Source organism: bacterium (assembly GCA_019912885.1).
GTDB lineage: Bacteria > Lernaellota > Lernaellaia > JACKCT01 > JACKCT01 > JAIOHV01.
Map to the genome: position 1 here is coordinate 1 of JAIOHV010000080.1, position 57671 is coordinate 57671.

Genomic DNA, 57671 nt, shown 5'->3' on the forward strand with positions numbered 1-57671 from the left:
CCGACGAGCCGACCGGCAACCTCGATCCGGACATGAGCGAGGAAATCCTGGCGCTCGTGCGCGACATCAACCTGCGCGGCGCGACGGTCATCCTCGCGACGCACGACCCGCACATCATCGAACGCCACCCGCGCCGCGTCATCCGCATCGTGCGCGGGCAGATCGTCGCCGATGCGGTGGGGCTGACGGCATGAGCGTCCGACCCGGTTACTTCGTCGGCCGCGCCTTCGCCAATATGCGCGCGGAGCGAACGGCGACAACGCTGACGCTGCTGGTCGTCACGATCAGCTTTCTGATTTTCGGCGCGTACATGATGCTCGGCTTCAACGTGCAGGGCTTCGTCGATCATTTTGCCGGCGAGATTCAGATCGTCTATTACCTGCGCGAGGGCGTGCCGGCGGCCGACGGCCGAAGGCTGGCGGCCGAAATCGAGCGCGAGGCGAACGTGCGGAAGGCGCGCTACATCAGCGAGCGCGAATCGCTCGACCGCCTGCGCCGTGAGCTGATCGACGCGCCCGAGCTTCTCGATGGCCTCACGGCATCGCCGATCCCCGCGTCCATCGAGGTGACGCTGGCCGCCGCCGCGCGCGACAAGGCGGGTTACGACGATCTCGTGCGCCGTTACGAGACGCGACCCATCGTCGAAAGTGTCGATGCGGGCGATGAATTCACCGATGCGTTCGCGCGCGTCGTCGCCGGCATGTGGGCGGGCGGCATTGTGATCGCCCTGTTCCTCATGCTCTCGGCGATCTTCATCGTCGCGAACACCATCCGTCTCACGATCATTCGCCGTCGCGACGAGATCGACAACATGCGCCTCGTCGGTGCCACCAACACGTTCGTCAAGACGCCGTTTCTCATCGAGGGCATCCTCGTGGGCGCGCTCGGTGCCATCCTGGCGGGCGCCACGCTCTGGGCCCTGCATTTCGCGATCGTCATGCCGTGGACGGTGACGACGTCGGTTCTGACGGTCCTGACGCGTTTTGAGCCGCGTTTCCTGCCCGCGGAATTCCTGGCCGCGGGGTTGGGACTTGGCGCTTTCGTCGGTCTGGTCGGCGCACAGCTGTCCGTCGGACGGTACCTGAAATCATGACTCGCCTCCGGCGAATCGTGCAATCTTCATTCTTCGATCTTCAATCCTCAATCCTCCTTCTCGTCTTCCTCGCGGTCGTCCTTGCCGCCGCATCCGCGCGCGCCCAACCCGCCGCGCCCACGCCCATCCCGCCGTCGGCGCAGTCCGAGGCCGAGCGTATGCGTCTTGATGCCGCGATCCGCGCCGAGACGAAAATCATGGGGGAGATCTACCAGGCCGAAGGGGCCGAATACGCGGCCATGCGCGAGCTTGCCGATCTGGAGACCCGGCTTTCCGAGGTGCAGGATCGCGCGCTACGCCTTGGCGCGCGCGTCGATACGCTCGACGCGGAACTGGCGCGCCTTGATCGAGCCGTCAACCACGGCGTCCGTTATCTGTACAAACTCACGAACCGCGCGAATGTCATAAGGATGTTGCTGCGCAGTCAGTCGCTCGAATCGTTTCTGCACCGCTGGCGTGCGGTCAAGGTGATGACCGAACGCGATCGCGGCCGCCTGCTGCGTTTTCGAGAGGCGCGAAAGGAAATCGCCGAGACGCAAGCCATGCTGGCGCGCGATACGGCGGAATTGACGGCTCTCGTGGAGTCCGCGCGTTCCGCGCAGGAGAGCCTGATCGCCCGGCGCGCGAAGCGCCACGAATTGCTTGCGCGCATCCGATCCGACCGTTCGTTGCTCGACGGCGCACGCCGCGCCGTTGACCGCGATCGCGCGCAGGCGGTAGGGCGCATCGAAAAACTCACCGTCGATCCACCCGCGGTGTTTGCGCCGTCCGGCGCCACGGGCGATTTCGCATCGCGGCAGGGCTCGCTGCGCGCGCCCGTTTCCGGCCGTGTCGTTGCGTTTTTCGGTCCGGTCGTTAACCCGAATCTCGGCACCACGACGCGCAGCAGCGGCATCGACATTGAGGCGCCCGAGGGCACCCCGGTCATCGCGCCGGCGGACGGCGTGGTGCGTTTCGCGGGGGAACTCAAGGGTTATGGCCGCGTTGTCGTGCTCGACCACGGCGACCGTTTCCACACGCTCTACGGCCACCTGAACGACATCCGCTGCAAGCAGGGTGGTCCGGTGAAGGAAGGCGCCATCATCGGCACGGTCGGCGCGACCGGCTCCCTTTCCGGCGCGCGCCTGCACTTCGAAATTCGCGCCCGCGGCGAGGCGGTGGACCCGATGGGGTGGCTGGCGCGATAGAATCCGCCTCATCGCCCAACACCACGCGCGAGCGGCAAGAGAACGCGGAAATTCGGATCAGCCGGCGGTATCGATCGCCGGGTCCGCGAACCGGTTCGCGAAACGTCGCGGCTCACGAAATGAGCGAGAGCGATACGCGATCGTGATGACCGTCAGCGAACTGGCCGGCATCAAAAGAGCGGCGATGAGCGGATTGAGAACGCCGGCGATCGCGAGAAGGGCGCCTGTCGCGTTGTAGACGAGCGAAAACGCGAGCGCCGTCCTGATCGTCCGCATCGTGCCCCGCGCGCCGTCCACAAGCTCGCGCACGAGATCAATCGACGGGTGCGTGAAGAATACGTCCGCCGCGGATAGGCTCGCCTCCGCGCCCCCGTGCACCGCCACGCCGACCGACGCCGCCTGCAGGGCCGCCGCGTCATTGACGCCGTCGCCGACCATAACGACGGTTTTCGATTTCGCGATCGACGCCACGCGCCGCGCCTTGTCCTCCGGCGACACTCCGCCGTCACCGCCGATGCCGAGCGATTCCGCAAGCCGCGCGACCGTATCGGGATGATCGCCCGAAAGAATCGACGCGCGATGCCCGTCGGCGACAAGCGACTTCACAAGCTCGGCCGCGCCGGGTTTTGGTGCGTCGCCAAGGCCGATGAGCGCGCAGGTGACGCCGTCGCGCGCGACGACAATGGGTGTCAACCCGCCCGCGGCGCACACGTCCGCGCGATCGAAAAAGCCCGCGTCGTCGATGGCCGACTCGGCGACAAACGCGCGCGTGCCGGCGGCGATCACGTGCCCGTCCACGCGCCCGGCGATGCCGTCGCCAAGGCGCTGCGACACGTTTTCGAGTTTGTGCGTCGCGCCGTTCGCGAATTCGCGCGCGATCGCCTGCGCGACGGGGTGCGTACTGCCGGTCTCCAGCGCGGCAAGCCGCGCCAGCGTCGATCGGTCGCCGCGCGTTAAGCGCACGCTCGGTTTGCCGGCGGTCAGGGTGCCGGTTTTGTCGAAGACAAAATGCATCGGAAAAGCGGTCAGCCGCTCGATGACGTCGCCGCCCTTGATGAGAATGCCGCGTCGTGCCGCGCGCCCGATCGCCGCGCTGACGGCCAGCGGCGTCGCGAGCCCAAGCGCGCACGGGCAAGTGACGATGAGAAGCGCCACCGCGTGCTCGATCGCGGCGCCCGGATCGGCGCGCCAGATGTAGAAGGTGAATAGGGCCAGGCCCAGGACCGACGCAACAAACACGCCGGCGATTTTGTCGGCCAGGCGTGTGATCGGCGCGCGCCGCCGGCCGTATTCCTCGACAAGCTCCATGAGCCGCCCGATGCGCGTGTGGCTGCCCGCGCGCGTCACCTCGACGCGGATCGGCGCGGCGAGATTCACGGCGCCCGCGTACACATCGGCGCCGCGAGAAACGGCGACCGGGCGCGTTTCGCCGGTGAGAAGCGAGAGATCGATTTCCGACTCTCCCTCGACGACGCGGCCGTCCGCGGGAAGCGATTCGCCCGCGCGCACCTCGACGACATCGCCCGGCGCGAGAGACGCGATCGACACCTCGCGGCACGCGCCGTCCGTTACGACGCGTGTCGACGTGGGCATGAGCGCGAACGTCAGCTCGGCCGCGTCGATCGCAGCGCGCTGCCGCCGCATCTGAAGGAAACGCCCGACCAGAAGCAGGAAGACAAGAACGGTGAGCGAGTCGAAATACACCTCGCCCGACGCAGTCGCGGTGCGAACGACGCCGTGGGCGAACCCCGCGGAAAGACCGACCGCGACGGGCACGTCCATGTGCAGTGTCTTCATCCGCAGCGACGAGAGCGCGCCGCGAAAGAAAATACCCGCGGCCCACAACGCGGGCAGCGACCACAGAAGGCTCGTCCAGCGGAAATACGCTCGGTATTCGTCCTCCATGCCGGAGAACATGCCGCCGTACAGCGCGAACGCGATGATCATGACGTTCATCGCCGACGCGCCCGCGACGGCCATGCGGATCATCATGCGGCGGTCGTCGCGGCGGCGCATTTCCTCGGCTTGCACGCCGCGCCACGGATGCGGCGTATAGCCGAGTGCGTCGAGCAGGCGCGCGATGTCGGACAAAGGCTTTTTCGCTGGATCGAAGACGACCGACGCCATCTGCCGCCCGAAATCCAGGCGCGATTCGATAACGCCCGGCGCGACGTTTGGCAGACGCTCCACGAGCCAGACGCACGCCGAGCAGTGCACGCCCTCCAGATACAGGTCGATCGCCGACAGCCCATCGGGCCTTCGCGCGACGTAGGCCTTGGCGAACGCCTCGTCGTCGAACTCCGCGAACGATCGCCCGCTTACCTTCGCCGTTTGTGGGCGGCCGGTGTCCGTATCCACGATGTCGTAAAAATGCGTAAGCCCCGAATCGCGCAGCATGGCGTGGACCATACGGCAGCCCGCGCAGCAGAACTGATGCTCGGCGGATGCGTCAAAAAGCGCGGCGGGAACGGGCAGGCCGCAGTGATCGCACGCGGCGGGCGGCGTTGCGGCATCGCCTCGCGGCGCGGGGGGCGCGTTCGGGCGCGCGGCGCTGGATTCGGCCGCCCCGTGCTCGTTTAGCCAGCCGATCAATGGCACACCGGTTCTGCGTCGCCCGCATCGTCGACATGCGTCGCGGCCGCGGCGTTTCGCGCCGTCTCGAACGACACCGCGCCGCGATGGACGACCGAATACACGCCCAGAACGATGAGAAGCACCGCCGCCGCCGCGGGAACGAAGCGGCGCAGCGGCCGCGTCAAAAGCCCCCATCCGGCGGCGACGCCGACAAGCCAGGGGGCGGTGCCGAGCCAGAACGCGGCCATGACGGCGACGCCCGATATCGCGCTGCCGGTCCCCGCGGCGACGAGCACGAACGCATAAAGCCAGCCGCACGGCAGGCAACCTGTGACAAGGCCGATTCCCGCGCCGCGCGTTGCGGGCGACAGGTGCGAAATGCGCGCGACGACGCGCTTGAACGGCGCGCCAAGCCGCGAGGCAATTTTCGCGGCGCCCGGTACGCGCACGTCGAGCGAAACGAGAAACGCCACGACGCCCCAGGCGACCATCAGCGAACCGGCGACGATCGCCGCGGGCCGTTCCCATCCGGCCAGGGCGCCGGCCAGGTCAAACGCGTGCCCCGCCGCGCCCGCGATCGCGCCGAGTACGGCGTAACTCACCAGACGTCCAAGCTGATACGAGCCGATCCCGAACGTTCGCGATCCGGGCGAGCTTCCCGCGCAGAACGCGGCGAGCGGCCCGCACATGCCGGCGCAGTGCGCGCCGCCCACGAGAGCCGCGACGAACACGGTGGCGACAAGGGCGATCATCCGCGATCCGCGGACGGCGCGTCATCGCCGGCCGCCGCCTGGTGGGTCGTGGACAGATCGATGCGCAACCTCGAAGTGAACGTGTCCTCGCCCCGCGTGGCCTTCACGCGAAACTCCCAAAGGCCCGGCCGCGCGCGGGGAAGCGCCGACTCGTAAACGCCGTCATGCTCGTCAAAGGAGAGGGGAAACACGACGCTCGCCAGCGCGTTGAAAAACGCGTCGGCCGTGATCGTCGCTCCGCCGATCGCCGCGCCGTTGGCGTCCGTCAGCCGGACGGATACCGGCACTTCGCTTCCTTTCGTTGCGGCCACGCCGATATGCGCCACCCAGCCCAGTTCGATGTTGCGGCGCTCCTGCTTCATGTGGTCGTCCCACGCGAGGGCTTTCTGGTAGTAGTCCTTCTCGACCGCGTGCGACGGATCGCTGCCGGCGATAAGAATCGTCACGACGTTGGCGATGACGGTCAGCGTCAGAAATCCGGCGACGAGAAACGGCCAGTACCAGCCGGCTTTGCGACAGAAGTTTTTCATGGAGCCAGCAACTCGTATTTGACGGTGGATTCAAACTTGTCGCCGTCGGCGAATCGGAAGGCGACTTCGCGCTTGCCGCCCGGCGCCATCTCGCGCGGAAAGGTCACGAAAACGCTTGTCTGAACGGTCTTTCGCGCCGGGACCGGTAGTGGATTCCGGGGTGCGACCAGCACGAAGGTCGCCGGCTCGTCGAGCGCAATCGCGAAAGTACGGTCGCGCGAGGAATTGTTCGTCACCTTCACCCGGATCTGGTTTGAGACGCGGCCGTCATCGAGCACAGAATACGGACTGCCGATGCCGCGAAGGATCCACACCTCGGCGTCGCGCCTGCTCGCCAGGCTCGCGGTGAAAAGGCCAAGCACGAGTGCCAGGATCGCCGGATAGACCACGACGCGAGGGCGAAGGAAATGCCGGTGATCTCCGGCGAGTTCGCGCTTGCTCGTGTAGGCGATCAGCCCCTCGGGTTTGCCGATCTTGCGCATGATCGCGTCGCAGGCGTCGATGCACTGCGTGCAATGGACGCACTCCATCTGCAGGCCGTCGCGGATATCGATGCCGGTGGGGCAGGTCGCGACGCACGCATGGCAGGCGATGCAGTCGCCCCACGCCGCCTCGGGATGGCTCTTGCGGTCGGTCACGCGCGCGCGCGGCTCTCCGCGTGCGGGCTTGTAACCGACGATGAGCGAATCGCGGTCGAGCAACACGGACTGCAATCGCCCGTACGGACAGGCGACAACGCACGTCTGCTCGCGAAACCACGCGAAATCCACGAACATCAGTAGCGAGGTCGTCGCCATGACCAGAAACGACGCGGGGTGTTCCAATGGCGAGCGCGTCAACCATTGCGCGAGCCGGTCGACCCCCACGAAGTACGCGAGAAAAATGTGCGCGACGACAATCGAAAGCGCGCCGTATGCGGCAAGCCGCGCCGCCGCGAGCGCGTCCTTGACCCCGCTGCTTTTGCGCGCCGCGATGCGATCGAACAGGCGCTCGATCGGGCGGAAGACGAACTCCAGGTAAACGGTTTGCGGGCACGCCCATCCGCACCACACACGGCCAAACAGGGCCGTGGCCAGGAAGACGGCGACAAGCACGGAAACCAGAAAGAGCATCAGCAACATGGTTTCCGTCGGCAGGAAGGTCACTCCGAAAAACGTGAATTCGCGCGCGGGCAGATCGAGCAGGATGAGCGGTTTTCCGTTCGCCTTGATGAACGGGATCGCGATGAATACAGCAATGAGCGACCAGGCGGCGATGAAGCGCCTTTTGTAGAATCGTCCCCGCGAGAGTTTCGACTTGATCCATCGCCGCGTGCCGTCCTCGTTCAGGGTCGGTAGGACGCGGCCGGCGGCGGTTGGCGCGGTGTCGGTGGTCATGGTTTTCTCGCGATCGTCTCCGGTGCGAATCGTCTCAGCCCGCGGCGGGTGTCGAGGCGGCGGGCGCGGCGGCGGTCTCGTCGCCGGGGATCGGTTGTCCGCTCTCGTCGAATGTCGCCAGGTTTCCCTCGGGCGCCTTGGGCGTCGCCGGCGACGTGCCGCGCAGGCTGCGCACGTACGCCGCCAGCTTCATCATTTCGTCGGGTTTGAGTTGCGTGGACCACGGGACCATGCCCTTTTCCGGCACGCCGTCATGGATCGTGCGGTAGATATCCGCGAGGCGCGCGCCGTGGATCCAGTAGTCGTCGGTCAGGTTCGGTCCGATCAGCCCGCCGCCGTCGGGTCCGTGGCAGGCCAGGCATCGCGTCGAAAAAAGTCCCTTCGCGTCGTTCAACGCAGCGGTGTCGGACACCATCGCGGCGATCCCATCCTCATCGACGGCGAGCGTCGTCTCCGGATGCGACGCGGCCCACTCTTTCATGACCAGCTCGTAATGCTCGACTTCGGACAGCCCCGGTCCGCCCGCGTGGAAAAAGGCCATGTATCCGACGGAAAACACGATGCAGAGAATGAAAATCCCCGACCACCATGTCGGCAGCGGATTGTCGTACTCCCGAATGCCGTCGTACTCGTGGTCGAGCAGCGGATCCTTTTCGCGGCCCATTTTTTTACGGCTCCTTCTTTTCGGTTGGGGCGTTCGTGTCGGTGCGATCAGCCTCGTCAAGCGGCATCCGCGCGGCCTGGCGCCATTTGGCGCGGTTGCGCCCAAGGAAAACCCAGATTGTGATGAGCGCGAATCCGGCGATCGCAAATACCAGACCGGCGTGGGCGAAGTTCTCGAATCCCGCCGCGCTCATGATCTCCGAAAGGCTCATTGGTCACCCGGCGGAACGGCCCACGCGACGGGCCTTCCCGCGGATCGGATATCCGTTCCCAGGCGCTGCAGATAAGCGATCATGGCCACGATGTCCTTGTCCGCGAGATCGCCGCGCCCGCCTTGCGACTCGATCTCCTTCGCGATCGATTCGGCCTGCGCTCGCGCCAACGCAGCGGCATGGGCGCGCGCGTTGTCGTCATACGGCACGCCGAGCCTCGACATGCCCGCGACGCGCGCGGGGATCGCATCGAAATCGATCTTGTTCGCGAGCATCCAGGGGTAGGGCGGCATGATCGACTGCGGCGTCGTGGAGCGCGGATCCTCCATGTGACGCACGTGCCACAGGTGCGGATATTTGCCACCGACGCGGTGCAGATCCGGTCCGATGCGGCGCGAGCCCCACTGGAACGGGTGGTCGTATACGAATTCGCCGGGTTTGCTGTATTCGCCGTAGCGTTCGGTCTCGGCGCGGAACGGGCGGACCATCTGGGAGTGGCAATTGTAGCACCCCTCGCCGACGTACAGGTCGCGGCCGTACAGCTCGAGCGGCGTGTAGGGCTGCACCGTCGCGATCGTCGGGACGTTCGACCGGATCAGAAACAGCGGCACGATCTCGAAGAGCGACGCGCTGATGATGGCGATCGCCGTCCAGATCGTGAATGTCAGGGGCGCGCGTTCCCACGCGCGATGCCACGCCATGGAGATGAAACGCTCGATCTTGTAGGCGAACCGGGGCACCGGCGCGCCGGAGGCTTTGAGGTCGGAGCGGAACGGCTCGTGACCGATGTAGCTTTTCGCGAGCGCGGGCGCTTCGTAAACCGGCCTTTCGTAGGTCGCCGGGCGCATGCGCCAGGTCATGAGGGTGTTGACGAGCGCCATAACCGCGCCGGTGATGTAGAGCAGGCCGCCAAGGACGCGCACCCAATACATCGGCATCAGGCGCATGACCGTCTCGACGAAATCGGGATAGACAAGCCGACCGTCCGCGTCGAACGCGCGCCACATCAAGCCCTGCGTGATGCCGGCGGTGTAGATCGCGACGATGTAAAGCAGAATGCCGATGGTCGCGATCCAGAAATGCAGTTCCGCCCACTTCGGCTTCCACATCGCTTTCGTCTGGAAGATGCGCGGCGCGAGCCAGTAGATCATGCCGAAGGTCATGAAACCGACCCAGCCGAGCGCGCCGCCGTGCACGTGCGCGATCGTCCAGTCGGTGTAGTGCGAAAGTGCGTTGACGCTCTTGATCGACATCGCCGGACCTTCGAACGTCGACATGCCGTAGAACGTGACGCCGACGACGAAGAACTTGAGAATCGGGTCTTCCGCCACCTTGTTCCACGCGCCGCGCAGCGTGAGCAGGCCGTTGATCATGCCGCCCCAGCTTGGCATCCAGAGCATGATCGAAAACAGCATGCCGAGCGTGGAGGCCCAGCTCGCGATCGCCGTGTAGTGCAAGTGGTGCGGTCCGGCCCAGATGTAGATGAAGATCAGCGACCAGAAATGCAGGATCGACAGACGGTAGGAATAGACCGGCCGCCCGGCCGCCTTCGGCAGGAAGTAATACATCAGCCCGAGAAACGGCGTCGTCAGGAAAAACGCTACCGCGTTGTGGCCGTACCACCACTGCATGAACGCGTCCTGGACGCCCGCGTAGACGGGGTAGCTTTTCCACATCGAGACCGGAAGCTCGAGGCTGTTGAAGACGTGCAAGACCGTGATCGCGATGAGCGTCGCGATATAAAACCAGATCGCGACATAAAGATGCCGCTCGCGCCGCCTGGCGACCGTGCCGAAAAAGTTGAACGCGAAGACCAGCCATACGACGGCGATCGCGATATCGATCGGCCATTCCAGTTCGGCGTATTCCTTGGATTGCGAGATGCCAAGCGGTAGCGTCACGGCAGCGGATACGATGATCGCCTGCCAACCCCAGAAATGGATCCGGGAGAGCAGGTCCGAAAACATCCTCGTCTTCAAAAGCCGCTGTGAGGAGTAATACACCGCCGTGAAGATCGCGTTGCCCGCGAAGGCGAAGATCACCGCATTCGTATGCAATGGACGCAGGCGGGAAAATGTCAGGAACCCAAGCCCGAAATTCGCTTCCGGCAGCACAAGCTGAATCGCAACGACGACGCCGACCAGCATGCCGACGACGCCCCAGACGAGCGTGACCATTAGGAATTTGCGTACGATGTCGTCGTCGTACTCGAATCGTTCGATCGTCGTGCCCGCGGTGGCCGCGGCCGTCGCCTGGTTCATGGGTGTCTCCAATGCGGTCATGGAACGGTCAGTCGGTGTAAAGGCCGGACGACCTGGCCGATACCGGGGTCACCGCCGGCGATGAGGATTTCAAGAGCGCGTTTATCTTTTCGTCCTCGAGGGCGACGGTTCGCGGGACGAAGAGGATGTCCGACTCCCGGGCGACGGAAACGTCCGCGTGGCACGGCCGCTCCACGTCCTGCACGCGCGGGAATACGAAAGACCCGTGATGATCGCCGCGGTCGCCGACCACGAACGAACCCTCGGATCCCCGAAACCGGAGCGCCCCGTCGATGACGAAAAACACGCCGTAGGGAATCTGGTCCGTGTAGATGAGAAACTGCCCGGCCGGCACGCGCATGCGCGTGACCGCCGGGTGAGCGAGAAGGCGCGCCGCGAACTCCTCGCGAGCGTCTGCGTGATGCGGTAAACTGGACATGCGTTCGACCCCTCCGGTGGCGAGAACGGCCGGAGTTTACAAAACCGCGAAATTCGCGCGATGCGATTCGTCAAATATTGACTTGACTTGGATCAAGTCGTCGGGTTTGCTATGGCCGCCATGAACGATGCGAAAGGTCCGAAAACAATCCCCCTGACCGTCAATATCTCTTGCTTCACGTGCCAGGGGCGCGCGCGCAGCGAGTGGTGCAATCTGTCCGATGAGGATCTCGCCATCCTCGACCGCCACAAAATGGCGAACACCTACAAGGCCGGGCAGATCATTTTCTATCAGGGCAATCCCTGCCTCGGGATTTATTGCGTCGAGTCCGGAACGATCGCGATCCGCAAGAGCGATCATCAGGGCAATTCCGCGCTGGTGCGCATGGCGCACGGCGGGCAGACGCTCGGGTATCGCGCGTATTTTTCAGGTGGCCCTTACACGGCAAGCGCCGAGGCTCTCGATTCCGCGCACGTGTGCTTCATCGAAAAGGAGGGGGTCAGCAAGCTTTTGGCTCGCAATCCCAATCTGGGGCTCCAGTTCCTGTCGCGCATGGCCGAAGATCTGAGGGAGGCCGAGGACGCGCGTTTGCAGTTCACCGTCCTGTCGGTTCGCGCGCGCATCGCCCATCTTTTGCTCACGCTCAAGGAGCGCTACGGCAGCGCCGACGACGACGGCAACATCGTGATCGAATTGCCGATGGGCCGGCGCGACATCGCCGACATGGTTGGCACGCGCCCGGAAACTGTCGCGCGCAACATCCAGTCGCTGCACCGCGACGGCGTCGCGTTTTTCCACGGGCGCGAGGTCATCGTGCCGGATCTGGACGCGCTGCTCGACGAGATCGAACTGGCCGAATCCGCCTAGCGCTGCTTCGCGCGCCGCGCGCGGATGACCGACACGATCGTATTCCCGAAAAACAGCAGGATCGCCAGCGCGTTGCCGATCGCACCGGCTTGCCGTCCGGCGGGCCAGGCAAGAAGGTCCGCGGCGATGCGAAGCGCGAGCGAGGCGTGCAGCAATCCCAGGTGCGCCCAAAAGCGCGGCGCGAACGGCAGATCGATTTTCAGCACGCCCGGCAGGATGATCGGCGCGTGGCCGAACACCATCGAAAATACGAATCCGAGAAAGATCGCGTGCCACGCCGCGTCGTACGCCGGGCCCGCGGTGGTCTTGCCCATCGCGATCGCGAACAGGCCGCCTGCGACGAGCCAGACGTAGCCGGGGATGAGCGCGGCGGCGACAAAGCGCGCCAAGCCTTCGCGCCGAAGCGAGGCGCGCGCGAGATCGTAACGCAAAAGCCAAACGCCCGCGCCGGCGTACGCGGCGCCAAGGGCCGCGATCGCGCCGGGGATCTTGAAAAGCGCCGCCACGCCCGCCGCGCCGGCAAGGCCGAGCGCCGCGAGAAACAGATTCGTCGTTTGTCTGGTCAGCCTGGAATAGCGCGCCAGTTCCAGGCGTTCGCCGCAGATCGTCAGCACGAGAAACAGCGACCACGCGGGCACGATGTCGAACACGGGGCGGTTGGCCGCGAAAAAAATGTTGCCCGCCGCGAAGAAGAGCGCGCCGCCCGCCATGATGCGCGCGGGTAATGTCGGATGCCGGCGGGCCAGATCGATGGAGACGAGCGCGAACACGATGCCGCCGCCGGCGAAGGCGAGCGCGCCGGCGTTGGCCTGTCCGGCTATAAGAAGCAGGCCGCCCGCGGCGGTCAGGAACGGCGCCAGATACGCCGGCAGCGCCTTGCGCGCCGCGGCGCGCTCCATGCCGATCAGCGTGCCGAGGAACGCCGCCACCATCAACGGGCCGTGCGCCGCGATCCAGTCCGGCCGAACGCTCAGGGGTACGCCGACGCGCGTGAGCCCCGCCCACATGCCGACGAGCAGCGCCGCGACGGCGGCGAGCATGAACGGAGGCCGCGCCTTGGGAGGGAGATCGATCAAAACGGCACGCCGCGGACGAGCATCACCGCGAGCACGATGACGAGCAGCGTGAGAATCCCGTTAGCGCGGCCGAGGATCGACGCCCTTCGGCGAAGCCTGGCCGTTTCCGGCGCGTCGGGGCGCGTCTTCATGGCGTCTATCGCGCGCGGCCCGAGCGACAGGTCGTGATACGCCTCGATAACCAGCAGGATCAGCACGAGAACGATTTTCGCCGCGAGCACGTGGCCGAACGGCCCCGACCAGAAATCAGCGGAAATAAGGTTTTCGAAGCTACCTGCGCGAAAACGCGCGTTGAACACGCCGGTCACGACGAGCGTCGCGAGGGCTATCCAGGCGACGCGCATGTACCGGGTCGCGACGGCGTCCACGAGTTCGACGGCGCGCGGTTTGAATGCCGGCATCCTGGAGACCGGCACGACGACGGCCACCAGAAACACGATGCCGCCGGCCCACGTCATCGCGGCCAGCAGATGAACGACGACCGAAAGCGAGTAGAGAACGGCCACGAAACGCACCCCCGAACAAGATAAGGTCCGCGCCGAACGCACGGACAAACGAGCGTGAAAATTTGCGTTGACGCGCACGAGTCGTCAAGGCGCGAGTGTCGGGTTTGTGTCGCGGAATGCGGCGGGGGCGCGCGCTAAACGCCGGCGACCGAACGCAAGGCCGGCCGCGCGCTTCGGACCCGTCGCAACCGGGCCTCGATGAGCGCCGCCATGACGGCGGAGACGCCGTAGAGCAAATCCTGCTCCTCGCCCCCGAACGCGTTGCCGAATTCGGAGTACATCGTCAGAACCGCGACCGGATCCCCCGTCGCGACGACGGGCACCGAAAGCGCGAGCCGGTATTGCTCCGCAAGACCGTTGGAGCCGCGAAACTCCGCGGCGTCCGGCCTGGTCACCGTCGGCGTTCGCGCGTTGTAGACCCAACCGGTTACGCCGGCACCCGCCGGTACGCTGTTGGACCGAAGCGGCCCGACATCCAGGCCATGCACGAAACGCGGTTCGAGATTTTCTCGCCGCTCGTCGGGCAGATAAACGACAAGTGCGGAATAGGCGACCACGGTCGCGACCACCGCGGCCAACTCATGGAGCGTCGCCTCGAGGTCGGCATCCGCGGAAAAGATGCGCGTCAGGCCGTTGAATAACGCCAGTTCGCGCTCGCTTGTCGGCGCGGGCTTGTCCGGTTCCGCGAAAAAGTCGAGATCGAGCTTCGTCGCGCGCACGATGTCGATGATGCGGCTGTCGACCATCTCCACCTCGTGGTCGAGCTCGTCGATGTGCCGCAAAAACACGGCGCCGATGTGCGGATCGATCGACTGGCCAAGCTCGGAAGCCATGATCTGCAGCGCGCGCTCGCGCTCCATGCGCGCGCGGTAAGGACGCGACGAACGGATCGCGTCGTAGATATCCGCAACCGTGATGATGCGCGAATCGAGCGGAATCTCCTCGCCCGCGAGCCCGTCGGGATACCCGCCGCCGTTCCACTTCTCGTGATGGTGGCGGACGATCTTCGCGACGGGAAAGGGGATCGGCAGATTTCTCAGCATCTCCGCGCCGATGATCGAGTGCGACTGCATCACAAGAAACTCGCGGTCGGAATATTTGCCGGGCTTTTTCAGGATCGCGTCCGGGATGGCGATCTTGCCGATGTCGTGCACCAGCGCCGCGAACGAAAGCCCGGTCAGATGTTCCTCGTCCACGATGCCGAGCTTTCGCGCGAGCCCCACCGCGAGGTGCCGCACGCGGTGGACGTGCCCGTGCGTGTGCGGGTCCTTGGCGTCGATGGCGAGCGCGAGGGATTCAAACGTGGAAAGATGCAGTTTTTCCAGCTCGTCGATGTGCTTGATCGCATCCTCCTCCTTTTGCAGGTAGATGCGCTGCGAGAAGATGACGAGGATGCCGATCGGGATCGTCACCAGGAATCCAAGCTCGCTTTCGATGGAATCCATGATCAGAAGCAACGTCGCGATCGAGCCTGACGTCATGTATCCGATGCCGGTTTGCAGGAAATTGCGCGCCCAGAACGTGAAAACGTTTTGCGGCTCGGTGATGCAGATCGCGATCGCCACGGTGCCCGTGTTCAAGACGTAATACGCGAGCGTAACGCCGATGATGGGAAGAACAAAATCCGCCGACGACTGGATGCCGTGCGGCGTCAGCGCCTGAAAGAGAATGTAGGCGCCGAAAACGGATAGGACGCCGGAGGCCATGTTGAAAGGCAATTTGAACAGGTGATCGCGCGTGCGCAGCTTGCGCGTGCGGAAGCCGTTCAATGTCATGATGGCCTTGCCGACGGCGTCCACGATCGCCGCGGGCAAAGGGCCGTAAAGAATGAGAATCGTGAACACGAACGCCGTGTCCACGGAGAAATGCACTTTGGAATAGGGGATCTTGACGACGAAGGGCGAGGCGGCCAGGGACAGCGCGACGTAAACGGCGAACGAAAAGTCCGGCGCGCGTTCGAGCGAAACGGTCGAAACGCCGACGATCACCGCGAGCGCCGCCGCGATCATGAACAGAACGTAAAGGCGCGCCGCGCGAGGAAGGGCCTTAAACGCCATCGCGCCGCCCCCGAACGTTTGCCGCCCGGACAGGCAGGTTCGGTCCGGTTATCTCACCTGAGACAATCGTTCTCAAATCCACGAATTCTCCCCGATACTTCTATCGGGTCAAATCGTGATCTCCGTTAGCGTCGGGTGCGTGACCAGGATCAATCGGACGATGGACGCAAGCCGAGGGCAAAAAATCGGCGGGCGGCTCTCGCGGGCCGCCCGCCGGACGATCGGGTTTCGGTCGCTTTAAAAAACGCGGCGGATCAGCCGAACAGGTTGAAGAACCAGTCGAACGAGAAGCCCGTCCAGGCGACGCCCGCCACGGTCATGTCCGCGTCGTTGGACGCGAAGAGGTTGAAGAACCAGTCCAACGAGAAGCCGGTCCAGGCCACACCGGAGACGTCCGTCGGCTGGAGTTCGGCGATCACGTCGCTCGCGTTGTTCATCGGAACGTCGGCGAGCAGAAGGAACAGGAGCTCGCAGGCGAAAACGACGGCCACGAGCAGGGCGAAACGCTTGGTGTTGTTCCGCCGATTCGAAAGATGCCTCACCATATCTCGACCTCCTTTGGGTGACGCGCTCAGTAGCCAGGGGCTCGTGAGCCCCTAGCCGCGAAGCTGGTATTTCCGTTGACGATGAAAGCGCCCCACGCGCTTTAAAACATCATCCCGTTTGAAACGATTTCGCGTTAACGTATGCTGCCGATCCGCCGCGGCTAACGGCCTCCGCGAATGCGGACGGGCTTTTTTTCTGGAAAAGCGATGTCACTAACAAAGTGAGGTTATTCCATAAGCCGGAAATCCGGCATTTTCAAGAAAAAACAATGGCTTATCCTGCCAAAAATATGACATTACTTGAGGAAATTAAAAAACAGAAGAACAAGAAGTAATAATAGTAAAAATATAAATTTTATAGATATTAGAAGTCAGTTTTGATGCTTTTTAGGCTGGCTTTTCCGGAAGAAGCGACCGGGCGTCACCGCACGCGATCCCTTCCTTCGCCATCGGCGAACTCCGTTTTAGCTTCGCTACACCGTATGCACGACGGGAAAAGACGACGCTGGCCACGGGCGGCGTTTGTGTGGAAAATAGCCTTCGCCCCGTTGCCCGGGGCCGCGTTACGTCAGCGAACGGGCGGGTCGCTACGAGAGGAAGATGACCGAACGTCGAAAAAACCGGCGGATTCCGTATAAAGCCCCAATGGAAATCGCTGCGGGGAAGCGGCGTCTGGACGGATATTTCCGCGACATTTCCTCCGATGGCGCGCTGGTCGCGGCAAGCGAAGACATCGCCGTCGGCGAGCGCATCCGCATGATCGGGGAGATCAATGCCGCGAGCGTTCGGCGCTCGGGAACGGTGCGTTGGACGCGCCACCTCGGGTTGCCCCCGCACGCGCCGGGGCCGGCGGTCGAATTCGGGGTGCATTTCGACGATGACACGGGCGGCGCCTGGAGCGACGCCGTCGCGAAACACGAGGCGGCTTTCGTGGAGCGTCGCGCGTTCGGACGCCCCAAGCGGACCCTGCGCGTCGTCTACGTCGGCCCCAACGCGTTTCTCGAGGAATCGCGGATGGAGAGCTTCACGGCCGATATCGGGCGCGGCGGCGCCTATGTCGTGGCCCGGCGCGCGTTGCCGCTCAATGCGCGCGTCGATATCGAGGCGCGCGACGATTCGGCGCGCGCGTCATTTGCCGTGCAGGCTCGGGTGGCGTCGGTCGTTTCGGAGGAGCGCGCGACGCGCCTCGGAACGCCGCCGGGATTCGGCCTCGAGTTCATCACGTTTCACGACGAGGGCGCGGCGCACTTCGCCGCCTACCTCGAGCGCGTGGCAAGTCCCGCGGGCGGCGCGCATGGCGCCGAGTCGGGCAACGAATGAATCTTCCGGAAATCCCTCAAATCGATATCGACGAAGCTCGCCGGCGACTGAGCGAGGGGAAGACGTTGTTTGTCGACGTGCGCGATCCGATGTCGTTCAACCGCGCGCGCGTGCCGGGGGCGCTGCGCGTCAGCGACGCCAACGTCGAGGAATTCGTGCGGGAGACGGACAAGGAACGGTGCCTCATCGTCTATTGTTACCATGGCCATACGAGCCTTGGCGGCGCCGCGTATTTTCTGGATCAAGGTTTCCGCGAGGTTTACAGCATGATCGGCGGGTTCGAGGCGTGGAGGATGAACAACCCCGTTGAAACTGGCTGATCGCCGCCACGCCTGGCCACGCCTTTCGGGCGCGAAACCCTCAGGTTTGTGCACGGTCGCTTGTGCGATGGGCGACCCAGAGCGAAACCATCAGGACCATGGCCGAAAAACCGAGGTAGAGATAGGTCCGCACCGGCTGATAGTGCAGCACGACTTCGTACTCCCCGCGATTGCGCAAATACACGGCCAACAGCCCGTCGCGATCCACGACGGGATCGCCCGTGCTCGAACGAAACGAGTGATGAAAATTCTGATTTACAATCAGGTACCCGGGTGTTTTGACGTCCACCTGAACCAAGACCGAGTTTGACCGCGTCGCGTTTGTGATGACCTTGTTTTGCGGCGCCGCGAACCACGCCTCGCCTCGGTAGCCGGGATTCGGAATGCTGCGCCCGTCCGGCAATATGAAATCGCGCGGGATCGCCGCCTCCGGGTAGGCGATATCGTTGTACCAGTCGATCGTTCCCACGTTGCGCCGCATGTTGAGGTAGTAGTTGAGTTCGTCGGGCCGACCCATCTCGCGCAGGTGCGCGTGCTTCGCGTTGTCGGCGCGCACGGCGGCAAGCCCGCGGCGCGCGATTTCTTCGGTGCGCGCGGAGAGAACCTGATGGAACGAGGGAGCCAAGGGTAGTTCGGGAAGGACACGCGAAAACCCAACGGCAAAGCACACGCGGTTAAGGAAAAACGGGTGCGCGAGCGCCGCCACGGCGATCGCAATGAGTGCGTAACGCGCGTTGCGCGTTTGGACCCGGCGTGACGCGGTTTCGATGAACGCCGCCGCCAGGAGAATGACAAAAAGCGCGATAGAAGGATTCAGGTACTTGATCGGCTGGTTCACGAATCGCATCGTGGGCAAGCCGCGGAAAAACCACAGATAGATATCCGGGCCCGGCCAATGCGGACCGAAGGCGGCCAGTGTCACGATGGCCGCCATGCCGATGAGCGGAGCGTAGCGGCGGCGGTTTGTGATCGCGCCGGCGACGGCGAAAAGCGGTAAGAGATATCCAAGCCCTAGATACCCGTATTCCAGGTGCGCCGGCTGACCATCCGCGCCATATTCGGCGTAAAGCGGCGCGCGGCCGGTGAGTCCGGCCAGAAACTCGCCCGCGGAATTGTAGAAATTCCAGCGGTCGGCGTAGACTTTTTCCTCGACCCCGGCATTCGGGAAGTTCATCCGACGATATTTCCCCTGATTCGCCAGGTCCGTCGTTGCGGCGATGCGCCCAAATCCCACGCCGATCGCGACGCCCACGACGAGAACCGCGGCGAGAATCCGGTGGCGCTCGCTCGCGATCGAACGGCGAATGGCCGGTAGGGACGCCACGCCAAGCAGAGCGATGACGCAAAGGAAGCGAGCGATGGGCGGCCGATGCGCCGCGCCCGCGGTCGATATCAACGCCAGAAGCCCCGGCGTCAGCCACGCCCATGCTACCGATAAATTTCCCCGGCGTGCCGCGGCCTGCGCGACGATAAACACAAGCCACATCGCCGCGACGAGCAGCGTGAACCGGTACAGAAAAAACGGGCCGCTCAGGAATAAACCCATCGCGACTCCCGCGTAGATGCGCTCGCGCGTTCGCAGTCGGTCGTCGAGAATCACCCAAAGCATCGCCGGCGCCACGAGCATGAAAAAGACGGTCATGCCCTCGACGGCCTGATTCGCCATCCATCCGAAAAAGGCGAAGGCGACCCCCGCGAAAAGCGAGGGGACGAAAGACAGGGACATCACGCGCCGCGCCAGGCAATAGGTTCCCATCGCGCCGATCCACGCGCAGAACACGGCAAGCAATTTGTATCCGACGATATCGCCAAACACGAGGACGATCAGCACAAACGGCATCAGCGAGGCTTCCACCGGGTCGGCGATAATCGGATAGCCACCGCCGAGGTACGGTGTGCGCAGCGCGAATTCCCCGAAGGTCCGGACCGAATGCGCCTGGTGCGCGTAGCGGAAAAAGGCGTTGATGACATCGGCGTCGCGAAAGGGATCGCCCGATCCCAGCCCCTGTGGAACCGCGAACATGGGTGCGTAAAAAGCAGCCACCGCGACCATCAACACGATGGAAACGAACGCATTGCGCGGTCGGCTTCCCTGGCGGATTTGTTCGGACGACGACATTCCGGATCATCGTCCCGGTGCGGCCGCACGGCGAGGACGCGGATGCCAATGCGCGATGATTTCGAAAAACGGGAAGCGATGCGGCGGGGAAAATGGCGAGAAAAACAATTGGGCGGATGATGGACGGTGTCCGGCCGCGGGCCGGCCCGAAGCGAAAAGGTTCCCTGTTCGCGTGTCAGAAGCGACAGAACGCGCCATGAAATTTTTGCCGAGCCCTTGCAAACGCCGCGACGCGGCCGTTCAATTTATGTACGGAAAATTGTGCCGGAAACGCGCGGCCGCAACAATCGTCCGGCGGGGACGGGATCGAAATTTCCCGAGGCGGGGGGATCAGCCGCCGGGGACGAGCACGAGCTTGCCCGTCGTCTCGCCGGACTCAAGGCTGCGGTGTGCCTCGCCCGCCTCGGCGAGGGGGAAAGTTCGCGTCGGCGCCGGCGCAATCCGCCCCTGCGCCGCCCATTCGAGAAGCCGCTCCATGAACGCGGCGAGCAGTTCGCGCCTCTCGTACATGCAGGAGAGGTTGAATCCGTGGACACTCTTGTTGTCGATCGTTAGCTTCATCGGATTGTAACGGGGCATGCGTAGAAGTCCCCAGATGATGCGCGGCCAGTCGGGTTTTCCGCGTCCCGGTTTCATCATCGACGCGAGGCCGAAACTGACGAGCTGCCCGCCGGGCCGAAGCGCCGCGTACCCGCCACGCAACGTCTTGTAGCCGATCGCGTCGCAAACGACGTCGTAGCCTTCCGGCACGATTTGGGCCGCGCGCCGCCAGAGGTTTTCCGCCGACCGGTCGATCACCGCCTCGGCGCCGAGCGCACGGACGGCGTCGATCTTGTGCGCCGATCCGACGACACCGATCGCGCGGAATCCGCCGATACGGCAAAGCTGCATGAGCGCCTGGCCGACGCCGCCCGCCGCGGAATGCACGAGCACCGCGCCGCCCGCGCGCGGGCCGCCAAGCTCAAACAGCGCGTAATAGGCCGTCAGAAAAACCACCGCGAAGCCCGCCGCGTCGTTTATCGACCAGTCCGGCGGAACGCGAAAAACGGCGTCTCGCGGAACGACGACGTGCGCGGCGTATCCGCCGAATAGCGTCAGCGCCATGACCCGCTCGTCGAGCGCGAGATCGTTCACTCCCGGGCCGATTTCGTCCACGCGTCCCGCGACCTCGAATCCCGGCGTGATCGGCCATCCGACGAGTTTCCTGGCCGCGCGATAAAGGCCCATCCGCACGGCGGTATCGGCGAAGTTGACGCCGATCGCCTCGACGCGGATGCGTACCTCCCCCTCGCCGGGTTCCGCGATCGGTTCCTCGACAAGCTCGAGCCTGTCGTACGCGCCCGGCCTGCGGACGACGATGCGGTGCGTGAGAGGCAATTAGATTTTCACCTTGCCGAGCAGGATGTCCTTGTACATCACCCAGTCGCCGAGAAAGCTGTAGAGGGGCTGTTTGAAGGAGGCGGGTTTGTTCTTCTCGTAAAAGAAGTGACCGACCCAGGCAAAGCCGTAGCCGCACAAAAGCGCGATGCCGACAAGCCACCATGTGCCCGTCACGAAAGCCCCCGCGACGCAAACGAGCGCAAGGGAACTGCCGGCAAAGTGCAGGCGCCGGCACGTCCTGTTCGAGTGCTCGGACAAATAGAAGGGATAAAACTCGCGAAACGTCGCGTAACGCTGCGCCATATCGAGTCCTCGCGCGGCCCCGCGGGGCGCTTCAGATAAAGTAGTCTTCCATCAGCTCGGCGCCCGGGGTCACCGCGTATTTTTCGAAATCCGTCACGCCTTCGGCGCGCAGCACATCCTCGTCCACGAAGAAGTTGCCGTTGCAGGTTTTTGCGTCCCGCGCGAGGATCGCGCGCGCGGCATCGCCCATGACGGCGGGCCAGCGACCGCGAGCGACGACATCGTCGCCGCCGAGAAGGTTTTGAACAGCCGCGGTGGCGATGATCGTCCGCGGCCAGAGCGCGTTGACGCCGACCTTGCCCGCGAACTCGCCCGCCATCCCCAGAACGCACATCGACATGCCGAACTTGGCCATGGTGTACGCGACGTGCGGCGCGAACCAGCGTGTCTCCATGTTGAGCGGCGGGGAGATGTTGAGGATGTGCGGATTGGCTGCCTCGAGCAAATGCGGCAGGCACGCCTGCGAACAGACGTACGTGCCCCGCGCGTTGATCTGGTGCATCAGATCGTAGCGCTTCATCGGCGTCTGAAGCGTGCCCGCCAAAAAGATCGCGCTCGCGTTGTTTACCAGCACGTCGATGCCGCCGAACGTTTCGACGGTCCGCTTCACCGCGCTTGCGACGTGATCCTCAAAGCGGATATCGCATACGAGCGCCAGCGCCTTTCCGCCGGCGTCTTCGATCTCCCGCGCGGCGGTGTGGATCGTTCCGGGCAGCCGGGGATGCGGCGTATCCGTCTTGGCGAGGATCGCGACATTCGCGCCGTCCGCAGCGCAGGCAAGCCCAATCGCCAGGCCAATCCCCCGGCTGGCGCCGCTGATGACCACGGTTTTGTTTTTCAAATCGGGCACGAAAACCTCCTCCAATATATCGACGACGAACCGCGACCGTCTGGGGGTGGGTCTCCTGGACACGGACACCGGGATTGGGATGGGGCGTTACTCAATCCTCAATCCTCTATCCTCAATCCTCCTTATCCGTCCTCGTCCGCGACGTAAAGCGCCGGCGCCTCCGCGCAGGCCGCAATCACGAGCGCCGTCACACGCGCCTCGGCGGCGGCGGCGCATTCCACGAACTCGGCCCGCGCGGAAACGACAAGCTCTTGCGGCGTGTACGTGTCCTTGTACGTTTTCATGAAAAGGTTCGGCACGTCGCTGCGGATCCATCCCCACGCCAAAAGCTCGCGCGCGAGTTCGTCCGCGGCCTTCGCGTCGACGGTGTACGAAACGATGACGTCCTTGCCCATGAAACCCCCACGCCGACGCTATCCGATGGGCGCGCATGCGGCAATCGCGAATGTGTGAAGGCGATCCGCGGATTACGCAGATTTCGCGGAGGATCCTTCGCTTCGCTCAGGATGACAGTATTGCTCCGGGTAGAGATGCCGCGGAAATGACGGCGAAAATGTCCGCAAAATCTGCGTAATCTGCGTAATCTGCGGATACCTCCCGGGCGATTCGTTACTCCAGCGGCGCCGCCTCTCCCGGCGCGGCCGTCAGTTCGTTCAACAAATCGGTGCGCCCATACACGCTGCCGAGCGCCTCGATGAGCGCATGAATATCCACCGCGATCGAGCGCGAGACGCGGTCTTCGTAAACGTACTGGATCGCGAGCGAGGCCATGTTGCCGTCGAACAGCGTTCCAACCAGCTCGCCGTTTGCGTTGACGACCGGGCTGCCGGAATTGCCGGGGAAGGTGTCCGCGGTGCTGACGAAGTTAAACGGCGTCGCCAGGTCGATGCGATCGCGCGCCATTTGCCAGCGCTCCGGCAAGTCGTACGGCGCCGCGTCGGCAAAGCCCAGATTGCGATCGAACAGGCCGTGGTAGGTCGTAAACGCGGGGTAGGTGTATTCGTTTTCGAAATAGCCCGACACGCGCCCGAACGCGAGACGCAGGGTAAACGTCGTGTCCGGATAAACCGTGCGGCCGAACGCCGCGAAGCGCGCCGCGGCGAGCGTCTCGGCGGCGCGCTCCTCCACGCTTTCGACCTCGCGGTCATAGCGCTCACGCAGCACGCGAAACTCGGGCTCGATCGCAAGCGCCAGGCGCACAAGCGGATCCTTCGATTTCTCCACCGCCTTGCGTCCTTTTTTCATAAGGGCGACGCGCGCCTTGGCATCGTCGAGCTTCGTGCCATCCATGACTTGGCGCGCAACCTCCGCCGGCTCGCGGCCGTCGAGCACCTTGCGTACGAGGGGATCGTTTTCGCCGAGACCGTCGCGAAGCTGCGTCAGCGCGGCCGTCAAAAGCACGGCCTCGAACTCCTTGTACACCGGCGCTTCGCTGCCGATCTTGTGCTTGAGGCTGTCGACGTTCGCGTCGCGGTACTCCTCGAAACGCTCGCCGTTCGGCTTTTGCAACTCGCCGGTCAGCATCACGATCTCGTGTACGTCGCTGAAAAGGCCGCTGCCCCAAAGACGCAGATGTTGCCGGCGCTCGTAAAACGCGCCGCTCGCCTGCTGCGCGCGCGCGATGTCGGCGAGAGCCGCGTCGTATCGCGCCAACAGGTTGGCGTCGGTCAGCGCGGTGCGCAGCGCGTCATGCTCCGCGGCCTTTTTCTCCATCACGCGCGGATCGCCAAGGCCGCGCAGGTAGCCGGTGATGACCTTCAGCGAATTCTCGACGCCGAATTTCAACAGCTTTGCCTCTCGCGCGCTCTCCTCGCCCCGCGCGGAGTACGCATCGATGACGTCGAGACGTCCGCGTAGCTGTTCTTTCCAGAACGGGTAGCGGACATCGCGCAGAAACTCGAGCTGCGCAAGCGTCGCGCGGCGCTCGCTTGTCGCCGGATGGCCGGAGATGAAAATGGCGTCGCCGTCCGACAGATGTTGCGTCGCGACGCGTAGATACGCCGGTGGCGCGACGGGCTTGCCGTCGGCGTCGTAAACGCGCATCAGCGCGTTATCGAGGCAAAAGCGCGGGTAGTTGAAGTTGTCCGGATCGCCTCCGAAAAACCCGAGCTGCCCCTCCGGCGCGAACACCAGCCGCACATCCTCCCAGCGCTTGTAACGGTAGATCCAGTATTCGCCGCCGCCGTACAGCTCCACCACTTCGCAAAGCAGGCCCGTCGCATCCGTGCATTCGGTTTCGATGCGCGCGCTTTCTTCCTTGCGCGCCTTCTTGCCCGCCGCCTCGTCTTCGGCGGCGAGGCCCGCGTCGATGACGCGCCGGCTGACATCCTCCATCGACATGAGCGTGCGCGCATCGAGCCCCGGGCAGCGCGCCTCCGCCGGCGCGGACGTGCCGTAGCCGTCCTTCATGTAATCGTGCGCCTCGGACGACAGCCCCTGGATGCACGCGGCCGCGACGTGGTGATTTGTCAAAAGCAGGCCGTCGGCGGATACCCACGACGCGGAGCCGCCGTCGGAAAGACGCGCGGACGACAGGCGCAGATGATCGAGCCACTCGCTGGTGAGCATCACGCCGTAGCGCTCCCTGATCTTGTCGAGCGGCGGGTTGTGAAAGGTCCACGGCCCTTCGTCCGCGGTAAGCGGCGCGGCCAAAGTCAACAGAACGCAAAACACGATCGCGGAAGTGGCGAATTTCACATCGGACTCCTTGTCGGATCAGGCGAACGCTTCGTAACGGGATTCGGCGGGCGGGTCAATTCGTTGCGCGACCATGCGCGAAAACTCCGCACCCGTGCCCGATAGAAAAGATGGACACGATGGACCCAATGGACCCGATGGACTGTTGACGGACGCCCTTGCCGGCGCGATGCCCATTCGATGTTCCACAATCGCTTCGTGCCCTCTGTGCCTTCGTGTTGAATTGCGATTCCTGCGATTCAATTCCGCCCTCCGCCCTCCGCCCTCCGCACTCCCAATTCCCAATTCCCAATTCTCTCATTACACTTCGCGTCCATGGTTTCCTCGCATCTCGTTCCGCTCGATCTTCCGTCCGAAATCCTGCTTATCTGGGAGCAGCCGGGGCATCCGCAGACCGATTTCGGCGCGTGGCTGTTCAAGGGGGCGCTCGATTCGGACGCGCTCGCCGTCGCGTGGCGGCAGGCGTTACGTGGCCGGCCGACGTTTTCCGCGCGTATGGCGAGGGTGCGTCATGGGTTGTTCGAGGAACTGGCGTGGCGGCTTGTGGATGCGCCCGCGCCGATTGAGGTTTTTGACGACGCCGCGCTCGATGTTCCCGTCGACGCGATCGAGGCGCGCATCCACGAGCGGATGCGTCCGATCGTCACCGCGGGGCAGAATCTCGAACTCGAGCCGCCCGTGCGTCTTTTCATTCATCGCCTGCCGCACGGCCACGCGGCGATCATCGTGCTGTTCCACCATGTCGCGACCGACGGAGGCGGCCTGTACGACTTCGTCGCCGACCTGCTCGCGCGCTACCATCGACTTGTCACCGGCCGCGTCGCGCCTTTTGCGGGTGTTGCTGCGCTGCACGCGCAGGCGGTTGCGCCAAGACCCATCGCGCCTGCATCGGTGACGCAGTACCTGCGCCGATTCGCGCTCGACCGCGCGCACGCGCCGACCGGCGCCGCGCAAATGGCCAGCACGCCCGACCCCGATCCCGCGAACCGCCGGATGATGATCCGACGCATCATCGGCGACGAGAGGCTCCAGGCCGCGTTTCGCGAGCGCGCCCGGCGAGAGGGCGGGACGCTCTCGGATCTCGCACTTGCGGCAAGCAAGCTTGCGCTCGAAGAATGGAACAGCGCGCGCGGCGCGCCGCCGGGCGTGATGGCGCACGGCGTCGCCGTGAATCAGCGCGCGCGGCGCCGCGCGACGGATACCGCGGGGCAGGGCAATCCGATGTCGGCGATCATCGTGGCGTCGAACGCGGGCGAGCGCGGCAGCGCCACCGGGCTCCTGCGGCGCGTCGTCGGCGAGCGGATCGAACAGATGGATCTCGGCATGGACGTGCGCATGGCGCGCATCGCCGCGGGCGCGATGCTGCTGACGCGTGCGCTTCCGGTAAAAACGCGTCACGCCGTTCTGCGGCCGCTGTTCGACATGCCGGGGTCATTTTTTCTGACAAACCTGGGCATCGTCTGGCCCGAGATCATCGACGGCAAACCGACGGGTGAAACCATGCTCCGCGAGGCGGGCGGTCTTGAACTTCTTGAGATTCACGGAAGCGTCGGCACGACGCCGAACAACGCATTGGCGCTCATCCTGCGAACGTTTCGGCGGCGGCTTTATCTGACGTTCGCGGTGGGCGGACACAAGATTAACAGGGCCGACGGGCAGGCGTTCGCGGATCTCGTCGTGTCGAAGATGCTCGGGTATCTGTAGACACGGAGATCCTTCGCTTCGCTCAGGATGACAACAGCGCGTCAGGACAACAGCGCGTCAGGGCTACAGCGTGTCAGGGGTGAAAGCGCCGTCGAGACGCGATGGTTCCGTCCCGATGCGATTTTTTCCATTCCCGCGCGTCAGGCGGATTCGACCAGAATCTCGACTTCCTCTGTGGATTCCGCGTCGTCATGCGCCGTCGGTTCGACCCCGTCCATCTGGGGCCAATGGAACCTGTAAAGCGCGTCGAGCTGCTTGATGAACTCGACGAATCGCTCCTCGTGATCCTTCTTGAAGGAGATGATCCGCATCCCGGCGCCGTGGGCGTGATCGAGCTCGTCCGGTTCGCATTCAAAGCTCGACACGACCTCCGCAAGGCACATCACGGGTTCGTCGAGCGCGGGCGATCGAAGCGCCAACTCGTGATGCGAGCCGACGGGAAGGGGCATGCTAGTACGCACGTACAGGCCGCGCGCGGAGACGTTCGTCGTCGCGGCGTCGAGAAGGTCGAACACGTCCGAGCCGTTGACCTCGACGATCGCCTGATAACGCGGATGCTCGCGGCGCTCATAGTCGTACCGGATCTGCTCCTCGACCCACTCATCGTACGCGGGGCAGGTTTCGGTCAGGCGCACGCCCAAAAGGAATCGGTGCTTGGCGATGCGCGGCAACTCGCGGCGCCAGACGACGTCGCCCGACAGCTTCATGCTCGGAAGCTTGGGGACGTTGAGATGAATCTCCATGTGATCGCCCATCTCAATGTTACTGCTCACCGCGACACCAAGACCGGTTTTCGCCACGTCATGGACAAAACCGAAGCACTCCCGCGTCGGCTGGATGATTTTCGCAAGCAGATTCTTCGCCACCCGAATCTGGCGTCGATGTTCGGACATGGGCGCACCTCCTCTGTGCTCTACCCATCGTTTCGGCGGGTTTGCCGTGTGGCATGAGCATCGGGCGACGGGACGGGAGGATTGAGGGTCGAGGATTGAGGATTGAGAAAATCGCAACACCGGCGCGCGTTGCGATTCCTCTATTTCCTATTTCCTGTTTCCTGCTTCCTGTTTTCTATTCACGACCCCCACTGCGACGGGTCGAGAACGATATCGCAGTTCACGAACGGCTGGCCCGCGGTGTTGATGAACGGCGAGGCGCAGTACTGAAGAATGAAGGCCATCTCCGGGAATCGGACGGCGCGGTCCTCGCCGTCGTTGCGCGTCGGCTCGAACGGATAGACGCCGTCTCCCACGGACTCGTCCCACAGATCGTGATACGGCCACGCGCCGTAAAAGTCGGCGGAGTACGAATACTCATCGACCAGCAGGCGCGTCTCGTCGGCGGTCAGCGGCAGGCCCGCGGCGGCGGACGCGGCGAGAAAGCCCGCGTAATCCGCGTCCCATTCCAGGTTTGCCGCGCGGCCGTCCGCGTCGTTCATGATGTCGTTCGCGCGCGTCGCGAGGCCTTCGATCAGGTCGTGCGCCATGTCGTTTTCGCCGGCGACAAGGGCATTTTCGACGGCGGAGATGTGGAAGTAGCGGATGATCGCCCAGTTGTAATAGTGCTGGATCGTCGCGATGAGATCGTACAGCCAGCCGATTCCGTTGCCGCAGTCGTTTTCGAGCGCATCGCCATAGCCGATGAACGCGCTCGAGATCTTCGCGGTGCACTCGCCGTTCGGCACGAAAGGCTCATAGAGCACAAAGCTCGCCAGATCCGCGACGATCCCGTTTTCCGCGATCGGCACGTACGCGTTGCCGTATTTGTCCTTGGTGCGAATGTGGTATTCCGAATCGACAATGTCGCGCGAGAAATCCCGCAGCTTCTTGAGCGCCTGTGCGGCCGCGGCCTTCACATCCGCATCGGGCGCGTCCTGCGCCGCGTACATCAGCGGCACGGCGACGCGCATGATGTGCGGCACGTCATCCTTGCTGCGCATGTTGCGAAGCCAGATCGGCCCCCAGTGCGGGTTCGTGTCGTTCGGAATCGTGTGCGCGTTCCAGTCGTATTTCTCCTGCTGCTTGACGGGATCGTAATCGACGACGGCGTGCCGCCCGTCCTCCGTGTACTCGTGATTGACCGTGAACGGCGTGCGCGGCATGAGGTCCTTTTCCGGGTCCTCGTCGTCGTAGTCCATCGACAGGAACAGCGCGTCGATGCCCTTGCTGTAATCCTCCACGAGCCGCGCGAACATCGGGTCGCCGCTCGCCAGATAGCCGCCGACCGCCGCGCCGAGCAGCTTGCCCAGGCGGATCATCAGGTTGTCCGCGCCGCCGACGTGCGCGAACGTCACCGTGTCGCCGCTTTTGGTGACCGTCGTGTCCTGCCAGTAGAGCTTGTATTCGGGATAGCCGTTGCCGGCCGCGGTATCGTCGTAGCCGTGGCCGATCCACGTCAGGCGCTCCCAGAAAAACGAATCCTTCCAGAAGCCCGTGATCTTCGTCGTGAAGTCGTCGATTTCCTGCTGCGTCAGCGGCGTGCCGGCCGCGGGGCGCGTGAACGAAAACGGCAGCGAGGTCGGCAGGGCTTTCGGCGCCGGCGCGCCGGCTTCAACGGGCCGCGGAGCATCCGCCGGCGTCGCGATCGCCTCGCCCGGCAGCGTGCGCACCAGGCGGAATCCGAGCAGGCGCCAGTTGTAGCCAGGCTGATGTCCGCCGCGCCACGCGGGGCGCTGGCGCACAGGGGCATACCAGCGATAGCCGCCTCCCTTCGCTACGCGGAAGTGCCCGCCGGCCGCGCCGGTCGGATCGGTCGCGTCTCCGGAAACATCGGACTCGTACCAGTCCCACGTCCACTCGAGCACGTTGCCGATGACGTCGTACAAGCCCCAGTCGTTCGCCTGCTTTTTCGCGACGGGGTGCGTCGTGTTCTTTCCGTTGAAGCAGTACCACGCGATCGCGTCGACGTTCGGATCGACCGTTTCGCATGTGTGCGACGTGATCTCGCCGTTCGGAAGCGCGGTCGTCGATCCGGCGCGCGCGGCATACTCCCACTCCGCCTCGGTCGGCAGGCGGAAGCCTTCGCACTCCTGGAGCGTCGCCGCGTTCAGCGTGACCGTCGCGCTCCAGACGCCGCCCTTCGTGGCGCAGTCGGCCACGCCGTCCACCTCGTCTTCGTTGTCGCAGACCACGTCGTCGAACGCGAAACAAGGGTCATACCCTTCCTGCGCGGAGAGCTGATTCGCGTACACGAGCGCGTCAAACCAACTGACCTGTTCCACCGGACGCAGGGGGCTGTCGCCGTAAACCGGAAAGTTCGCCGGGTCAAAGCCCGACAACGTGCGGAATTGCTCTTTCGTGACCTCCGTCTCGCCGATCTCGAACGCGCGACTGATCGTCACCGTGCGCTGCGCTTCGTCCGCGTCATGTCCCGGCTCGATCGAAGGGCTGCCCGCGAGAAACGCGCCCGCCGGTGCGTACACGAATCCTTCCGTCGTCGGAGGGATGTCGTCATCGTCCGCGTCGTCATCGTCCACGTCGTCGTCGATATCGTCGTCATCCGCGTCGTCATCGTCGGTGTCGTCATCCAGATCGTCGTCGCCCGCGGTATCGTCGTCATCGCCGGTATCGTCATCATCGACGTTCGGAAGATCGCCGGTATCGTCGTCGTCATCGTCGTCGCCGCAACTGCACGACGCGCCGAAAACGCCCACGAACGCGAGCGCGAAAAGGGTGAGCAACAAGGTCAACCTGCGAGCCGTCATGGACATCCCTTCCCTCGTAAACGTGCGCCAAACGCGCGGACGGTTTGATCGAGAAGCTATCGTCAAGCAAACGCGCCGCTTGCGATGGCCTCTTTTCTCTTTCCTCTTTTCTCTTTCCTCAATCGGCCTTCACGAATTTCGCGACGACAAGAGCGATGAGCGCCCACGTCGATGCGTAGAACACGAACTGCGTGATCCAGTAATCCCAGACGTGATGGTACCAGACGGGAAACGAGATCGCGATCGCGAACGAGCCGAATATGCCGACAAGCGTCGTAAATTTCCAGCGCGCCGCGAAGGTCGGCAGCGACGGCGCGGCCATGCGGACTGGCACGGCCAGAAGCAGCGTCGATACGATGAAATGCAGGAAGCCGAAGACGTACGTGCCAGGAGCGGCGGGGTCGAATCCGCCCTGCGTCAAAAACACCTGCGCGATCGGGCCGCGCAGCGTGCGTTCGTGCATCGCTTTCATCGCTTCTTCGGTGTCCTCGGCCGGCATGCCCGGCACGAAGTACACGCCGTCCGGCGCGCCGGTGTCGCGTAAATAATTCTGCACCGCTTCTTCGTCGGGGAAGGAGCCGATGGCCATGTTGGCAAAGGGCAGGGCCATCCACCAGATGCTGCCCCAGATCATGCCGGTCACCCCACCCAAAACGCACGCAATCGCAATGCCTTTCATATTGGCTCCCGAATGATGGCGACGACCTGCCAGCCTTCCAGCCTTCCAGCCTTCCAGCCTTCCAGGCTTTCAGGCTTTCAGCCTTTCAGCCTTTCAGCCTTCCCGTCTCCCAGCCTCTTCATCACGTTCGGCAGTGCGCCAGCCCGTTCTTCTCCAGATACCGCTGGTGGTATTCCTCCGCCGGCCAGAAGGTCGACGCGGCGGTGATCTCCGAGACGATCGCGCGCCCGCCGAACGTGTCCGCCGCCTCGTGTTCGCGCTTCGAGCGCTCCGCGGCGTCCTTCTGATCGGGCGTATGATAGAAGATCGCCGAGCGATACTGCGTGCCCACGTCCGGCCCCTGGCGGTTTCGCGTCGTCGGGTTATGCCCGCTCCAGAAGACCTTCAGCAGGTCGTCGAAAGCGACCTTGTCCGGATCGTATTCGACCTGCACCGCCTCCGCGTGGCCGGTCGTGCCCGTGCAGACCTCTTTATAGGTCGGTTCATCCTTGTGCCCGCCGGTGTAGCCGACGGTCGTGTTCGAAACGCCGGGGATATGCCGGAACGCCTCCTCGACGCCCCAAAAGCACCCCATCGCGAATGTGGCTTTTTGCATGGCTAGCTCCTTGCTTCTGCAGCGCGATCACCGTTGCCCGACGCGCGACCGTGCCCGATGGACACTATGGACATCATGGACACGATGGACCGAATGAACGATTCAGCATCCGCATCCATCGTCATCGTCATTGTCGTCGTCGTCCGTAGCATCGTCGTCACCGGCGTCGTCATCGGCCGCATCGTCATCGTCGCTCGTATCGTCATCCGCCGCGTCGTCGTCGCTCACGGAGTCGTCGTCCGTCGAGTCGTCATCATCGTCCGAATCGTCGTCCGTCGCGTCATCGTCGGTATCGTCATCGACCGTGTCGTCATCGGCGCTGTCGTCATCGGCGGAGTCGTCGTCGTCATCGTCGTCGCCGGTCAGGTCGTCGTCGCCGAGCGGTCCCGCGTCGCCGAGGATTCCATAGTACACCGCGTACCAATAGCTGAGCAGGTAATCGAGGCTCGGCCCGGTTTCGGTGGGTGTATCGGCTTCGGAGCACGCGATGTGATACGGGCTGCGCTCCCACAGGTGTGAGGTCCAGCAGCGGTCGTCCACCTCGTGCGCCTCGGCCGTCTGCGGGTCAATGTCGAAAATGTCTTCCAGCCAGGGGTACTGCGACAGGAAATTATCGGCCCACACCGAAAACGGATCGAGCGGCAGCACGGAGCAGTCCACGTGCCGCTTGTAGTTCGGCGGATCCCAGAAAACGGTCAGCCCGTGTTCGATGTCGTCGGCGATCGCGTCGAGTTCATCCTGGTCGCAATCCCCAAGACGAAGGCATGTCTGGATGTAGATCGCGTCGAACAAAGCGGCGTGCGTTCCTTCGACCATCGATCGGACGTTGACGTTGAAAATGCGGTTCAGGTGTTCGAGCCGCTCGCGGTCCGGCCACAGGCGGTGGATCGCGTTCCACACCGGGTGGTTGTTGATGAACGCGAAATACTCGAAGTACTTGTTGAAAAACGTGAAGGTCGAAAACCACATCAGGTTCTTGACCTTCTCGTATTCCGAATCGAGCAGCGCCCAGTACGCCGGATCGCCGGTCACGTGCGCGACTTGCAGGATGATCGACAGGCGGATGTCGTGCCCGATGCTCGACGCGGGCCATGTGTCGCCCCACGGGTCGATGATCGTCCAGTTGTTCGCGACGAGCGTGTCGATCACCTCGCGGAAGTCCGCCTCGATCGTGGCGCGCATCGCGGCGTCGTCCACCAGGTCGTGCGCCCAGGTCTGGCTCCAGAACCAGGTGATGTATTTGTCGCGCGACTGCCGCCCCACCCAGAACGCGCCCGCGTAGTCCCCCTCGCCGGGGATCTTGTTATCGGAGCCCTCGAACTCCACATTCCACGGCGCCTCGTCCGGCGCGACGTAGCGTGCGATGTAGCCCGGGTCGCCGGTGACCTTATGGACGTGGTGGAGATACTCCGCGATGCGCAAAACCTCGGCGCGCGCGTCGGCCGCGCCGGTGACGGCGTAACGCATCGCCTGCGTCACGAGGTAAAAGCCCGTCCAGTCCTCGCTGTCGCCCGCGCCTTTGGTGCGCAAAAGCTCCGTGCGCGTTTCGTCCGTGAAGATGCGATCCGACACGCCGCCCATCCCGCCGCTATGCCACTGGCGCAGAAAATCCTCGTAGTCCGCGGTCTTGGCCACGAGGTACGGGTCGACGCCGGTTTGGGCGAAGGCCGCGGGGGCGAGCGCGAAGAAAACGGTCGCCAGAGCCGCAAAAAAAATCGCTTTCGAATTGTTCATCGATTCCTCAAAGTCAATGCCTGTTTCGCGCGACGTCATCCTGAGCGAAGCGAAGGATCGGGCCGTACCTTGCTGACGGCCACGCTTTCCGCAAACGGCCACGCTTCATCCGGGGCGAAGCCGGATCCTTCGGCTCGCTGCGCTCGCCTCAGGATGACGATTCCACGCGACGTGAAGGAACGGACATCCTGATTCGCAGCGTCGCAGAATAGCGGAAACCGCGAGTTCGAGCACCACGCTCGCTTGACAACCCCTTCGCCGCGCGGCACACAACCCGGTCGCCGTATCGCGCACTTTCGCGCCGGCAAACGGGGGCGGGCATGGGCCACGTTCACATCATCCGCGACTTCTTCTCGATCCCCGAGGGCTACAACCGGACGATCCGCATCTACACGCCGAACGCGTACGACGCGGAACCCGACCGCCGCTTTCCCGTGCTCTATTTCCAGGACGGGCAGAACGCGTTTGCGCATCCGGAGTCGGCCGTCTATCACACCTGGTGCGCGAACGACGTCATCGAGCGCCTTGCCGCCGAGGGCGCGACCGAACCGTGGATCATCGTTGCTATCGACCACGGCGTGCAGCGCTTCGAGGAATATTCGCCCTGGGACGATTACGCTGTCGGCGTGCAAGGGCGCGGATCGTACTACACCGACTTCCTGGTCAATCACCTCGTCCCGTACATCGACGCGACCTACCGCACGCGCCCGGAGCCGCAATGGCGCGGCACGATCGGCGCGAGCCTCGGCGGGCTGATCTCGCTTTTCGTCGGCTGGCGGCATCCGGATGTCTTCGGGCGCGTCGGCGGCGTATCGCCGTCATTGATGTGGTGCCAGGGGTGGATGTTCAGTTCGTGGAAGGAACACTCCCGGAAATGGACGCGCATCTACCTGGATGCCGGCGAAAACGAGCGCGTGGACTGGGCGGGCGTCGATCTGGACTACGGCAACACCGTGCGCAATTTCCACGACCACCTGCGTTCGATCGGCTATGCGGCGCACGAGGTGCACATGGTTATCGAGCCACACGGCAATCACCATGAGATCGACTGGCAGCGGCGATTGCCGGAAGCGCTGCGCTGGCTGCTGGGGTGAAATTGAAGATTGCAGATCGAAGATTGAAGATTGGCCGTCGCGTTTCGGGCCGGCCGCGCGTCCTGGCAGACGCGCCGCGCGATCCGTCGGCCATCGCGCCTGTGCCGGAAATTCTTCAATCTTCAATCTTCCATCTTCAATCCTCCACCTCCTCAATAAACGCAATCACCTCCCTCAACACCTCCTCGTCCTGCATCCGCACCAGGTACATCTCGTCGCCCATCGCCTCGGAGAACACCGAGGGCATGTCGCGGTGCAGGATGACCGCGTCGCCGAATCGTTCGCGGATTTCGCCATCCGTGCGCGCGTAGCGTCGATCGCGCCGGCGGGAGACGTTCGCGCAGAGATACTTTCGCTCGAACGCGAAGTCTGACACGTCTTTGCCGCAAATCATCCGCGCCCAGAGGTCGTACACATCGATGTCGCTCGCGTAATTCATCATGTCCGTCGTGAAACCGCCGGGCGGACGGACGTTGATCTCGAGCGCGCGGAACTTTCCGCCGGCCTCCTCGAAAAACTCGAGGTGGAAAAAGCGCCCCTTGAGTGCGAACGCCTTTACGGCCTTTCGCCCAAGCTCGCGCATGAGCGGGGGAATTTCGCGGCGCGAGTAATAGTGCATCGGCAGACGCTGGTTGACGATATCCATGATGCCCGCGCTGTACACGTGCGAGGTCTCGTAGACGATGTGGCCCGCGTCGTCCACGAGCCCGTCGTAGCTGCCGAGCCGCCCGGTGATAAACGCCTCCACGACGTATCCCGTCAGGTCGGTCGCAAGCGCGCTCGCCAGCTCGTCGTCGTTTGTCAGCTTGAAGGTGCGCGCCGCACCGACGCCCTGATCGGGCTTGAGGACCACCGGGTAGCCATGCCCTTTCACGAACGCGCGCAGACCCGCTTCGCCGGCATACGGCTCACCGATGCTGCACGGCACGCCGGCCTTTTTGAACACCTCGCGCATGTGCGTCTTCGAGCGGTACTTCGGCAGGTCCTCGGGTTTCAAGCCGGGGATGTTGAAATCCTCGCGCAGGTGCGCCTCCGCCGCGAGCCAATGCTCGTTCAGGGAATCCAGGCGATCGATCTTGCCGTGCTTGTGAACAAGAAACGCCAGCGCCCGCAACAGCGCGTCGCCCTCGTTCATGTTCGGCACGAAGTAGTAGTCGGCCAGCGCGCGGCGCAGCTCGTCGCGAAGGTTCGTGGACGGTGCGTCGCCGATGCCAAGGATATTGCCGCCGTTTTTTCGCACCGCCTCGCAGAACAGGTAGTACTGCGGCGGAAAATGCGGCGAGAGAAAGACGATGTTCAAAGGGGCGCCTCCGGCGTAAGGCTTCCGGACTCCGGAGATCGGCGACCGCAAAATGCGTTCAACACAAAGCCCCAAAAAACACAAAACGCACGACGCGCATGATTTCGCTCCGAAACTTCGTGCCCTTGGTGTCTTCGTGTTGAAAGACGCGATTCAAATCCGAAATCCGAAATTGCATTGATCGCCACGATTCTTGGGAAACACTCCCGGCCGGTCAAGCGCCTGATTTGACAGGCCTTTCCCGCCGGGCGGATACTTGGCGGTCATGACACGATTTGGAAACGACCGACTCAAGCAGATGACGCAGTCCGAGATTCGCGCGATGACGCGCGAGTGCGAGCGCGTCGGCGGGATCAACCTCGGGCAGGGGCTTGGCGATCTGCCAACACCGCCGCTTGTCGTCGCGGGCGCCACACGCGCCATCGGCGCGCGGCAGAGCCTTTATTCCTTCCCGGAAGGCATTTTGCCGGCGCGGGAGCGTATCGCCGAAAAGCTCGCGCGTGACAACGGCCTTTCGTACGACCCGAACGGCGAGATCGTCGTGACGATCGGTGCGTCCGGCGCCTTCGCGGCGACCCTCATGGCGCTTCTCAATCCCGGCGACGGCGTATTGCTGATGGAGCCGTATTACGGATACCACCTGAACACCGTGACGATCGCGCACATGACACCGCAGTTCGCGACACTGACACCGCCGGATTTCACGGTGACGGCCGAAGCGCTCGACGCGGCGGTGACGCCGCAAACGCGCGCCATCGTCGCGTGCACGCCGGGCAATCCGAACGGCCGCGTCATGACGCAAGCGGAACTGGCCGCGATCGCAAGCGTCGCGAAACGGCATGACCTGCTTCTGATCACCGACGAGGTTTACGAATATATCGTCTTCGACGGACGCAAGCACATCTCGCCCGCGACGGTGGACGGCATGCGCGAACGCACGGTGACGATCTCAAGCCTCTCAAAGACCTTCAGCATCACCGGCTGGCGCGTGGGATACGCGGCCGCGCCGCGCGAGTTGGCGCGCGCAATCACGCTTGCGAACGATCTGTATTACGTCTGCGCGCCAACGCCGTTGCAGCACGGCGTGGCGGAAGGCTTCAACGCGCCGCCGGAATTTTTCGCCGAAATCGCCGCGACGTACGAGGGCAAGCGCGACATCCTTTGCGACGCGCTCGCCGACGCGGGCCTGCATCCGCTCGCGCCGCAAGGTGCGTACTACTGCCTCGCGGATATTTCCGCATTGCCGTACAAAACCGCCAAGGAAGCGGCGATGGCGATCCTCGAGGATGTCGGCGTCGCGGCGGTGCCCGGCACCGCGTTTTATCAGTCGGCCACGGGCGAAAAGCTTTTACGTTTTTGTTTCGCGAAGGAAGACGACGTTTTGGAAGAAGCCGGGCGGCGCCTGCGGCGATTTCGCGCCGGCTCGTAAACGCGAAGGGGGATCATCATGGCCAAGCTGACGACGGAAGATGGACGCACGTTCACCGAAATTCCCGACATCGAAAACGAGCTTTCCGCGCTCGGCATTCGCCTGAACCGCTGGCCGGTGGGCGACGATCCCGAACTGTGCGACCTGCTCGCGCGGCCGACGCTGACCGACGGCGAAAAGGCGCGCGTGCTCGAATCGCTCGACGGCTATTTCCGCCGGCTCGCCGAGTCCGACGGATACAAGACGCGCGATCTCATCGTCATCAACGAGGAGGTGCCAAACCTCGAACAGATGCTGGCGAAGTTCGACAAATGCCATACGCACTCGGAGGACGAAGTGCGTTACATCGTGGACGGCGAGGGAATTTTCGGATTCGTGCGGCCGGACGGCAGCCAGGTGGAGCTGATGGTGGAGGCCGAGGAATACATCAACGTGCCGACCGGCACGGAGCACTACTTCTATCTGACGCGCGCGCGGCGCATCAAGGCCGTCCGCTATTTTACGAGCACCGAGGGGTGGACGCCCGAATACACCGGCACGCCGCGCCGCCTCGCGTAATTTCGCGTCACGCATGGCGAACGAAACGATCGAGGTCGATTACCGCTTCCCTCCAGGGGTCGACGCGGCCACGCAGGCGCGCATCATCGCGACCGGCCAGACCGCCGGCACGTGGGACGCGCGCCATACGCATCGTGAGTCCGCGCTTCTGTCGCATCTGGCCGAGGTTACCGGCGTCGAAAGGCGCGACGATGGATCGTCGGTTGCCACCGTCGCGTTTCCCGCCGCGAACGTCGAGGGCGATATCGCGTCGCTCCTCACCATGATCTTCGGTAAATACTCCATGGCCGGACCCGCGAAGGTTGTCGGCCTGCGCCTCCCGAATGGCTACGGTACGCCGAACAAGTACGGTACGCGCGGACTGCGCCGCCTGCTCGACGTGCCCGAGCGCCCGCTTTTGATGGCGATCTTCAAGCCGGCGCTTGGCCTTGTGCCGACGGATTACGCGAGCATCTACCGCGAGATCGCGGGAGCGGGGCTCGATATCGTGAAGGACGACGAGATCGTCGGCGATCTGCCGGACGCGCCGGTTTTCGCGCGCCTGGCCGCGATCCGCGAAGCCGCGTGGGACAACGAAAGCAGGAGCGGCCGCGCAACGATGTATGCCGTCAATCTGACCGGCCCGGCGGATCGGTTGCGCGAGCGCGCCCTTGGCCTCATCGACGCCGGAGCGACCGCGCTGCTTTTCAACGTGCTGGCCTACGGCTTCGCCGCGCTCGAATCGCTCGCCGCGGATGAATTCATCAACGTACCGATCTTCGCGCATCCGGCGCTGGCGGGCGCATGGTGCGGCGCGCCGGATCACGGATTCTCGTATGACGTTTTGCTCGGCACACTCTTCGCGCACGCGGGCGCCGACGCGGCGCTCTATCCCGCGAGCTACGGCAACCTGCCGATCGACGCCGAAACGGAGTCGCGCCTTGTCGCCGGGCTGCGCAAGCGCGGCACGGCGCCCGTGCCGTCCGCGGGCATCACGCCGGGCATCGTGCCGCGCGCGCTGGCCGATCACGGCAACGACATCATCTTGAACGCGGGCACCGGCATCATGGATCACCCGGACGGCGCCGCGGCCGGCGTCGCCGCGTTTTTCGAGGCCATCGAACGCGCCCTGCGGGGCGATCCGGTGACGCGCGATGCCGTACCGGAAGGGGCGCTCGCGCGCGCGCTCGAAAAGTGGGGCATGACGTGAGACGCGCGGTCTTCTGCGATTTCGACGGCACGATCACCGCGAGCGAGACGTTCGCCGACGTCATGCGAAAGTTCGCGCCCGAAAAGGCCAACGAGTTGATTCCGATGATCTACGAGCAGTCCGTCACGCTGCGCGACGGGATCAAGGAGATCTTCCGCACGATCCCTGTCGGTGCTTACGATGACATCATCGAGTTCACACGCGGCGCGAAAGTCCGCCCGGGTCTCGACGAATTGCTCGACTACCTGAACGGCATCGGCGTGCCGTTTGTTGTCGTCTCCGGCGGGTTACGCGGCATGGTGGAGGAGATCATCGCGCCGTATCGCGCGAAGGTGCAGGCCGTCTTCGCGCCCGATGTGGATCTCAATGACACGCACATGCACATCCGCTCCGATTTCGAATCGGAAACGGAACTGCTCTCCAAAACGAAGGTCATGGATTGGCTCGGTATCGGCGAGCGCGTGCTCATCGGCGATTCGGTGACGGACCTCGAGGCCGCGCGCGTTGCGGATCTGGTATTCGCCCGCGACCGGCTCGCGGAATATCTGCTGGGCGAGAGCGTTGCTTTCGTGCCGTGGGAGACGTTTCTCGACGTGCGCGATCACCTGTCGCAAATCCATTGGGCGACCGGCCGATGAACGATCCGCGCGAGACGCTCGTCCGCCACGCGCGCGCGTTTTACGAGCGCGGATGGATGGCCGGCACCTCCGGGAATCTCTCGTTGCGCGACGGCGACGACATCCTCATCACCGCGTCCGGCCGCGCGAAAGGCGAACTGACGCCCGATGACATACTTTGTGTCCCGATGGCGCTTCATGTCGCTACGACGGCGGAGATGTCGCTCGCCGGCACGCCGCGCCCCTCCGCGGAGTTGGCGATTCATCGCGCGATCTACGAACTCTATCCCGGTGCGCGCGCCGTCTATCACGTGCATACGGTCGAGGCGAATTGGCTGACGGCAAACGATGCGCGCGAGATCGAGCTGCCGGCGCTCGAGATGCTCAAGGGCTTCGGTATCGCCGACGAATCCGCGCGCATGACGGCGCCCATCTTCGAGAATCATGCGGACGTTGAGCGAATCGCGCGCGACGTGCGCCGCCGATTCGCGGCCGCGCCGCCGGATCTCCCCGCGCTTCTCATCCGCCGTCATGGCCTGACGACGTGGGCCGAAAGCGCCGACGCGGCGAGGAATCAGGTCGAGTTGTTCGAATACATCTTGCGGTACCTGGCGCTCCAAAATCGCGCGCGTTAATCGTTTTTCCGCGCCCGTGCCCGAATTGGCGATGGATAAAATGGACATGATGGACGGCATGGACATCATGGACAGCGGGCAAGCGCGTTTGCCGTTTGCCGATGCAATGGCCATTTCGCATTCCGTGGTATTCTTCCGCGATTCAAATTCCCGGGGGTGGCCGTGCGTTCTTGCGTTCGTCGTTTGGGTTATCGCGTCGCGTTGGCATTGGTTTTTGCTGTCGCCGGATTCGCGGCATCCGCCGCGCCGGCGAGCGCGCTTGGCCTTGTCGCGCAATGGCCGACGCTCGACACCTGGGAGCACCGCACGGCGTGGCCGGTGTTCGCGGTGTTCGACGCGGGGGTTGATCCGGCGACCGTGAACGGCTCGTCGCTTTTCGTTTCGCCGGCGGGTGCGCCCGGCAGCCCGATCGCCGGGACGATATCGGTGGAGACGACGAACGTCGCGGATGACACCGTCATTTTCACGCCGGACGATCGCCTGACTCTCGGCGCGCCGTACATACTCCAAATCACGACGGACATCGAGACTCCCGGCGACGATCCATTTGACGGCGTCGTTCCCGGTGGCGGCATGTTTGTCTCGAACGTGCCGATGGACCTGGAGCGCCCGGATTACGATCCGCTCAATCCGTTCGGCCTGTTCGTCAATTCCAACGTGTTGCCGGGATTCGACGTGGTCGATCCGGAATCGACGGACCCCGACAAACCCTGGACGATCCCCGGCATGGGCGCGACCCAGGCGTGGAAACTCACAACCGGCCGGCCGGATGTCGTGATTGCGATCATCGACAACGGCCTTGCGCTCTACAACAACCGCGAAATCGCGGACCGGCTCTTTTTGAACGTCGGCGAATTGCCGATGCCGCAGGACGGCGGCACGCCGTGCGGCACGTACGACTGCAACGGCGACGGCCGCGTCGCGGCGTCCGACTACGCGAACGATCCGCGCGTGCCCGCGCCGCCGCCGGCCTATCCGCTTTCGCCCGCGGAGCTTTTGGCCGCGTTCGCGGACGGCGTGGATAACGACGGCAACGGCTACGCGGACGACATCAGCGGGTGGGACTTTTTTCGAAACACTCCCGACGCGATCGGCATCGACGAGTGGCCGGAGGGCGCGCACGGCGACGACCGCGCCAAGGACGCCTGCGCCATGGCCGACAACGACGAGGGCGACAAGCCGGGATTTTGCCCGAATTGCACCGTCCTTCCGATCCGCGTCGCGGACGCGATTCTCGCCTCGCACAATCAGGTGGGGCAGGGCGTGCGTTATGCGTCGATGATGGGGGCGCAGGTCGGCGTGGCCGCGTCCGGCACGCCGGATTACAACCGCGATATCGAGGACATCATCGCCGCCGCGCACGACGGCGGCATGTTGCTCGTCGCGGCGGCGGGTGATGAACTCGGCTTTCACCACTCCTATCCCGCCGGCGGCGAGGACGTGCTTTCCGTCAAATCGATCTTCCCGATGCCGAACGTCGAGCTGTTCGACTTCTTCCCGATCAACCTCATCGCCTACACGGAAACGTATTGCACGAACTACAACGAACACGTTCACCTGGCCGGCGCGTCGGGCGCGTGTTCGTCGGAGGCGACCGGAAACGTCGGCGGCGCCGCGGGGCTCATCTTGTCCCGCGCGTATGACCTTGGCATCGACCTGTCTCCGAACGAGGTGAAGCAGATACTCATCAAGTCCGCGGACGACATCGCCAACCGGTGCGTTACGTTGACGGGCGGCGGATGCCAGCCGGGATTCGATCGCCATTTCGGATACGGGCGGCCGAACCTTGCCCGCGCGATGGAAATGCTCGGCGACGGCCTGGACGCGCTTATACCCCCCGAGGTGCGTATCACGAGCCCGCGCTGGTGGGCGCTCGTCGACGCCGCGCAATCGACGCAGGTTTCGATCGAGGCGTTTATCCACGCGCGCGGCGACGATTTTGATTTCGTCGTCGAGGCCGCCGTCGGCCCGGAACCGCTCGGCGCCGAGTTCGTCGAGATCGCCTCCGGTTCCGGCAGCTCGCCGGTCACGGGCGTCGTCGCGACGCTGGATCTGACGGCGTTTTTTTCCGATGCCGAACTTCGCGGCCCGACGGCGGACCCGGACGATCACACGATCACCCTGCGCGTCCGCGCCACGTCGGAAACGGGCGCCCAGGGCGAGGATCGCAAGGCGATCGCCGCCTACACCGACGACGATCCGGCTTCCGGATGGCTGCCGGGAACGCCGTTTGATCTTGCCGCATCCGGCGAAAGCTCACCCGCGCTCTACGACCTGGATGGGCGCGACGGCGGGCTGCTGGAAATCATCTTCGGAACCACGAACGGCAAGATCGAGGTGTTCGGCTGGGACGAGGCCGCGGGGAAATACGCGCGCCGGCCCGGCTTCCCTGTGAACATCCAGGACGACTCCGGTCCGTACGAATTCGACTTCGCGCTTGCCTCGCCCGCCGTCGCGGACCTGTACGGCGACGGCGTGCCGTACATCGTTACCGCGTCCGGCGGAGGGCGCGTCTTCGCCATCCACCCGAACGGCAATCTGCACACGGACGAAAACGGCGATCCCGATCCGTTCCTCGACGGCTTCCCGTACGTCGTCCCCAAACCCGATTCGACAACGCCCAAGGGCTTCGGGCACGGCAACGCGTTTGCCGCCTCGCCCGTCGTTGCGGATTTGAACGGCGACGGCGTGATGGAAATTATCGCCGCGAACTTCCAGGCGAAGATCTTCGTCATTACCGTGTTCGACGCGAAATCCGGCGCGAAGGGAGGCGACCACCCGGGATTCCCGGTCGCGGCGCTCTCAACGGCGGGCACCGTGCCGGCGAATCTCGTTTGCAAGGACGACGGCGGCGACCCCGTCGAGGGCATCCAGATCCTCGGCACACCCGCGGTCGGCATTCTCGATCCGTCGTCCGCGGACCCGGCGCTTTCGCGATTCCCCAGTATCGTCGTGCCGACGACGGAGGTTTGCTACGACGGTGCGAGGAAGACCGGGCGCCTGTACGCGATCCGCCACGACGGCAACGCGGGCGGCGGCTCGCCGTTCCACGTCGGCTGGCCGCTTGCGCTTCCCGCGCCGCTCGCCGACGCCCTGCCGATACCGCCGCTGACCTCCGGCATCACCGCCGCGCCGGCGATGATGCACGACGGCGCCCGCACGGTGATCGGCACGGGCGCGTTCGCGTATCTGCCGCAGCTCGTCACCGTCGAAAACGGCGTCATCAACACGCAGACGCTGCCCGCCAATTTTTCGGTCAACATCTCCGGGCACGGCGCGTTTGATCGCGTGACGCCGGGCGGCGATATCCACTATGCGCTGCCCACGACATCCGCCGTCAAGGGCGTGGACGGCTGGCTGAGCCTTCTTCGTCCCTTGCTGCTGGCATGGAATCTCGACGGCCCGACGCTCGAGCCGATCTTCTCGGCGAACCTGGAGGACATCAATTTCTACGTCGCGCCGATCTTCGCCGACGTTTCGGGCGATGGCGTGCGCGAGGTGGTCGCCGGTAGCTCGGGCTTCATGCTTCACGCGGTTTCGCCGGACGGCACCGAACCCGCGGGCTGGCCGAAATACACCTTCAACTGGATGATCGCCTCGTCGGTCGCCGGCGACGTGGACAACGACGGCTCGCTGGATGTTTTCCAGACGACGCACGAAGGCCAGCTCTTCGGCTGGCGCACGCCGGGCGCGGCGTGCCTTGAGGGCGAGCTCAATTCCGGCTGGCGGCGATTCCACCACGACGAACGCAACACGGGCGTGCTCGGCACGGACACGGCGCCGCCGGGCGTCATTCTGGATTTTACGCGCAACGCCGCGCCGAACGGCGGCACGCGCCTGCGTTTCGACGCGCCGGGCGACGACTGGTATTGCGGCGCGGCGGCGGGATACGACATTCGTGTCGGGGACGATCCGGACGCGTTGCTGACGCCCGAGGGATTTCTCGCGGCCCAGGTCGTCGCCAACGACCTGCAACCGAAAAACGCCGGCATTCTGGAGCAGCTCGACGTGGACTCCGAATCGCCCGACCGCCACTACGCGATTCGCGCGATCGACGATGCGGGCAACCTCGGCCACATTGCGTTCGCGTCGCCGGCCGGCGCGGGCGATGACGACGACGATGCGGATGACGATGATTTCAATGACGACGATGACGCGGCGGACGACGATGCCGCGGTCGGCGGCGATGACGACGATGACGATGACGGCGGGTGTTGCGGCTGTTAAAATGCGCACTGGGGCAAGGATGGGTCGATTCAAAGGATGGATGCGCGGATGATCGGGACGATTCAACGCGCGATGGCGCTTTTTGCCGTCGCGCTTTCGGTTTTTGCGTTTGTTTTCGTGGCCAGTTGCGGCGACGACGACGATGACGATGACGCCGACGATAATTCGGATGACGACGCCGATGACGTGACGTGGGTCGCGCTGACAGGCGGCACGTTCCTCATGGGCTGCAAGGACGAGGACCAGTGGTGCGAAATCGGCGACGGCGAATTTCCGCAACACGAGGTGACGATTGGTCCGTTCGAGCTGATGGCGACCGAAGTGACGCAAGAGCTTTACGCCGAAATCACCGGGCTCGAGCCGAGCTACTTCGAGGACTGCCCGCAATGCCCCGTCGAAAACGTCACCTGGGATGACGCGGTCGCCTTTTGCGAGCAGCTTGGCGGGCGCCTGCCGACCGAAGCCGAGTGGGAATTTGCCGCGTGGGGCGGCGTGGATACGCTGTATTACTGCGGCAACGACGAGCAGTGCGTTGACGACATCGCCTGGCACTCGCAAAACTCATACGGAAAAACGCACCCCATCCGCCAAAAAACGCCGAACGACTACGGTCTGTACGACATGCTCGGCAACGTCTTCGAGTGGGTCGAGGACTGGTTTGACGCGGAGTACTACGCGAACTCGCCGGCAGAGAACCCGACCGGCCCCGCGTCGGGCGAAACGAAAGTGATTCGCGGCGGAAGCTGGCTTTTTCATTACCAGGGACCGCTTCGTGCGTCGTGCCGCGAGGCGAATGATCCGGATACTCCGCGATCGAACGTCGGGTTTCGCTGCGCGCGCTGAACGCGATTTTCGCGAATCATGACGAGCGTCATACCCGGCAATTGACAAGTCCGGCGAGGTCCATTAAATAGGACCGAGCTGGTGCTCAATTGTTCGCAAGCAGATTCGGACGGGCACGAACGCAGACATAGTTAGAGGCCTGAGGTCACAGAACCCGGAGCCCGAACGAGCGGAACAGCCGCTTGTTTGGGCTTTTTTCGTTTGGAGTTTCGTCGATATGGCGGCCATCCGTGCCATTGAAAACGCCTCGCTCGCCCTTGGCCGGATGATCTTCCTCGCGGCGGCGTTCACCTTTTGCACCGCGCCCGCGCTTGCGGACCAGGACGGCGAGGGCGGCGAAAGCGATGTGTTCGAACTTGCGTTTCACGGGTACGGCGAAATCCATTTTTCCTACATGGATTTCGGCCCGAACCAGAATCGCGAGGGCGGCGCGCAAAAGGACGAGCGCCTTGTTTTTGACCAGACGCGTTTTGTTTTTGAGATCGAGGGCGAAATCGAGGAGGCCGACATCGAATTCGAGGCGGAAATCGAGTTCGAGCACGGCGGCACGGGCGCGGCGATGGAGCTCGAATACGAGGAGTTCGGCGAGTACGAATCCGAGGTCGAAAAAGGCGGCGAGGTTGTCGTCGAGGAGTTGTTTGTCAAAAAGGAATTTTTCGACGCGGCGTGGCTGAAGGCCGGGCGATTTTACGTCGCGATGGGCCTGCTTTCGGATTTCCATCTGCCGAATCAGTTCCTCGCGACGCGGCGCGCCGAGGCGGAAAGCACGATCCTGCCGGCGACCTGGGATGAGATGGGTGCGGAAGGCGGCGGGCGATATCGGTGGATCACGTTGACCGGGCAAGTCGTCAACGGACTCGATTCCACGGGCTTCAGCTCACAGCGATGGGTCGCGTCCGGCCATCAGACCCGTTTCGAGGAGGTTCGCGCGACGGATTTGGCGTACGTCGGCCGGCTCGACATTCGCCCCCTCGATGACGCGCGGCTTCTTGTCGGCGGGTCCGTCTATTACGGCGGCACGTCGCGCAATCGCTCGAAGCCCGATCTCGTGAAACGATGCGACGCGGCCAATGACGACGAGGTCGCCCCGTGCGGATATGTCGAGGCGCCCGTGACGATCGTGGACGGTCACCTTCGTTTCGACTTCTGGAACGTACGCGGCCAGGCGGCCTACATCCTTGGGCGTCTGGAAAAGGCGGACGAGATTTCCGAACGCAACGCGCGGCTGTCGAACGCGCTCGACGTGCGTCGCACGCCCGTCGCCGATGAGGCCCGGGCGGCCTGGTTCGAAATAGGTGTCGACGTCATGCCGTATCTCGGAGCGTCCGATCGGCATGCGCTGGAGCCATTCTTTCATTATGACACCTACGACACCATGGCCGCGACCGACGAGGCGTTTTTCGATAATCCGCGCTTTGAGCGCGAGGTCTTCACTGCGGGTCTTTCCTATCTCTACCGCGACGCCGTCTTTGTGAAGGCGGACGGTGCGCTTCGAACCTTTGGCTCGGATGAGCTTCGCGAGGAGCGCACGGCAACCCTCGCGACGGGCTTTGTTTTCTAACCGGTGTATTTCGCAAGGAGAACACGATGAAAAAATGGCGCTTGACCCTCCTCTTCGCCGCGGCGCTCGCCGCGACATTTCTGGCTCCCGCCGGTTGCGGTTGCGGCGACGACGACGATGACGACGCGGGCGACGGCGCGTTTGAGGACGCCGAAATCATCGCGAACTACGCGGACAATGTCGTCATCGCGACCTACGCCTGGCTTGCGGACGAGGCCGCCGGATTGAACCTCGCCGTCATCGCGTTCGGCGACGATCCATCGGACGGGCTTCTCGAGGCCGCGCGCGAGGCTTGGGTCGATACGCGCACGCCGTGGGAGCAGAGCGAGGGGTTCCTGTTCGGCCCGGTGGACAGCCTGGGGCTCGATCCCGCGCTCGATAGCTGGCCGGTCAACCGCAACGACCTGGACGCGGTGCTTGCAAGCGATGATGAACTGACCGAGGAGTACGTCGCGAATCTCGATCCGACGCTCAAGGGCTTCCACACCATCGAATATCTGTTGTTCGGCGAGGGCGGCGCGAAGACCGCCGGCGATTTTACCGAACGCGAATTTTCCTATCTCGTGGCGGTCACCGCGGATCTCGCGGGTGCGGCGGACACGCTCGAAAAGAGCTGGACCGAAGGCGTGGACGGCGCGGAGCCCTACCGCGACGTTTTCGCGACGGCCGGCCAGGAGGGCAACACCGCGTATCCATCGCTCACCGCCGCCGCGCAGGAGATCGTGGACGGCATGGAGGGCATCGCGGACGAGGTCGCCAACGGCAAGATCGCCGATCCGTTCGACAACCAGGATCCGACGCTCGTCGAGAGCCAGTTCAGCTACAATTCGCTGCGCGATTTTTCGGATAACATCCGTGGTATTCTTAATGCCTACACGGGAGGCGTGCCCGGCGCGGGAACATCGGGCCGCGGGCTTTCGGATTTCGTCGCCGAGCGCGATCCGGACCTGGACGCGCGCGTGAAGCAGACGATCGACGAGGCCATCGATGCGCTCGCGGCGATTCCGCATCCGTTTCGCGACGCGATCACCGATGAAGACGCAGCCGACGAGATCGTGGCCGCCCAGGAAGCGATTCGCGCACTATTTCAGGTCATCGAACAGGATCTCCGCGCGCTGGTCATAGGGTAGAAACGCAAAACGACAAACTCGCCGGCGAGTGTCGGCGACGCGAGCCCGCTTTCGGCTTGAACCGGAGGGAGAGAAAAAATGGGTGCCCGAAGCTTTCTGATCATGTACGCGCTCGCGGTCGCGATCGCGTTCCTTGTGAGCTGCAATGACGGCGGCGGCGAGGCTTTCGAAGTCGAGCAGCCGCTTGCGGGAGGCGCCACAACCGTTTTCGATCGATCGTCGAACGCGTTCACGCTGCCGGCGCCAAACCTGACCGAAAGCAATCTGGATATTCATCTCGATGGCGATGTAGCCTTCGAAGCCAGGTTCGTCACCGCGCCGGCCGATGTGAACCCCGGTCTCGGACCCCTGTTCAACAACACATCCTGCAACGGCTGCCACATCCGCAACGGGCGCGGCATGCCCGCCGCCGGCACCGGGCGCGGCGGGACGCAACTATTGGTCCGCGTGGGCATGCCGGGCGCGGTCGCCGGCGACATCGAAACGCAAGTCGGGGTGCCGGGAATCGGCGGCCAGATTCGCGATCACGCGATCTACGGCTACGAGCCGGACGCCGTCGTGTCGATCGATTGGGTCATGTTCGAGGGTACGTATGCCGAGGGCACGCCGTACCATTTGCGTAAGCCGGTTGCCGGCCTTGCGCGCCCGGGCGGCGAACCCTTTCCGCCCGGCCTGTTGACCTCGCTTCGTGTCCCTCCGCCGGTTCACGGGCTCGGACTTCTCGAAGCGCTCGAGGAGGAAACGATTCTCGCGAACGCCGACTCGGACGATCGGGACCGCGACGGAATCTCCGGCCGCCCGAACTACGTGTGGGACGAAGCGGCCGGCGAATATGCGCTCGGACGATTCGGCCTCAAGGCGAATCAGCCAAACCTCCGCCAACAATCCGCGGGAGCCTACGTCAACGACATGGGCGTCACCAGCCCGCTCTTTCCGGAGGAAGACGGACGCTCCGATATCGACGAAACGACGCTCCGCGCCGCGGCGTTTTATGCGCAGACTCTCGGCGTGCCGGCGCGCGTGGATTGGGCCGATCCCGATGTGCGCGCGGGCGAGGCCCTGTTCGAACAGATCCAATGCGCGGCGTGCCATGTCCCGGCGATGCGCACGGGCTTCCACGAGCTCGACGAGCTGTCGGACCAGACGATCCATGCCTATACGGATCTGCTGCTGCACGCGATGGGCCCCGGGCTTGCCGACGGCCGGCCCGACTTCGACGCGACCGGCGAGGAATGGCGCACGCCTCCGTTGTGGGGACTTGGGCTGACGCACACCGTGCTGCCCGGCGCCGGATTGATGCACGACGGACGCGCGCGGACGATCGAGGAAGCGATCCTGTGGCACGGCGGCGAAGCCGAGGCCTCGCGCGAGGCGTTCCGGAATCTCCCCGCGCTCGAACGCGAGCGCCTGCTGGCGTTTTTGAGGAGCCTCTAGGAAAATACGGCCCCCGAACCCGGAGGCGTCCATGCGTGCCGCGGTCCTCCTTTTGTCGCTCGCTTTTCCTTTGCTCGCCGGCTGTTCTTGTGGTGACGACGATGATGACGACGGCGCCGCGTTCGACGACGACTCGGCGTTGGACGACGATCAGGATGACGATGATACGTCAGGCGATGACGACAGCGATGACGACGCTGCCGCAGACGACGACGACGCCGATGATGATAATGCGATTGACGATGACGACGCCGACGACGACGACGCCATCGACGACGATGCGGGAGACGACGACGCCATTGATGACGATGCGGTCGATGACGACGCCGTCGATGACGATACCGGAGACGACGATGCGGTTGATGACGATACCGGAGACGACGACACAACGCCCGCCGCGCTTGCGATCGATTCCGTCGATCCCGCGGCCGGCGGCGCGTCGGTAGCGACGCTCGTCACGATCGAAGGCGATGGTTTTATTGCCGGGATCGAGGTGTACGTCGGTACGGAGGCGGCGACCAACATCGTCGTCGTGTCCGCGACCGAGTTGCACGCGACCTTCCCGCCGATCGAACTCTCGCGGCGCGGCGCGAAGGACGTGCGCGTCGTGCGCGGAGCGGATGAGGCGACGCGGGCGGGCGGATTCGAATATCTATTCGACGAAGATCCTGTTGTCATGGTGCATGGCTTGTGGGGGCAGGGCGCTGATTTCGACAAGATGAAGGAGCGATTCGTTGCCCTCGGATATCCGGCCGATCAGCTTTTCGCCATCGACTTCACGGACGATCAGGCGTCGAGCCGCAAGAACGCGCGCTACGAGCTGCCGCCGTTTGTCGATGACGTGCTGGCGCAAACGGGCGCGGAAAAAGTCGATCTGATTTCGCACAGCATGGGCGGGCTCGCCGCGCGGCTCTACATCAAGACGTACGGCGGCGCGGACAAGGTGCGCGACTACGTTTCCATCTCCGGCACGCAGCACGGCAACAACCTGTCGTGCCCGTTCATCTGGCTCGACGACGGTCCCGCGGAGCTTTGCCCCGCCTACGCGAACCAGAATCAGAGCGAAAACGAGGTGCAGTGGGAGCTGAACGGCGACCCGGATTCCGCGGACGTGGACGAAACACCGTTCGGGCGCGACGAGAGCGGCGGCCTGTCGTATCACGCGCTCTACACGACCGCGGATCTCATCATCTCCCCGTCGACGTCCGGGTGCCTGGATCAGGCGTCGCGCAATGACTGCACCTCGCCGATCAACCAACGCGTCGACGGCGTCGGTCACATCGCGATGGTTTACGACGCGGGCGTGTTCGATGATGTCGCGGCCTGGGTGCGCGCATACAACGTCAGCAAGCCATAAGCTACTCGAACACCACGATCGCCACGCCTTCGCTTTCGCTTTTGATCGTCGGCACCATCATCGTGCGTCCGTTGAATTCGAACGCCACGGAGCGGCGCGGCGTCGTCGGGATGCGCAAGTCGAAACCAGCGAGAAATGCAATCACGTCAAACACCGCCGCCGGTTGCAGGTCGCTTTCGTCGTTGAAGTTCACGTCGAACAGGAAGATCGCGATCGCGGTTTTTTCCGCGGGCGTCAGCTCCTCGGTCGAGATCTCGTTGCCGTCAACGACAAGCGAATCGCGGCCATGCACGATCGCCTGGTTGGTCGTGAAATTCGCGAACACCGCCTCCTCGTCGGAAAATTCGATCACCGAGAGGATGATCCCCGGCAGGCTGCCCGGATCGGGGAACGTGCGGATGTAAACAAGCGGATTCGAGGCGGCAAACGGCTCGCGATAATAGTGAACGGGAATCTCCGGCGAGCCCTCGTTCCAGGCGGCAAACTCGTGCGGCACGCCCGCGCGCACGGGCATTGGCCCGAATCGCCCTTCCGGATCCGACACGGTCGCCTCAACGAGGCTCGCGCGCTCGCCCGTCGCCGGGTCAAGCTCGTACACACGCACCTCGTATCCGTAACGCGGCGTGTTCGTGCCCAAAACGAGCACACGCCCGTTGACGACGATCTCGTCTTCCGGCTGGATTTCGGCGGTCGCGGGCGCGGCGCCGTCGTGGAAAAACGTGTACATCAGTTCGAACGTTTCCTCGCTTGTCGCCACCTGCATGTGATCCTTGCCGTCGATCTCGACGTTCGTCGCGCCGTCAAGCGGACGCACGCCAAGGATCAAGTCGTCCTCGGAGGCGATCGTCATCGTTGGTACGCCGTCGGGCGCCGCGCCGTAGTCGAACGACGCCACGTGAACGTAGTGAGCGACCTTCGCTCGATGATCCGCCGATCGGAGATAGTCGTACGACAATCCGCCGCCCGCCGAATGGCCGACCAGGTCGATCGCCTCGAAGCCCGAGTCGGCAAGCACATCGTCGATGAACGCGGCAAAGCGCGCCTGTTCCGCGTCCTCGTCAAACGCGAGCGTGTTCCAGTCGAACGCGTGAAGGTTCCGCGGGCAGTGGCCGTTTTGGGAAAATCGCATCAATTGATTGGCGAACGTGTCGCCCGCGGCCAGAAACCCGTGCGCGAAAACAATCGGGCGCGCATCCGAGACGCACTCCTGCGAATCGTCGTCGTCGCCGTCGTCGTCGTCATCCGTCGCGTCGTCGTCCGTCGCATCGTCATCGTCCGCGTCGCCGTCGGTGTCATCGTCCACCGCGTCGTCGTCCGGCGGTGTCGCATTGTCATCGTCGTCGTCATTGTCACCGCACGAGCAACCGGCGACGGCAAACGACATCGCGGCGAGGATCAACAATATCGCGACCAACAACGTCTTACGGTTCAAGGCCAAGCTCCTTCAGGTATTTTTCGCCGCCCTCGGCGTTCAGTTTCCAGTAAGGCAAGCGCGTCGAACCGCGCAAAATTGCGGCCTCGCCATCCGTTGTCTCCCATTTCACGACGCGGTGCGGCCACGCGGTCTCGACATACACCGTCGTCGCCGGCCCGACTTTCGGAGCAAACGTCACCGCGCGCGCGGAGAATTCACCCGCGGGCGTCTTGATCTTTGTCGCCTCCGATTCGCGCGTGATCGTCGCGGTCGTGAACGCGAGCGGCGTATGCGTCACGCGGGCGTGTTCAGAAGAGGGCAGATAGGGCACGTCGCCCGCCGGTGTGTCGCCGAAAAAACCGCGTGCGGCGATCAGCAACTCGTCGCCGAGGATTGCGTTCGCCGGGCGGGGAATCGGCTTTGGCTCGTGCGACTCGCCGAAGAAGTAGCTGCGCACGCGGTGGCGCAATTCGTCGCCGCGGGCATTGATCTCCGCGTACACGTGCCCGCACCACTCCTGGCTTGAGAAACTCGATTTCACGAAAGCGCCGCGCGGCCGGCCATTTTGCGCCTCGAGCGCGACAAACGCGCTTGTCATCATGTTGTAGTCGTAGATTCCGGTTTGAAAATCCTTCACGAGATTGAGCTTCATGACCGCCAGGCGATCGTCCGGCGGGATCTGCGTCGTCTCGGCCTTCACCCGCTCCTTTTTGGAAAACGTCTCCGTCACGAAGATCGCCACCGCGCGCCCGTTTCGACTCTCCCCGTAGCGCGGATAGGTCAGGCCGTAGCCGCATAGCTCCGCCTTGCCGTCGCCCCAGTGCGGCCAGAACTTTTCCGAAAATTCGTCCGCGCCGGCGGCGCCGGTCGCCAACAAGAAGGCAAGGGCAACGGTTCCGCGAACCGCCCATCGCGCGCTCGAAACCCGGGCGCCGAAATTCGCCAAAATCTTCAATCTTCAATCCTCAATTTTCAATCCTCAAGGGGATCGTCCTCGTCGTAGCGGCAAAAGCGCCCGGCGCAATGCCGCAGGCGCTCCAGAATATCCGAAAACAGCGTGCGCTGCGCCACGCGCCCGGCGGACATGTCCTTGTGCAGGCTTTCGATCTGATACGGATCGACATCCAGGTCGTAGAATTCGTATTGCGTCTGGAACCACGGCGTAACGGTCTCCACGTACAGGGCGCCCGCCGGCAGGCCGGTTCGCGGAAATTCGCGCACGCCGGCGTGGGTCGCCAGGTCGCCGAACGGATCGTTGATCGCCCAGTGCTCCACCAGAAGCCGCCGCCGCGTCCATTCCGCGTCGCCGGCCCCAAGCAGCGGCGCAAGAGAGCGCCCATCCATGTCGATGGGGTCCTCCAGCCCGGCGTATTCCAGGATCGTCGGCGCCAGGTCGTTGTTCAGGACGATCTCCTCGCGCTCCATTTCCTCGACGCCTCCGGGCGGCCGAATCGCCAGCGGGACGCGGATCGATGGCTCGTACGGCGCGCCTTTTTGCGGAACGCGGTGCTTTCCGAACTGAAACCCGTTGTCGGATGCGAAGATGAACAGCGTGTTCTCAAGCCGCCCATATTCCTTGAGCGCGCTTCCGACCGCTCCGATGAGATCGTCAACGGACAAGAGCGCCTCCTGCCGGTCGTTGAACGCCCGGGCGACGCTCGCGCGATCCTCGTCGCTGAGTTTGGGCCAGAAACGGATCGGAAACGGCTTGTCGCTCATGTCCTCCTCGCTCACCGAGGGTGGCCACGCCGGCTCCAGATTCAGGACGCCCGTGTGCCGAGGCGCGGGCCGGATGGAAAGCGCATAAACGTCGTGCATGGTGTTGCGCTCGTCGTCCCACCAGTCATCGAGAAACTCGTTGTGCGGCGCCGTGACGGAAACCCAGAGAAACATCGGCTGTCCCGGCCGCGCGAGCGCCGACTCGCGGATGAAATCGACGGCGCGCTCGGCGAGCACGTCCGTCTGGTAGTCCTCCGGCGCGTCGCCGTAATACACGACGCGACCGTTGTCGTTCAGCTTGTAGTTGTAAACGAGATACGTCGAGGGATCGATCAGCACCTGCCAGTCGTCCCATCCGGGCGGAACGTACGTCGCGGATGTCGATGCGCCGTAGCCGTTGAGATATTTGCCGACCAGGCCCGTTCGATATCCGCCGTCTTGAAGGATCGTCGCAAGCGTCACCTCGTCCTCGAATTTGTTCACGCCGCCCCGAGGCCGGTTGTTGTTGAGCACACCGTGGTTGTGCGAGTACTGCCCCGTCAGGAACGTCGCCCGCGCCGGGCAGCAAATCGCGTTGGTCACAAACGAATTGAGAAAATTGACGCCCCGGTCCGCGATGAACCGCTCCAGATTGGGCGTCAGTCCGTTTCCGCGAAGCTGGTCGTAGGATTCAAGCTCCTGGTCGTCGGTCATGATGACGACGATATCCGGCCGGGGATCGGGCGGCGTGTCGCGATCGTCGTCGGTTGGAGCCGGGGTGGCCGGCGCGTCGTCATCGCCGTCATCGCCGCTTGAGCTGTCCGTGCATCCGGGCGCCGTCGCCGCGACGATCGCGATGAAGGCGATGGAAACGGCAAGCGCAAAAAACACACGAATCCGCGCGCCCGGTCGAGCGCCGAAGGGGGCTGGCATCGGCGGGGTACCCTCCATGAAACGAAGCAAAACATGAAATCGTTCCGCATGGCGGGCGACGCGATCGCCCGCGGCGGCGCAACGAACCAAATAATGCGTTTCGGGGGCCCGACGCCGCGCGCGGCGCGTTGCGCTCCCCGACCCGATAATGATAAACGAGAATGATATCGATGGGAAAATCTCGCGGCGAGCCCGGCGTGCGCCCCGTGGGTGCCGGAAACCGGCGCCGCACCATGTGAGGGATGAAAACAATGATGCGCGGATTTGGCTTGACGGCGCGCCTTCGTGCCGGACGGGTGTTGCTGGCTTGCGCGATATTGGTCTTGTCGTTCGCCGCGCCGCGCGCCGCCCAGGCGCAGGCGGACGTTCCGCGAACGGTCTTCGCGATCGCGTCCATCAATTCCGGGCCGCTGCGCTATCCGATTCATGTTTTCGCCATTAACGGCAACCAACTCGAATTCTCCGACGAGTTTCGCCCGGACGTCCGTGACGGCGGCCCCGTCGGGCTCGCGGTCGATCCGTATTACGAGCACCTTTTTGTCACCTACGAATTCAGCAATAAGGTCGACGCCTACGACGCGCGCGACGCCACGCCGCTCGGGCAGATCACGCTGTCGGGGACAAGCGACCTATCGGGCATCGACGTGCTCGAATCGCGCAACCAGCTTTTCGTCGTCGATCGCACCGAAAAGGATATTTTCGTCTTCGACACGCAGACATTCGCACCGGTCACGACGTGGGTGCTGCCGACCGGCCAGGGCGCCTACGATATCGAAGTCTTCGATGACTATCAGGGCGCGGATGTCATCTTCGTCACCGACGGCACGAACACCGTCCGCTGGTACGACGTCGATACGCACCAACAAATTGGATCGGCCACGCAGTCGCGCATCGCCAAGAGCCTTGGCGTCAACGTGGAAAGCGACGCGGTGATCTTTTCCGCCTCGATCGGCGTTCATACCGGCGACACGCCGCCGCAGGCCGGCGGACACGATTATCTGGTCAAGTACAACACGGCGAACTCGCAGCAGAACGAGGTTGATCTCGGGGATTCCGGCCGCGGCATCGCGGTGAACGCGCACGACAATGTCGTGTACGTTTCGATCGGCCGTTACAGCACCGGCATCTTCCAGTGGGTGCCCGCGAGCGTCCGCACATTCAACATGACGACGCTCGCCGAAGTCGACCGCGATGACCTGACCTCGCAGTCGTGCCCCGGCAATGTTGAATGCAGCCCGACCGACGTCGTGGTGACGCGCGTCGCCTACGGCAGCGAGCTGACCAAGGAAGTCCTCTCGCATCCTTCAGGCGAATTCAACATCGGCGCCAACGTGACATTCCGCGTCACGATCCGCAACGCGGGCGCGCGCGCGATCGACATCATGCCGTTGACGGATACCTACGATACGACGCAATTGCGTTACGTCAGCTCGAGCCCAGCGTCGAACGACAACATCGATGATGGCCGGATCAACTGGAGCGACCTGACCGCATCGTTCGGCAACAACCTCGCGCCGGGCGCGTCATTCCAGGTTGACGTCACTTTCGTCGCCGACCCGGACGCCTGCAACGATTTCGTCGACGGGACGAATCTCTCCTCGATGACAAACGCGAAGGACGATCTGGGCGGCGCGGTCGCGGATGCGGCCGGCACGGTCGGGTATCGCATCCTTTGCGATTGCACCACGGACAACGATTGCACCGATGGTGTCTTTTGCAACGGCGCGGAAAAATGCATCCTCAATGAGTGCCAACCCGGCACGCCGCCTTGCACGGATGACGGCCTGTATTGCAACGGCGCCGAAAACTGCAACGAGGCCACCGACTCGTGTACGAACTCGGGGAACCCCTGTTCGAACGACGGTGTGTTCTGCAACGGTACCGAAAGCTGCGTCGAATCGACCGACTCCTGCGCGAGTTCCGGCAATCCATGCGGCGACGATCTCTTCTGCAACGGCAACGAGACCTGCAACGAGAACAGCGACCAGTGCGTGTCGGGTACGCCGCCGTGCGCGGATGACGGCCTGTTCTGCAACGGCGTCGAATCCTGCAACGAAGCGTCGGATGCCTGCGCCTCGTCCGGCCCTCCGTGTTCGGATGACGGCCAGTTTTGCAATGGCACCGAGTCGTGCAACGAGGACGCCGATTCCTGCCCCTCATCCGGCGATCCCTGCTCGGACGACGGCCAGTTTTGCAACGGCGCCGAATTCTGCGACGAGCTGGCGAACGAGTGCCGCAGCAACGGCAATCCGTGTCCCGAGGGACAGGCCTGTCTCGAGGACGCCAACACATGCGAGCCGCCGGATTTCGGCGATGACGACATTGACGACGACGTGACGCCCGATGATGACGTGGACGACGATCCGCCCGCGTCCGACGACGACGACGAGCAGGACGCCGACCCGAACATTCCGACGGGCGACGAGGAAGAAGGACCCGGTTGGCCGGAGGGCGATGTGACCGGGGGAAACTGCTGCGGTTGCTGACGAATCCGGTTAGATTGCGGGTATGAACATCTCAACGAACGATCGAGCGCGCGCATCGGCCTGGCCGGTGCGCGCGTTTTTTCTGGCGCTCGTTATCGGCATGTTGATCGCGTCCGCGCCGGCCTGCTCCGGCTGCGGCGATGATGACGCTGATGATTCCGGCGACGATATCGCTGATGACGATATAGCGGACGACGACACGACCGACGACGACAGCGCGGCGGATG

General features: G+C 64.0%; 48 protein-coding genes (1 of these 48 running past the window's edge). 21 read left to right on the top strand and 27 right to left on the bottom strand.

Features of this window, described 5'->3' with window-relative positions:
* From K8I61_06615 to K8I61_06625, 3 genes are all read left to right on the top strand, one after another.
* Window positions 1–194 (top strand): cell division ATP-binding protein FtsE (locus K8I61_06615; GenBank protein ID MBZ0271690.1); only part of this gene is annotated, 194 nt, incomplete at its 5' end.
* Window positions 191–1093, top strand: a complete 903-nt coding sequence (locus K8I61_06620; protein ID MBZ0271691.1) for an ABC transporter permease — start codon at window positions 191–193, stop codon at window positions 1091–1093. The genes K8I61_06615 and K8I61_06620, both read left to right, overlap by 4 nt.
* Window positions 1090–2280, top strand: coding sequence for a peptidoglycan DD-metalloendopeptidase family protein (locus K8I61_06625; GenBank protein MBZ0271692.1), 1191 nt, complete (start codon window positions 1090–1092; stop codon window positions 2278–2280). The genes K8I61_06620 and K8I61_06625 overlap by 4 nt, the downstream gene beginning before the upstream one ends.
* 57 nt (window positions 2281–2337) lie before the next feature.
* On the opposite strand, the gene K8I61_06630 is transcribed toward K8I61_06625, so the two are convergent.
* The 8 genes from K8I61_06630 to K8I61_06665 are packed head-to-tail and all read right to left on the bottom strand — an operon-like array spanning window position 2338 to window position 11087.
* On the bottom strand, window positions 2338–4878 hold the full coding sequence (locus tag K8I61_06630) for a heavy metal translocating P-type ATPase (GenBank protein ID MBZ0271693.1): 2541 nt from the start codon (window positions 4876–4878) through the stop codon (window positions 2338–2340).
* Window positions 4869–5606: a sulfite exporter TauE/SafE family protein gene (locus tag K8I61_06635; protein MBZ0271694.1), complete on the bottom strand. Its 738-nt coding sequence runs from the start codon at window positions 5604–5606 to the stop codon at window positions 4869–4871. Before K8I61_06635 ends, K8I61_06630 begins: the two co-directional genes overlap by 10 nt.
* Complete coding sequence (locus K8I61_06640) at window positions 5603–6136, bottom strand: FixH family protein (protein MBZ0271695.1); 534 nt, start codon at window positions 6134–6136, stop codon at window positions 5603–5605. Before K8I61_06640 ends, K8I61_06635 begins: the two co-directional genes overlap by 4 nt.
* A complete protein-coding gene (ccoG, locus tag K8I61_06645) occupies window positions 6133–7512 on the bottom strand; it encodes a cytochrome c oxidase accessory protein CcoG (GenBank protein MBZ0271696.1) in 1380 nt (459 codons plus the stop codon). Before ccoG ends, K8I61_06640 begins: the two co-directional genes overlap by 4 nt.
* 34 nt (window positions 7513–7546) lie before the next feature.
* Complete coding sequence (locus K8I61_06650) at window positions 7547–8176, bottom strand: c-type cytochrome (GenBank protein MBZ0271697.1); 630 nt, start codon at window positions 8174–8176, stop codon at window positions 7547–7549.
* Between the two features lie 4 nt (window positions 8177–8180).
* Window positions 8181–8387: a cbb3-type cytochrome c oxidase subunit 3 gene (locus K8I61_06655; protein ID MBZ0271698.1), complete on the bottom strand. Its 207-nt coding sequence runs from the start codon at window positions 8385–8387 to the stop codon at window positions 8181–8183.
* Window positions 8384–10648: a cytochrome-c oxidase, cbb3-type subunit I gene (gene ccoN, locus K8I61_06660; protein MBZ0271699.1), complete on the bottom strand. Its 2265-nt coding sequence runs from the start codon at window positions 10646–10648 to the stop codon at window positions 8384–8386. Before ccoN ends, K8I61_06655 begins: the two co-directional genes overlap by 4 nt.
* Window positions 10649–10676: 28 nt before the next feature.
* Window positions 10677–11087 carry a hypothetical protein gene (locus K8I61_06665; GenBank protein ID MBZ0271700.1) on the bottom strand — a complete coding sequence of 137 codons (411 nt, stop codon included), beginning with the start codon at window positions 11085–11087 and terminating at the stop codon, window positions 10677–10679.
* A 120-nt stretch (window positions 11088–11207) separates the two neighbouring features.
* On the opposite strand from K8I61_06665, the gene K8I61_06670 reads away from it, so the two are divergent.
* Window positions 11208–11954, top strand: coding sequence for a Crp/Fnr family transcriptional regulator (locus tag K8I61_06670; GenBank protein MBZ0271701.1), 747 nt, complete (start codon window positions 11208–11210; stop codon window positions 11952–11954).
* Here K8I61_06670 and K8I61_06675 read toward each other — a convergent pair.
* The 4 genes from K8I61_06675 to K8I61_06690 all read right to left on the bottom strand — a co-directional run bounded on the left by K8I61_06675 (window position 11951) and on the right by K8I61_06690 (window position 16138).
* Window positions 11951–12994: a hypothetical protein gene (locus K8I61_06675; protein MBZ0271702.1), complete on the bottom strand. Its 1044-nt coding sequence runs from the start codon at window positions 12992–12994 to the stop codon at window positions 11951–11953. The genes K8I61_06670 and K8I61_06675 overlap by 4 nt on opposite strands.
* A gap of 32 nt (window positions 12995–13026) precedes the next feature.
* Window positions 13027–13536, bottom strand: coding sequence for a CopD family protein (locus tag K8I61_06680; GenBank protein MBZ0271703.1), 510 nt, complete (start codon window positions 13534–13536; stop codon window positions 13027–13029).
* A gap of 134 nt (window positions 13537–13670) precedes the next feature.
* Window positions 13671–15593, bottom strand: coding sequence for an HD domain-containing protein (locus K8I61_06685; protein ID MBZ0271704.1), 1923 nt, complete (start codon window positions 15591–15593; stop codon window positions 13671–13673).
* A 254-nt stretch (window positions 15594–15847) separates the two neighbouring features.
* Window positions 15848–16138 (bottom strand): hypothetical protein, encoded by a 291-nt coding sequence (locus K8I61_06690; protein ID MBZ0271705.1) that lies wholly within the window; start codon window positions 16136–16138, stop codon window positions 15848–15850.
* Between the two features lie 600 nt (window positions 16139–16738).
* Between K8I61_06690 and K8I61_06695 the strand changes: the two genes are divergently transcribed.
* Entirely contained in the window at window positions 16739–17458 is a 720-nt protein-coding gene (locus K8I61_06695; GenBank protein MBZ0271706.1) for a PilZ domain-containing protein, read from the top strand.
* Window positions 17455–17778, top strand: coding sequence for a thiosulfate sulfurtransferase GlpE (gene glpE, locus K8I61_06700; GenBank protein ID MBZ0271707.1), 324 nt, complete (start codon window positions 17455–17457; stop codon window positions 17776–17778). Before K8I61_06695 ends, glpE begins: the two co-directional genes overlap by 4 nt.
* 40 nt (window positions 17779–17818) lie before the next feature.
* On the opposite strand, the gene K8I61_06705 is transcribed toward glpE, so the two are convergent.
* The 6 genes from K8I61_06705 to K8I61_06730 form a co-directional block, all read right to left on the bottom strand.
* On the bottom strand, window positions 17819–19897 hold the full coding sequence (locus K8I61_06705) for a hypothetical protein (protein MBZ0271708.1): 2079 nt from the start codon (window positions 19895–19897) through the stop codon (window positions 17819–17821).
* Between the two features lie 330 nt (window positions 19898–20227).
* Window positions 20228–21274, bottom strand: a complete 1047-nt coding sequence (locus K8I61_06710) for a medium chain dehydrogenase/reductase family protein (GenBank protein ID MBZ0271709.1) — start codon at window positions 21272–21274, stop codon at window positions 20228–20230.
* Window positions 21275–21580, bottom strand: coding sequence for a DUF962 domain-containing protein (locus K8I61_06715; protein ID MBZ0271710.1), 306 nt, complete (start codon window positions 21578–21580; stop codon window positions 21275–21277). It abuts the gene before it with no gap.
* Window positions 21581–21611: 31 nt separating this feature from the next.
* The gene (locus tag K8I61_06720; protein MBZ0271711.1) at window positions 21612–22430 is read right to left on the bottom strand and encodes an NAD(P)-dependent oxidoreductase; all 819 of its coding nucleotides are present in this window, start codon (window positions 22428–22430) and stop codon (window positions 21612–21614) included.
* Between the two features lie 122 nt (window positions 22431–22552).
* Entirely contained in the window at window positions 22553–22825 is a 273-nt protein-coding gene (locus K8I61_06725; GenBank protein ID MBZ0271712.1) for a hypothetical protein, read from the bottom strand.
* A gap of 214 nt (window positions 22826–23039) precedes the next feature.
* Window positions 23040–25127 (bottom strand): S46 family peptidase, encoded by a 2088-nt coding sequence (locus K8I61_06730; GenBank protein ID MBZ0271713.1) that lies wholly within the window; start codon window positions 25125–25127, stop codon window positions 23040–23042.
* Between the two features lie 315 nt (window positions 25128–25442).
* On the opposite strand from K8I61_06730, the gene K8I61_06735 reads away from it, so the two are divergent.
* Window positions 25443–26831: a hypothetical protein gene (locus tag K8I61_06735; GenBank protein ID MBZ0271714.1), complete on the top strand. Its 1389-nt coding sequence runs from the start codon at window positions 25443–25445 to the stop codon at window positions 26829–26831.
* A gap of 140 nt (window positions 26832–26971) precedes the next feature.
* On the opposite strand, the gene K8I61_06740 is transcribed toward K8I61_06735, so the two are convergent.
* The 5 genes from K8I61_06740 to K8I61_06760 all read right to left on the bottom strand — a co-directional run bounded on the left by K8I61_06740 (window position 26972) and on the right by K8I61_06760 (window position 33539).
* A complete protein-coding gene (locus K8I61_06740) occupies window positions 26972–27724 on the bottom strand; it encodes a PilZ domain-containing protein (protein ID MBZ0271715.1) in 753 nt (250 codons plus the stop codon).
* A gap of 179 nt (window positions 27725–27903) precedes the next feature.
* Window positions 27904–30531, bottom strand: coding sequence for a formylglycine-generating enzyme family protein (locus K8I61_06745; GenBank protein ID MBZ0271716.1), 2628 nt, complete (start codon window positions 30529–30531; stop codon window positions 27904–27906).
* 118 nt (window positions 30532–30649) lie between these two features.
* Window positions 30650–31210 carry a hypothetical protein gene (locus tag K8I61_06750; protein MBZ0271717.1) on the bottom strand — a complete coding sequence of 187 codons (561 nt, stop codon included), beginning with the start codon at window positions 31208–31210 and terminating at the stop codon, window positions 30650–30652.
* Between the two features lie 121 nt (window positions 31211–31331).
* The gene (msrA, locus tag K8I61_06755; GenBank protein ID MBZ0271718.1) at window positions 31332–31805 is read right to left on the bottom strand and encodes a peptide-methionine (S)-S-oxide reductase MsrA; all 474 of its coding nucleotides are present in this window, start codon (window positions 31803–31805) and stop codon (window positions 31332–31334) included.
* A gap of 102 nt (window positions 31806–31907) precedes the next feature.
* Window positions 31908–33539 (bottom strand): hypothetical protein, encoded by a 1632-nt coding sequence (locus tag K8I61_06760; GenBank protein MBZ0271719.1) that lies wholly within the window; start codon window positions 33537–33539, stop codon window positions 31908–31910.
* A 320-nt stretch (window positions 33540–33859) separates the two neighbouring features.
* On the opposite strand from K8I61_06760, the gene K8I61_06765 reads away from it, so the two are divergent.
* A complete protein-coding gene (locus K8I61_06765) occupies window positions 33860–34633 on the top strand; it encodes an alpha/beta hydrolase (GenBank protein ID MBZ0271720.1) in 774 nt (257 codons plus the stop codon).
* Window positions 34634–34769: 136 nt separating this feature from the next.
* Here the strand turns inward: K8I61_06765 and K8I61_06770 are convergent, their stop codons facing one another.
* Entirely contained in the window at window positions 34770–35933 is a 1164-nt protein-coding gene (locus tag K8I61_06770) for a carboxylate--amine ligase (protein ID MBZ0271721.1), read from the bottom strand.
* A 265-nt stretch (window positions 35934–36198) separates the two neighbouring features.
* Here K8I61_06770 and K8I61_06775 point away from each other — a divergent pair, with 265 nt between their 5' ends.
* The 11 genes from K8I61_06775 (at window position 36199) to K8I61_06825 (ending at window position 50913) form a co-directional block, all read left to right on the top strand.
* Window positions 36199–37362: a pyridoxal phosphate-dependent aminotransferase gene (locus K8I61_06775; GenBank protein MBZ0271722.1), complete on the top strand. Its 1164-nt coding sequence runs from the start codon at window positions 36199–36201 to the stop codon at window positions 37360–37362.
* Window positions 37363–37380: 18 nt separating this feature from the next.
* Window positions 37381–37920 (top strand): acireductone dioxygenase, encoded by a 540-nt coding sequence (locus K8I61_06780; GenBank protein MBZ0271723.1) that lies wholly within the window; start codon window positions 37381–37383, stop codon window positions 37918–37920.
* Window positions 37921–37933: 13 nt separating this feature from the next.
* On the top strand, window positions 37934–39109 hold the full coding sequence (locus K8I61_06785; GenBank protein ID MBZ0271724.1) for a 2,3-diketo-5-methylthiopentyl-1-phosphate enolase: 1176 nt from the start codon (window positions 37934–37936) through the stop codon (window positions 39107–39109).
* Window positions 39106–39747, top strand: a complete 642-nt coding sequence (locus K8I61_06790) for an HAD-IB family phosphatase (GenBank protein ID MBZ0271725.1) — start codon at window positions 39106–39108, stop codon at window positions 39745–39747. The genes K8I61_06785 and K8I61_06790 overlap by 4 nt, the downstream gene beginning before the upstream one ends.
* Entirely contained in the window at window positions 39744–40361 is a 618-nt protein-coding gene (gene mtnB, locus K8I61_06795; protein ID MBZ0271726.1) for a methylthioribulose 1-phosphate dehydratase, read from the top strand. Before K8I61_06790 ends, mtnB begins: the two co-directional genes overlap by 4 nt.
* Window positions 40362–40562: 201 nt before the next feature.
* A complete protein-coding gene (locus tag K8I61_06800) occupies window positions 40563–44588 on the top strand; it encodes a S8 family serine peptidase (protein ID MBZ0271727.1) in 4026 nt (1341 codons plus the stop codon).
* Between the two features lie 36 nt (window positions 44589–44624).
* Window positions 44625–45431 (top strand): formylglycine-generating enzyme family protein, encoded by an 807-nt coding sequence (locus K8I61_06805; GenBank protein ID MBZ0271728.1) that lies wholly within the window; start codon window positions 44625–44627, stop codon window positions 45429–45431.
* A 217-nt stretch (window positions 45432–45648) separates the two neighbouring features.
* Window positions 45649–46992 carry a hypothetical protein gene (locus tag K8I61_06810; protein MBZ0271729.1) on the top strand — a complete coding sequence of 448 codons (1344 nt, stop codon included), beginning with the start codon at window positions 45649–45651 and terminating at the stop codon, window positions 46990–46992.
* Window positions 46993–47018: 26 nt separating this feature from the next.
* Window positions 47019–48122 carry a peptidase M75 gene (locus tag K8I61_06815; protein ID MBZ0271730.1) on the top strand — a complete coding sequence of 368 codons (1104 nt, stop codon included), beginning with the start codon at window positions 47019–47021 and terminating at the stop codon, window positions 48120–48122.
* Window positions 48123–48200: 78 nt separating this feature from the next.
* The gene (locus K8I61_06820; protein ID MBZ0271731.1) at window positions 48201–49556 is read left to right on the top strand and encodes a thiol oxidoreductase; all 1356 of its coding nucleotides are present in this window, start codon (window positions 48201–48203) and stop codon (window positions 49554–49556) included.
* A gap of 31 nt (window positions 49557–49587) precedes the next feature.
* Window positions 49588–50913 carry an IPT/TIG domain-containing protein gene (locus K8I61_06825; protein ID MBZ0271732.1) on the top strand — a complete coding sequence of 442 codons (1326 nt, stop codon included), beginning with the start codon at window positions 49588–49590 and terminating at the stop codon, window positions 50911–50913.
* Window position 50914: 1 nt separating this feature from the next.
* On the opposite strand, the gene K8I61_06830 is transcribed toward K8I61_06825, so the two are convergent.
* Genes K8I61_06830 through K8I61_06840 form a run of 3 tightly spaced genes read right to left on the bottom strand, consistent with a single transcriptional unit; the run spans window position 50915 to window position 54958 of the window.
* Complete coding sequence (locus K8I61_06830; GenBank protein MBZ0271733.1) at window positions 50915–52345, bottom strand: hypothetical protein; 1431 nt, start codon at window positions 52343–52345, stop codon at window positions 50915–50917.
* The gene (locus K8I61_06835; protein MBZ0271734.1) at window positions 52335–53282 is read right to left on the bottom strand and encodes a hypothetical protein; all 948 of its coding nucleotides are present in this window, start codon (window positions 53280–53282) and stop codon (window positions 52335–52337) included. Before K8I61_06835 ends, K8I61_06830 begins: the two co-directional genes overlap by 11 nt.
* Before the next feature lie 17 nt (window positions 53283–53299).
* Window positions 53300–54958, bottom strand: coding sequence for a sulfatase (locus K8I61_06840; GenBank protein ID MBZ0271735.1), 1659 nt, complete (start codon window positions 54956–54958; stop codon window positions 53300–53302).
* A 251-nt stretch (window positions 54959–55209) separates the two neighbouring features.
* Between K8I61_06840 and K8I61_06845 the strand changes: the two genes are divergently transcribed.
* Both K8I61_06845 and K8I61_06850 read left to right on the top strand, forming a co-directional pair.
* Window positions 55210–57444 (top strand): hypothetical protein, encoded by a 2235-nt coding sequence (locus K8I61_06845; GenBank protein ID MBZ0271736.1) that lies wholly within the window; start codon window positions 55210–55212, stop codon window positions 57442–57444.
* Window positions 57445–57466: 22 nt separating this feature from the next.
* On the top strand, window positions 57467–57671 hold the start of the coding sequence (locus tag K8I61_06850) for a formylglycine-generating enzyme family protein (protein ID MBZ0271737.1). 1010 nt of this gene lie beyond the right edge of the window; the window shows 205 of its 1215 coding nt (coding positions 1–205); the start codon lies at window positions 57467–57469; its stop codon lies beyond the right edge, outside the window.

Bases quoted from the DNA above. Each gene is read 5' to 3' on its own strand.
- ccoG (MBZ0271696.1), bottom strand. From the start codon at position 7,512: ATGACCACCGACACCGCGCCAACCGCCGCCGGCCGCGTCCTACCGACC.
- K8I61_06695 (MBZ0271706.1), top strand. From the start codon at position 16,739: ATGACCGAACGTCGAAAAAACCGGCGGATTCCGTATAAAGCCCCAATG.
- K8I61_06675 (MBZ0271702.1), bottom strand. From the start codon at position 12,994: ATGCTCGCCGCCGTCGCGGCGCTGCTCGTCGGCATGTGGGCGGGGCTC.
- K8I61_06625 (MBZ0271692.1), top strand. From the start codon at position 1,090: ATGACTCGCCTCCGGCGAATCGTGCAATCTTCATTCTTCGATCTTCAA.
- K8I61_06750 (MBZ0271717.1), bottom strand. From the start codon at position 31,210: ATGAAAGGCATTGCGATTGCGTGCGTTTTGGGTGGGGTGACCGGCATG.
- glpE (MBZ0271707.1), top strand. From the start codon at position 17,455: ATGAATCTTCCGGAAATCCCTCAAATCGATATCGACGAAGCTCGCCGG.
- K8I61_06745 (MBZ0271716.1), bottom strand. From the start codon at position 30,531: ATGACGGCTCGCAGGTTGACCTTGTTGCTCACCCTTTTCGCGCTCGCG.
- K8I61_06735 (MBZ0271714.1), top strand. From the start codon at position 25,443: ATGGTTTCCTCGCATCTCGTTCCGCTCGATCTTCCGTCCGAAATCCTG.
- K8I61_06690 (MBZ0271705.1), bottom strand. From the start codon at position 16,138: ATGGTGAGGCATCTTTCGAATCGGCGGAACAACACCAAGCGTTTCGCC.
- K8I61_06815 (MBZ0271730.1), top strand. From the start codon at position 47,019: ATGAAAAAATGGCGCTTGACCCTCCTCTTCGCCGCGGCGCTCGCCGCG.
- K8I61_06810 (MBZ0271729.1), top strand. From the start codon at position 45,649: ATGGCGGCCATCCGTGCCATTGAAAACGCCTCGCTCGCCCTTGGCCGG.
- K8I61_06760 (MBZ0271719.1), bottom strand. From the start codon at position 33,539: ATGAACAATTCGAAAGCGATTTTTTTTGCGGCTCTGGCGACCGTTTTC.
- K8I61_06785 (MBZ0271724.1), top strand. From the start codon at position 37,934: ATGGCGAACGAAACGATCGAGGTCGATTACCGCTTCCCTCCAGGGGTC.
- K8I61_06685 (MBZ0271704.1), bottom strand. From the start codon at position 15,593: ATGGCGTTTAAGGCCCTTCCTCGCGCGGCGCGCCTTTACGTTCTGTTC.
- K8I61_06740 (MBZ0271715.1), bottom strand. From the start codon at position 27,724: ATGTCCGAACATCGACGCCAGATTCGGGTGGCGAAGAATCTGCTTGCG.
- mtnB (MBZ0271726.1), top strand. From the start codon at position 39,744: ATGAACGATCCGCGCGAGACGCTCGTCCGCCACGCGCGCGCGTTTTAC.
- K8I61_06650 (MBZ0271697.1), bottom strand. From the start codon at position 8,176: ATGGGCCGCGAAAAGGATCCGCTGCTCGACCACGAGTACGACGGCATT.
- K8I61_06655 (MBZ0271698.1), bottom strand. From the start codon at position 8,387: ATGAGCCTTTCGGAGATCATGAGCGCGGCGGGATTCGAGAACTTCGCC.
- K8I61_06840 (MBZ0271735.1), bottom strand. From the start codon at position 54,958: ATGCCAGCCCCCTTCGGCGCTCGACCGGGCGCGCGGATTCGTGTGTTT.
- msrA (MBZ0271718.1), bottom strand. From the start codon at position 31,805: ATGCAAAAAGCCACATTCGCGATGGGGTGCTTTTGGGGCGTCGAGGAG.
- K8I61_06620 (MBZ0271691.1), top strand. From the start codon at position 191: ATGAGCGTCCGACCCGGTTACTTCGTCGGCCGCGCCTTCGCCAATATG.
- K8I61_06805 (MBZ0271728.1), top strand. From the start codon at position 44,625: ATGGATGCGCGGATGATCGGGACGATTCAACGCGCGATGGCGCTTTTT.
- K8I61_06635 (MBZ0271694.1), bottom strand. From the start codon at position 5,606: ATGATCGCCCTTGTCGCCACCGTGTTCGTCGCGGCTCTCGTGGGCGGC.
- K8I61_06820 (MBZ0271731.1), top strand. From the start codon at position 48,201: ATGGGTGCCCGAAGCTTTCTGATCATGTACGCGCTCGCGGTCGCGATC.
- K8I61_06705 (MBZ0271708.1), bottom strand. From the start codon at position 19,897: ATGTCGTCGTCCGAACAAATCCGCCAGGGAAGCCGACCGCGCAATGCG.
- K8I61_06845 (MBZ0271736.1), top strand. From the start codon at position 55,210: ATGATGCGCGGATTTGGCTTGACGGCGCGCCTTCGTGCCGGACGGGTG.
- K8I61_06670 (MBZ0271701.1), top strand. From the start codon at position 11,208: ATGAACGATGCGAAAGGTCCGAAAACAATCCCCCTGACCGTCAATATC.
- K8I61_06765 (MBZ0271720.1), top strand. From the start codon at position 33,860: ATGGGCCACGTTCACATCATCCGCGACTTCTTCTCGATCCCCGAGGGC.
- K8I61_06775 (MBZ0271722.1), top strand. From the start codon at position 36,199: ATGACACGATTTGGAAACGACCGACTCAAGCAGATGACGCAGTCCGAG.
- K8I61_06780 (MBZ0271723.1), top strand. From the start codon at position 37,381: ATGGCCAAGCTGACGACGGAAGATGGACGCACGTTCACCGAAATTCCC.
- K8I61_06665 (MBZ0271700.1), bottom strand. From the start codon at position 11,087: ATGTCCAGTTTACCGCATCACGCAGACGCTCGCGAGGAGTTCGCGGCG.
- K8I61_06640 (MBZ0271695.1), bottom strand. From the start codon at position 6,136: ATGAAAAACTTCTGTCGCAAAGCCGGCTGGTACTGGCCGTTTCTCGTC.
- ccoN (MBZ0271699.1), bottom strand. From the start codon at position 10,648: ATGAACCAGGCGACGGCCGCGGCCACCGCGGGCACGACGATCGAACGA.
- K8I61_06725 (MBZ0271712.1), bottom strand. From the start codon at position 22,825: ATGGGCAAGGACGTCATCGTTTCGTACACCGTCGACGCGAAGGCCGCG.
- K8I61_06715 (MBZ0271710.1), bottom strand. From the start codon at position 21,580: ATGGCGCAGCGTTACGCGACGTTTCGCGAGTTTTATCCCTTCTATTTG.
- K8I61_06825 (MBZ0271732.1), top strand. From the start codon at position 49,588: ATGCGTGCCGCGGTCCTCCTTTTGTCGCTCGCTTTTCCTTTGCTCGCC.